This is a genomic window from Gilliamella sp. W8136, from assembly GCF_016101285.1.
GTDB classification, from domain to species: Bacteria; Pseudomonadota; Gammaproteobacteria; order Enterobacterales; family Orbaceae; genus Gilliamella; species Gilliamella apicola_N.
Genome location: NZ_JACFQU010000014.1, coordinates 57,672 through 114,332, shown reverse-complemented (window position 1 = coordinate 114,332; position 56,661 = coordinate 57,672). Strand labels below are relative to the sequence as shown.

The 56,661-nt window shown below is 34.3% G+C and carries 57 protein-coding genes and 3 pseudogenes (1 of these 60 cut by a window edge); 28 read left to right on the top strand and 32 right to left on the bottom strand.

What is annotated here, in order from left to right:
• Positions 1–98 (top strand): annotated as a pseudogene (locus H3T96_RS10690) (elongation factor Tu); the annotation flags it as partial.
• 179 nt (positions 99–277) lie between these two features.
• Here the strand turns inward: H3T96_RS10690 and H3T96_RS10685 are convergent.
• Complete coding sequence (locus H3T96_RS10685) at positions 278–994, bottom strand: Crp/Fnr family transcriptional regulator (RefSeq protein WP_144092453.1); 717 nt, start codon at positions 992–994, stop codon at positions 278–280.
• Positions 995–1,159: 165 nt separating this feature from the next.
• Here H3T96_RS10685 and H3T96_RS10680 point away from each other — a divergent pair, with 165 nt between their 5' ends.
• The 3 genes from H3T96_RS10680 (at position 1,160) to H3T96_RS10670 (ending at position 2,735) form a co-directional block, all read left to right on the top strand.
• Positions 1,160–1,507 (top strand): cupin domain-containing protein, encoded by a 348-nt coding sequence (locus H3T96_RS10680; RefSeq protein ID WP_039129055.1) that lies wholly within the window; start codon positions 1,160–1,162, stop codon positions 1,505–1,507.
• Positions 1,508–1,518: 11 nt separating this feature from the next.
• On the top strand, positions 1,519–2,298 hold the full coding sequence (locus tag H3T96_RS10675) for a class I SAM-dependent methyltransferase (RefSeq protein WP_039129052.1): 780 nt from the start codon (positions 1,519–1,521) through the stop codon (positions 2,296–2,298).
• A 101-nt stretch (positions 2,299–2,399) separates the two neighbouring features.
• Positions 2,400–2,735 (top strand): zinc ribbon domain-containing protein YjdM, encoded by a 336-nt coding sequence (locus tag H3T96_RS10670; protein WP_065602954.1) that lies wholly within the window; start codon positions 2,400–2,402, stop codon positions 2,733–2,735.
• A gap of 230 nt (positions 2,736–2,965) precedes the next feature.
• Here the strand turns inward: H3T96_RS10670 and fliR are convergent, their stop codons facing one another.
• The 13 genes and pseudogenes from fliR to fliF form a co-directional block, all read right to left on the bottom strand.
• On the bottom strand, positions 2,966–3,769 hold the full coding sequence (gene fliR / locus H3T96_RS10665; protein ID WP_086326431.1) for a flagellar biosynthetic protein FliR: 804 nt from the start codon (positions 3,767–3,769) through the stop codon (positions 2,966–2,968).
• 2 nt (positions 3,770–3,771) lie between these two features.
• Positions 3,772–4,041 (bottom strand): flagellar biosynthesis protein FliQ, encoded by a 270-nt coding sequence (fliQ, locus tag H3T96_RS10660; RefSeq protein ID WP_039129046.1) that lies wholly within the window; start codon positions 4,039–4,041, stop codon positions 3,772–3,774.
• A 64-nt stretch (positions 4,042–4,105) separates the two neighbouring features.
• A complete protein-coding gene (fliP, locus tag H3T96_RS10655; protein ID WP_370528576.1) occupies positions 4,106–4,807 on the bottom strand; it encodes a flagellar type III secretion system pore protein FliP in 702 nt (233 codons plus the stop codon).
• A gap of 45 nt (positions 4,808–4,852) precedes the next feature.
• Positions 4,853–5,293: a flagellar biosynthetic protein FliO gene (gene fliO, locus H3T96_RS10650; RefSeq protein WP_144092456.1), complete on the bottom strand. Its 441-nt coding sequence runs from the start codon at positions 5,291–5,293 to the stop codon at positions 4,853–4,855.
• A pseudogene (gene fliN / locus H3T96_RS10645) lies at positions 5,293–5,610 on the bottom strand (flagellar motor switch protein FliN); the annotation flags it as partial. The pseudogene fliN and the gene fliO, both read right to left, overlap by 1 nt.
• Positions 5,611–5,665: 55 nt before the next feature.
• Positions 5,666–6,712, bottom strand: coding sequence for a flagellar motor switch protein FliM (gene fliM / locus H3T96_RS10640; RefSeq protein WP_144092458.1), 1,047 nt, complete (start codon positions 6,710–6,712; stop codon positions 5,666–5,668).
• Between the two features lie 5 nt (positions 6,713–6,717).
• Complete coding sequence (locus H3T96_RS10635) at positions 6,718–7,185, bottom strand: flagellar basal body-associated FliL family protein (RefSeq protein WP_172398442.1); 468 nt, start codon at positions 7,183–7,185, stop codon at positions 6,718–6,720.
• Between the two features lie 172 nt (positions 7,186–7,357).
• Positions 7,358–8,572 carry a flagellar hook-length control protein FliK gene (locus tag H3T96_RS15090; RefSeq protein ID WP_144092460.1) on the bottom strand — a complete coding sequence of 405 codons (1,215 nt, stop codon included), beginning with the start codon at positions 8,570–8,572 and terminating at the stop codon, positions 7,358–7,360.
• Positions 8,562–9,023 carry a flagellar export protein FliJ gene (fliJ, locus tag H3T96_RS10625; RefSeq protein ID WP_039126434.1) on the bottom strand — a complete coding sequence of 154 codons (462 nt, stop codon included), beginning with the start codon at positions 9,021–9,023 and terminating at the stop codon, positions 8,562–8,564. Before fliJ ends, H3T96_RS15090 begins: the two co-directional genes overlap by 11 nt.
• A gap of 18 nt (positions 9,024–9,041) precedes the next feature.
• Positions 9,042–10,406: a flagellar protein export ATPase FliI gene (gene fliI, locus H3T96_RS10620; RefSeq protein WP_144092462.1), complete on the bottom strand. Its 1,365-nt coding sequence runs from the start codon at positions 10,404–10,406 to the stop codon at positions 9,042–9,044.
• 8 nt (positions 10,407–10,414) lie between these two features.
• A complete protein-coding gene (locus tag H3T96_RS10615) occupies positions 10,415–11,167 on the bottom strand; it encodes a flagellar assembly protein FliH (RefSeq protein WP_186279261.1) in 753 nt (250 codons plus the stop codon).
• Complete coding sequence (fliG, locus tag H3T96_RS10610) at positions 11,160–12,158, bottom strand: flagellar motor switch protein FliG (protein WP_039126443.1); 999 nt, start codon at positions 12,156–12,158, stop codon at positions 11,160–11,162. The genes H3T96_RS10615 and fliG overlap by 8 nt, the downstream gene beginning before the upstream one ends.
• Positions 12,158–13,870: a flagellar basal-body MS-ring/collar protein FliF gene (gene fliF, locus H3T96_RS10605; RefSeq protein WP_144092466.1), complete on the bottom strand. Its 1,713-nt coding sequence runs from the start codon at positions 13,868–13,870 to the stop codon at positions 12,158–12,160. Before fliF ends, fliG begins: the two co-directional genes overlap by 1 nt.
• Before the next feature lie 172 nt (positions 13,871–14,042).
• Here fliF and fliE point away from each other — a divergent pair, with 172 nt between their 5' ends.
• A complete protein-coding gene (fliE, locus tag H3T96_RS10600) occupies positions 14,043–14,348 on the top strand; it encodes a flagellar hook-basal body complex protein FliE (protein ID WP_039126446.1) in 306 nt (101 codons plus the stop codon).
• Between the two features lie 680 nt (positions 14,349–15,028).
• Here the strand turns inward: fliE and fliT are convergent.
• From fliT to fliD, 3 genes are read right to left on the bottom strand one after another with little or no spacing between them, the layout of a single operon-like run.
• Positions 15,029–15,376 carry a flagellar protein FliT gene (fliT, locus tag H3T96_RS10595; protein ID WP_144092468.1) on the bottom strand — a complete coding sequence of 116 codons (348 nt, stop codon included), beginning with the start codon at positions 15,374–15,376 and terminating at the stop codon, positions 15,029–15,031.
• 14 nt (positions 15,377–15,390) lie between these two features.
• Positions 15,391–15,768 carry a flagellar export chaperone FliS gene (gene fliS, locus H3T96_RS10590; protein WP_039126450.1) on the bottom strand — a complete coding sequence of 126 codons (378 nt, stop codon included), beginning with the start codon at positions 15,766–15,768 and terminating at the stop codon, positions 15,391–15,393.
• 9 nt (positions 15,769–15,777) lie between these two features.
• Positions 15,778–17,211: a flagellar filament capping protein FliD gene (gene fliD / locus H3T96_RS10585; protein ID WP_144092470.1), complete on the bottom strand. Its 1,434-nt coding sequence runs from the start codon at positions 17,209–17,211 to the stop codon at positions 15,778–15,780.
• A 335-nt stretch (positions 17,212–17,546) separates the two neighbouring features.
• Here fliD and H3T96_RS10580 point away from each other — a divergent pair, with 335 nt between their 5' ends.
• The 8 genes from H3T96_RS10580 (at position 17,547) to flgL (ending at position 24,963) form a co-directional block, all read left to right on the top strand.
• A complete protein-coding gene (locus H3T96_RS10580; RefSeq protein WP_039126453.1) occupies positions 17,547–18,359 on the top strand; it encodes a flagellin in 813 nt (270 codons plus the stop codon).
• A gap of 175 nt (positions 18,360–18,534) precedes the next feature.
• Positions 18,535–19,251: an RNA polymerase sigma factor FliA gene (locus tag H3T96_RS10575; RefSeq protein ID WP_144092472.1), complete on the top strand. Its 717-nt coding sequence runs from the start codon at positions 18,535–18,537 to the stop codon at positions 19,249–19,251.
• A gap of 184 nt (positions 19,252–19,435) precedes the next feature.
• Positions 19,436–19,756, top strand: coding sequence for a flagellar transcriptional regulator FlhD (gene flhD / locus H3T96_RS10570; RefSeq protein WP_039126561.1), 321 nt, complete (start codon positions 19,436–19,438; stop codon positions 19,754–19,756).
• Positions 19,757–19,771: 15 nt separating this feature from the next.
• A complete protein-coding gene (gene flhC, locus H3T96_RS10565; protein WP_086325973.1) occupies positions 19,772–20,377 on the top strand; it encodes a flagellar transcriptional regulator FlhC in 606 nt (201 codons plus the stop codon).
• A 43-nt stretch (positions 20,378–20,420) separates the two neighbouring features.
• The gene (motA, locus tag H3T96_RS10560; protein ID WP_039126458.1) at positions 20,421–21,308 is read left to right on the top strand and encodes a flagellar motor stator protein MotA; all 888 of its coding nucleotides are present in this window, start codon (positions 20,421–20,423) and stop codon (positions 21,306–21,308) included.
• A complete protein-coding gene (motB, locus tag H3T96_RS10555; protein WP_144092474.1) occupies positions 21,308–22,201 on the top strand; it encodes a flagellar motor protein MotB in 894 nt (297 codons plus the stop codon). The genes motA and motB overlap by 1 nt, the downstream gene beginning before the upstream one ends.
• 164 nt (positions 22,202–22,365) lie before the next feature.
• Positions 22,366–24,009: a flagellar hook-associated protein FlgK gene (gene flgK / locus H3T96_RS10550; protein WP_086325975.1), complete on the top strand. Its 1,644-nt coding sequence runs from the start codon at positions 22,366–22,368 to the stop codon at positions 24,007–24,009.
• A 15-nt stretch (positions 24,010–24,024) separates the two neighbouring features.
• Positions 24,025–24,963: a flagellar hook-associated protein FlgL gene (flgL, locus tag H3T96_RS10545; protein WP_086325976.1), complete on the top strand. Its 939-nt coding sequence runs from the start codon at positions 24,025–24,027 to the stop codon at positions 24,961–24,963.
• A gap of 129 nt (positions 24,964–25,092) precedes the next feature.
• Here the strand turns inward: flgL and flgJ are convergent, their stop codons facing one another.
• The 9 genes from flgJ to flgB are packed head-to-tail and all read right to left on the bottom strand — an operon-like array spanning position 25,093 to position 32,289.
• Positions 25,093–26,112, bottom strand: a complete 1,020-nt coding sequence (gene flgJ / locus H3T96_RS10540; protein WP_144092476.1) for a flagellar assembly peptidoglycan hydrolase FlgJ — start codon at positions 26,110–26,112, stop codon at positions 25,093–25,095.
• Positions 26,113–26,127: 15 nt separating this feature from the next.
• Positions 26,128–27,237 (bottom strand): flagellar basal body P-ring protein FlgI, encoded by a 1,110-nt coding sequence (locus tag H3T96_RS10535; RefSeq protein WP_144092478.1) that lies wholly within the window; start codon positions 27,235–27,237, stop codon positions 26,128–26,130.
• 11 nt (positions 27,238–27,248) lie between these two features.
• The gene (locus tag H3T96_RS10530) at positions 27,249–27,938 is read right to left on the bottom strand and encodes a flagellar basal body L-ring protein FlgH (RefSeq protein WP_039126472.1); all 690 of its coding nucleotides are present in this window, start codon (positions 27,936–27,938) and stop codon (positions 27,249–27,251) included.
• 10 nt (positions 27,939–27,948) lie between these two features.
• Positions 27,949–28,731, bottom strand: coding sequence for a flagellar basal-body rod protein FlgG (gene flgG, locus H3T96_RS10525; RefSeq protein ID WP_039126475.1), 783 nt, complete (start codon positions 28,729–28,731; stop codon positions 27,949–27,951).
• 12 nt (positions 28,732–28,743) lie between these two features.
• The gene (locus H3T96_RS10520; RefSeq protein ID WP_039126478.1) at positions 28,744–29,499 is read right to left on the bottom strand and encodes a flagellar basal body rod protein FlgF; all 756 of its coding nucleotides are present in this window, start codon (positions 29,497–29,499) and stop codon (positions 28,744–28,746) included.
• Between the two features lie 14 nt (positions 29,500–29,513).
• Positions 29,514–30,725, bottom strand: a complete 1,212-nt coding sequence (gene flgE, locus H3T96_RS10515; protein ID WP_086325979.1) for a flagellar hook protein FlgE — start codon at positions 30,723–30,725, stop codon at positions 29,514–29,516.
• Between the two features lie 16 nt (positions 30,726–30,741).
• Complete coding sequence (flgD, locus tag H3T96_RS10510; protein WP_039126483.1) at positions 30,742–31,455, bottom strand: flagellar hook assembly protein FlgD; 714 nt, start codon at positions 31,453–31,455, stop codon at positions 30,742–30,744.
• Positions 31,456–31,468: 13 nt separating this feature from the next.
• Positions 31,469–31,876: a flagellar basal body rod protein FlgC gene (gene flgC / locus H3T96_RS10505; protein WP_144092480.1), complete on the bottom strand. Its 408-nt coding sequence runs from the start codon at positions 31,874–31,876 to the stop codon at positions 31,469–31,471.
• Between the two features lie 2 nt (positions 31,877–31,878).
• Positions 31,879–32,289: a flagellar basal body rod protein FlgB gene (gene flgB / locus H3T96_RS10500; protein ID WP_039126489.1), complete on the bottom strand. Its 411-nt coding sequence runs from the start codon at positions 32,287–32,289 to the stop codon at positions 31,879–31,881.
• A gap of 166 nt (positions 32,290–32,455) precedes the next feature.
• Between flgB and flgA the strand changes: the two genes are divergently transcribed.
• The 5 genes from flgA to flhA all read left to right on the top strand — a co-directional run bounded on the left by flgA (position 32,456) and on the right by flhA (position 37,329).
• Positions 32,456–33,109 carry a flagellar basal body P-ring formation chaperone FlgA gene (flgA, locus tag H3T96_RS15085; RefSeq protein ID WP_186279262.1) on the top strand — a complete coding sequence of 218 codons (654 nt, stop codon included), beginning with the start codon at positions 32,456–32,458 and terminating at the stop codon, positions 33,107–33,109.
• A 73-nt stretch (positions 33,110–33,182) separates the two neighbouring features.
• Entirely contained in the window at positions 33,183–33,482 is a 300-nt protein-coding gene (gene flgM, locus H3T96_RS10490) for a flagellar biosynthesis anti-sigma factor FlgM (protein ID WP_039126494.1), read from the top strand.
• Positions 33,483–33,504: 22 nt separating this feature from the next.
• Positions 33,505–33,939, top strand: a complete 435-nt coding sequence (locus tag H3T96_RS10485) for a flagella synthesis protein FlgN (protein WP_039126497.1) — start codon at positions 33,505–33,507, stop codon at positions 33,937–33,939.
• 151 nt (positions 33,940–34,090) lie between these two features.
• Positions 34,091–35,221: a flagellar biosynthesis protein FlhB gene (gene flhB / locus H3T96_RS10480; RefSeq protein WP_039126500.1), complete on the top strand. Its 1,131-nt coding sequence runs from the start codon at positions 34,091–34,093 to the stop codon at positions 35,219–35,221.
• A 17-nt stretch (positions 35,222–35,238) separates the two neighbouring features.
• On the top strand, positions 35,239–37,329 hold the full coding sequence (gene flhA / locus H3T96_RS10475) for a flagellar biosynthesis protein FlhA (protein ID WP_144092482.1): 2,091 nt from the start codon (positions 35,239–35,241) through the stop codon (positions 37,327–37,329).
• Between the two features lie 49 nt (positions 37,330–37,378).
• Here the strand turns inward: flhA and H3T96_RS10470 are convergent, their stop codons facing one another.
• From H3T96_RS10470 to H3T96_RS10460, 3 genes are all read right to left on the bottom strand, one after another.
• Positions 37,379–38,761, bottom strand: coding sequence for an NCS1 family transporter (locus tag H3T96_RS10470; RefSeq protein ID WP_039126506.1), 1,383 nt, complete (start codon positions 38,759–38,761; stop codon positions 37,379–37,381).
• A gap of 47 nt (positions 38,762–38,808) precedes the next feature.
• Positions 38,809–40,176, bottom strand: a complete 1,368-nt coding sequence (gene allB / locus H3T96_RS10465) for an allantoinase AllB (RefSeq protein ID WP_144092484.1) — start codon at positions 40,174–40,176, stop codon at positions 38,809–38,811.
• A gap of 340 nt (positions 40,177–40,516) precedes the next feature.
• On the bottom strand, positions 40,517–41,152 hold the full coding sequence (locus tag H3T96_RS10460) for an NAD(P)-dependent oxidoreductase (protein ID WP_039126513.1): 636 nt from the start codon (positions 41,150–41,152) through the stop codon (positions 40,517–40,519).
• A 189-nt stretch (positions 41,153–41,341) separates the two neighbouring features.
• On the opposite strand from H3T96_RS10460, the gene H3T96_RS10455 reads away from it, so the two are divergent.
• Entirely contained in the window at positions 41,342–41,686 is a 345-nt protein-coding gene (locus H3T96_RS10455) for a helix-turn-helix domain-containing protein (protein ID WP_086325988.1), read from the top strand.
• A gap of 64 nt (positions 41,687–41,750) precedes the next feature.
• On the opposite strand, the gene H3T96_RS10450 is transcribed toward H3T96_RS10455, so the two are convergent.
• Entirely contained in the window at positions 41,751–41,945 is a 195-nt protein-coding gene (locus H3T96_RS10450; protein WP_144092486.1) for a hypothetical protein, read from the bottom strand.
• Positions 41,946–42,579: 634 nt separating this feature from the next.
• Here H3T96_RS10450 and treR point away from each other — a divergent pair.
• The 5 genes from treR (at position 42,580) to treC (ending at position 51,198) form a co-directional block, all read left to right on the top strand.
• Complete coding sequence (treR, locus tag H3T96_RS10445; RefSeq protein ID WP_144092488.1) at positions 42,580–43,548, top strand: trehalose operon repressor TreR; 969 nt, start codon at positions 42,580–42,582, stop codon at positions 43,546–43,548.
• A 619-nt stretch (positions 43,549–44,167) separates the two neighbouring features.
• Positions 44,168–46,555, top strand: coding sequence for an AAA family ATPase (locus tag H3T96_RS14770; RefSeq protein ID WP_144092490.1), 2,388 nt, complete (start codon positions 44,168–44,170; stop codon positions 46,553–46,555).
• Positions 46,556–46,560: 5 nt separating this feature from the next.
• Positions 46,561–47,643 (top strand): hypothetical protein, encoded by a 1,083-nt coding sequence (locus tag H3T96_RS10435; RefSeq protein WP_144092492.1) that lies wholly within the window; start codon positions 46,561–46,563, stop codon positions 47,641–47,643.
• Between the two features lie 381 nt (positions 47,644–48,024).
• The gene (treB, locus tag H3T96_RS10430) at positions 48,025–49,452 is read left to right on the top strand and encodes a PTS trehalose transporter subunit IIBC (protein ID WP_144092494.1); all 1,428 of its coding nucleotides are present in this window, start codon (positions 48,025–48,027) and stop codon (positions 49,450–49,452) included.
• 75 nt (positions 49,453–49,527) lie between these two features.
• On the top strand, positions 49,528–51,198 hold the full coding sequence (treC, locus tag H3T96_RS10425) for an alpha,alpha-phosphotrehalase (protein WP_144092496.1): 1,671 nt from the start codon (positions 49,528–49,530) through the stop codon (positions 51,196–51,198).
• Between the two features lie 240 nt (positions 51,199–51,438).
• Here treC and H3T96_RS10420 read toward each other — a convergent pair whose 3' ends face one another.
• Positions 51,439–52,143, bottom strand: coding sequence for a hypothetical protein (locus H3T96_RS10420; RefSeq protein WP_039126532.1), 705 nt, complete (start codon positions 52,141–52,143; stop codon positions 51,439–51,441).
• A gap of 425 nt (positions 52,144–52,568) precedes the next feature.
• Between H3T96_RS10420 and H3T96_RS10415 the strand changes: the two genes are divergently transcribed.
• The 4 genes from H3T96_RS10415 to H3T96_RS10400 all read left to right on the top strand — a co-directional run bounded on the left by H3T96_RS10415 (position 52,569) and on the right by H3T96_RS10400 (position 54,846).
• A complete protein-coding gene (locus H3T96_RS10415) occupies positions 52,569–52,793 on the top strand; it encodes a hypothetical protein (RefSeq protein ID WP_144092497.1) in 225 nt (74 codons plus the stop codon).
• Positions 52,780–53,205 (top strand): hypothetical protein, encoded by a 426-nt coding sequence (locus tag H3T96_RS10410; RefSeq protein WP_144092499.1) that lies wholly within the window; start codon positions 52,780–52,782, stop codon positions 53,203–53,205. The genes H3T96_RS10415 and H3T96_RS10410 overlap by 14 nt, the downstream gene beginning before the upstream one ends.
• Positions 53,206–53,534: 329 nt before the next feature.
• Positions 53,535–53,834 (top strand): hypothetical protein, encoded by a 300-nt coding sequence (locus tag H3T96_RS10405; RefSeq protein WP_144092501.1) that lies wholly within the window; start codon positions 53,535–53,537, stop codon positions 53,832–53,834.
• A gap of 16 nt (positions 53,835–53,850) precedes the next feature.
• On the top strand, positions 53,851–54,846 hold the full coding sequence (locus H3T96_RS10400; RefSeq protein ID WP_198248648.1) for a hypothetical protein: 996 nt from the start codon (positions 53,851–53,853) through the stop codon (positions 54,844–54,846).
• Between the two features lie 227 nt (positions 54,847–55,073).
• Here the strand turns inward: H3T96_RS10400 and H3T96_RS15080 are convergent.
• Positions 55,074–56,661, bottom strand: a pseudogene (locus H3T96_RS15080) (DNA cytosine methyltransferase) (it continues 891 nt past the right edge of the window).

Below are 56,661 nucleotides of genomic sequence, written 5' to 3'. Positions count from 1 at the left end.
TAATTCACCCAATCGCGATGGCAGACGGCTTACGTTTCGCTATCCGTGAAGGTGGACGTACTGTTGGTGCTGGTGTTGTTGCTAAGGTTATCAAATAATCTATGCTAACTATTTAGAGCATTATGCTTAATGCTCTTTATCAGTACAAGAGGCGCGTATAATACGCGCCTTTTTTATGTTTATCTCGATTGCTTTAATAACGGCAATTTGTCATTTTAATTTTTATAAACTTTATTTGTCTTTTATAAAAGATTATTTCTAAACACTAACCACTTTTTTAAAATGAACGTTGAAAAGGTAGAGTAAGCTCTTTCAAATAAGTTTCATTTAGTATATTAATTCGATTATTTTCAACTTGAATAATTTGTTGTTTTCGCCAGCTCGACATTAATCGGCTTAACGTTTCATAACGAATACCTAACTTTGTTGCTAACTGACCACGAGAAATAGGCAATATAAATTGATAAGTGTTATCAGAGGAACATAATGACAATAAATAACTAGCCAAACGCTGTTCTGAGGAACTTGACGTTAACCAATCGATATTATTTATTTGCTCATATAATTTAGTACTGAAACGTATTAATAAACGTTGCATAATAATGGGATTAGTTTTGCAAACTTGCAATAAACTCTGTTTTTCAATTAATAATACCGAGCAATCTGTTTTAGCTCTAATCGTCATTGGAAAACGATTATGCGGCATAAAGATAGCAGCAATAGCCACTAATTGATAATGATTAAAAATACCAAAAATCTTTTCTTCACCTAAATAAGTACTGCGATAAACTTCAACCTCCCCAGTTAAAACAAGCACACAACAAGATGAGGGTTTACCTTCATAACTGATCATATCCCCTTTCGACAATTTCTTATAGCTAGCACTTTCAATAATAGGCATTAATGCCTCTTTGGTTAATCCTTGAAACAGCTCAACTTGAGTTAACCAACCAAAAATCTGTTGTTCAGTTGGTATATTTTTGACAAATATCATAGGTTTTGCCTGAAGATGCTTCTAGAATAAATTCAATATAATTGATAATAGTTCTTATTTCAATACTCATAATTACTTTAAATCATTGAAATAACCTTATGAAATATATGGCTTTATTCGCAAAACTGCAACAAATCGTCTACTCAATAAATATAGGAGTTGTTTATGACAAATAATACCATTAGCCCTGCTCAAGCATTCGAAATCACTTCATTAATTAACGCAACAGAACAAAGTATTGCCAGTCGGATTTTAGCTAAAACGACAGGTGGCAATTTAACGCTCTTTGCTTTTGATAAAGGGCAAGGATTATCCGAACACAGTGCCCCTTTTGATGCCATTGTCATGGTTATTGAAGGTGAACTAACCTTAATTATTGATGGTCAACCCGTTAAGGCTGTACCCGGTACCCTTGTCAGAATGCCTGCTAACATTCCTCACGCGGTTGAAGCTCCACAAGCAGCTAAAATGTTATTAATCATGTTACGAGAAATGATGCAAACTACCAATTGAGGTGCTATATAATGGACGACATAAAAAAAGAAGCTGGGCATAAATTTCTTGCTCGCTTAGGTAAAACCAGATTACGCCCGGGCGGTAAAAAAGCTACCGAATGGTTATTTAAACAAGCACACTTTACACCACAAAGTCAGGTGCTTGAAATTGCATGCAACATGGGTACAACATCCATCGAAATTGCTCAACGTTTCGGTTGCCATATAATTGGTGTAGATATGGATAAACTTGCTTTAGAAAAAGCAAAGCAAAATGTTATTAAAAATAAAGTTACTCATTTAGTAGATATACAACAAGCCAATGCATCAACATTGCCCTTTGCTGATAATAGTTTTGACATAGTGATTAATGAAGCGATGTTAACAATGTATGCGAATAAAGCTAAAACGCATTTAATTAAAGAATATTATCGAGTATTAAAACCAGGAGGCAAACTCCTCACTCACGATATTATGCTAGTTAATCCAGCACAATCACAGGAAGTTATACAACGAATTCATCAAGCAATTAATGTTAATGCCCAGCCGATTAGCAATGAATCTTGGCACGCCCTTTTTGCGGATGTTGGATTTGTTGATATTCATTCACAACATGCTGCCATGACATTAATGTCTCCTAAAGGCATGATTCATGATGAAGGTTTATTAGGAACATGCAGAATTATTCGCAATGCACTACGTAAACAAAATCGACCACAATTTTTTAAAATGTTTAAAACATTCAAACAATACCGAAACCAACTTAATTATATTGCCATCTGTTCAGTCAAACCTAAATCAGCGATTTGACAACCACTATAACGCTATCAAAGAGGGGGGAATACCATGACTTTATAGCGTTTTTTTGCTATAGTAAACGCCATTTTATTTAATTTGGATTATTCATACCCATGGAATCTATACCTAACTGCCCTGTTTGCCAGTCTGAACATACTTATCATGATGGTTCATTTTATGTTTGCCCTGAATGTGCTCACGAATGGGATCCGAACGATGTTGCTTCAACTGATGAGGGATTACAAGTGAAAGACAGTAATGGTAATTTACTTGCTGATGGCGACGATATTATTTTAATTAAAGACCTTAAATTAAAAGGTTCTTCTACCGTTTTGAAAAAAGGTGCTAAAGCCAAAGGCATTCGTTTAGTTGAAGGCGATCATGAGATCGATTGTAAAATTGATGGCATGAAAATCATGCTTAAAGCTTGTTTTGTAAAAAAAGCTTAATTGATATCAATAAAATGCTGATTATATCAGCATTCCTTTCTTGTTTAGTTTTAACGCATCTTTTTTAAATTATTATTTAATGTAATTCAACCTATTTTTATACTGAAACGTATAGTTAACCTGAAACTTTTTTACAAAAATGAACATTGAATGTGATGAATAGCTAATGAAAAGAGTAATTAAATAAGAATTAAATTAATAAATTTCTCAATTATATCATCAATATCACATTACTGAACATCACTTAAAAACCATAAAATAACAGAAATGTGATTAAACATCTGTTCAAAAACAAACTCAGTAAATGTTGGCAACATCGAAATTAAATAGCTTAACATGATTAATCCTAACAATAGTGTTAGTGGATAACCGACCACAAAAATGGATAATTGTGGTGTAATTCTATTTAATAACCCCAATGATATATTGATGATCAACAGTAAAGTCATCAAAGGAAGCGCTAACATAATACCATTAATAAACAGTTGGTTACTTACATCAATTAAGGCTAAATAACCATTTGCAGGCAATGTCATAAGTCTAATTGGAACAATATCAAAGCTATTTGAAATACCATATAATAACCATAAGTGACCATCTAAACTTAAAAAAATCAGTAACGCTATAATATTAATTAAGCGAGATAAAACTGAAGTGGATGGCCCCCCGATTGGATCAAAAAAAGTTGCCATTCCCAATCCCATTTGCATTCCAATTAATTCACCCGAAATTCTGACGGTTATAAACGCAAGTTGCATAGTAAAACCAATCAACACGCCAATCATTATTTGCTGAGCGATAACCCATACCCCCGTTAAAGAATAGATTTTTATATTTTCATCAAGATGAGGAATGGGTAGAAGCATAACAATTACTAATGCTAAACCAACCTTTATGCGATTTGGTACTTCTTTTTCACCAAAAATTGGCGCAACCATAATTAATGCCAAAATGCGCACAAACGGAAAAAAAACATCTTTAATCCAAGAAAAGAAATCAATATTAAATAGACTGTTAATATTAAAATCCATCATTTTTAATGAGTTAAGTTAGGAATATCGGTGATAACAATTTGAATGTAGTCAATCATTGTTGACAACATTGATGGTCCCAAAATAATTAAAACCACGATCACTGCTAAAATTTTGGGAATAAATGATAAGGTCATTTCGTTAATTTGCGTAGCCGCTTGCAATAAACTAATGACTAAACCAGTAACTAAAGCGGCTAACAGTAAAGGGCCAGCAAGAGAGGCTGCAACTTTTATGGCTTGCATTGCTAAGGTACTAATATACTCAGGTGACATACTATTCCTTCATTCGAATTTCTTAACTAGAATTTTTTGACTAAAATTACTTAACTAAAATTCCCTAACTAAAGAAGCTTTGCGCTAATGAACCAAGTAATAAGTGCCAACCATCTGCTAATACAAACAACATTAATTTAAATGGTAATGATACCGTTGCAGGTGGAACCATCATCATCCCTAATGCCATAAGTGTACTGGCTACCACTAAATCGATAATTAAGAAAGGAATAAAAATCGTAAAACCTATTTGAAAAGCGGTTTTTAACTCACTGACTACAAAGGCAGGTACCAAAATTTTTAACGGAATATCTTCTCGGCTTTGGATCTCGTTTTGGTGGGACATATTCACAAATAACGCTAAATCATTTTCGCGGGTTTGAGTAAGCATAAACGCCTGCAATGGTTTAGTTGCGGTGGATAAAGCTTCTTGCATAGTGATTTGATTTTGTGAATAAGGTATATAAGCATCTTGATAAATTTTATCAGTCACCGGTGACATAATAAAAAATGTCATAAAAAGAGCAATACCTAAAATAACTTGGTTAGGTGGAGCAGATTGTGTCCCTAAAGCATTACGCAATAAACCCAATACAATAATAATGCGGGTGAAACTGGTCATTAGCAGTAGTATTGCAGGAATAAAAGTGAGTAAGGTCAAAAAGACCAATGTTTCTACAGGTAATGACCAGCTTTGTTCATTGTCCAACGTAGTACGAGAAATGATAGATAACGGTGAGATTTCAGCAAAACTATATTGGCTAATCGACAATAAGCTCAGCAAAATAACAGATTTTAACCGCACTACCCATTACTCCTTTCTTAATTTCAAAATGGACTGTAACATTTGCTCAAATATCCTATTTCTGGAAAAATCTTTCACTCTTGAAGAAGGTTCTGCTAGTAGCATATCGGTTCGTTGTTCATTTATGGTATGCAGTAAAGTCATCTGCTGCCCAGTCACACCAACAACTAATAATTGATTATCGACATGAACCAAAACAATTCGCTCTTTAGGATTGATATTGTAAGTGGCTTTTACCTCAATCAATTGTTTATTTGGCGTTTTCCAATTAAAACGTTTTACTATCCACCCTAATAATAAAATCACTGCAATCACACCGATAAGCGACATCCCCATTGATGTAACTATTTGCGTGTTTACTTTTAATTCAGGTGATACAGAAGTTATCGCAATTGTATCTGTTGCAGATATTGAAGGCTGAGCCTTATTTTCGTATATAATATCCATTAACGACTCAACCTACGTACACGCTCTGATGGAGTTATAATATCAGTGATGCGTATGCCATAATTATCACCGACAACCACAATTTCGCCTTGGGCAATTAAATAACCATTAATTAATATATCTAAAGGTTCACCAGCAAGACCATCTAATGCAATGACTGATCCTTGCGTTAAATTCAATAAATCTTTAATTGCCATCTTGGTTCGACCAAGTTCGACACTCAAATCAATCGGAATATCTAAAATAAGATTAATATCCTGCTTTTGTTCTTCAGTTTGTTGTGGTGATAGTGTTTCAAAAATAACGCCTTGAGTAGATAATTCATCACCGCTTTCATCGACTTTCGGGATCTCTTCACTATCTTGTCTGATATCAGTCATTTTGCATTCCCTCATTTAATTGTTCTATTACAGGATTAATAACCTGTTCTACTTTAATTGCATATTGTTTATTAACTTTACCGTAATGACCTTTTAATACTGGTACCCCCCCGACGGTAACATCTAAATTTGTCGGTTTATCGATCACTAAAATATCGTCAGTTTTTAACGCTAATAGTTTAGAGACAGTAGTTTGAATACGAGTAAAGTTAGCAACTAATTCGACAGTGGATTGTTTAATGCCAGAGGTTAATGAACTCATCCAAATATTATCATCTTTATAAGTTTGCTGCTCGACAGGTGGTTTGATTAAAGATTCTTTAATTGGCTCAACCATGGCATAAGGTATACAAATATAAAATGTCGCTTTAAAGCTACCAATTTCAATTTTAAATTTGGTAGTTAAAACCACATCATCAGGAGAAGTAGTAATATTAGTAAACTTACTTTGTATCTCAGAGCGGATATACTCAGTTTCAATTGAATAGATATCTGCCCACGCATTTTGATATATAGTTAATGCTAACTCTAAGACTCGTTTAATGATTTGTTGTTCAGTATGAGTAAACTCACGATCTTCTGTTGCAACCTTATTTGTACGTCCATCCCCACCAAATAATGTATCAACCACAATAAACACTAATTCAGGTGAAAACGAAAATAAAGCAGAGCCTCTTAAAGGATTAAGATGAACTAAATTTAAATGATATGTTGATGAAATATCGGAAAAATATTTAAAGTTTTGTGTTTCAATTGGAGATGCAATTACATCAGTATTGCGGCGTAACAGATTAAATAAACCTATCCTGAACTGGCGAGCAAAACGTTCATTAATAATTTCTAATGCGGTTAAACGTTCAGGAACAAAGCTATGTTTGACCGATAAATCGTAAGGTTTAACATCGGCTTTTTTGCCTGATGGTAATGATACAACACTTGTATCAGTAACGTTATCTTTAGTGGCAATTGAGCTTCCTGATACAGGGTTAGTATTCTTGTTGCCATTAATGTCGGTTATCGGTTCACGCTTATCAGACATAACAATCACCGTATAATAAAATCAGTAAAGAGCACTTCGTCGATTTTTACTGAGTGTTTGATATCATATTGGCGTGATAATGTATTTTTTATCTGTTCTTGTAATTCAAATTTACCCGTTTCTTGTTTTAATTTACTAACATATTGTTTAGATAATAAAAAAAGGATATCGCTTCTAACTTCAGGTAAATATTCTAATAATGCGGTTTTTTGGTCTTCATCGGCAACACGCAATACCATACCAACATAAAGAATTTTATTAATATCACCATTATCTTCTGATGCAGGTAATGAGACAGTAAATGGTTTTAAGGTTAAAAAAACCGGCGATACGATAGTTATTTCATCTTGCTTTTTAGTCTTGGTTTTTGGTTGATTTTGGAACCATAAATAAGCAGCTGCACTTAATGCTAACAGCGTGATGAGAATAAGTATTAAGTTCAAAATATTCACTTTCTTTGGAGTAGTTGGCATATTTATTCTTATCCCAATAAAAAATTTATAACCATTAAATGGTAATAATGATAAGAATAATAAATCAAACATGTAAAATTGATTTGAAGAATAGGCAATAAAAATATTACCTATTTAACGTTTTCAATTTATTTTTAAGGTACTAAACAGACAATAAATCACAAACTATCTTTTAAGCAAATACGCTCAAACCTGACTTAACAATATGTTTTTCGTTGTTTGACTGCTCAGTAATTTTGTCTACCGTGCTTGATACAACGGTATTCGATTGTTGACGATGATTATTTTGATGATGCATCGCTGATTGCTCGCCATCACTCATCATCGAAAAATCACTTATATCAGTTTGTTGTAAGGTAAAACCTTGTTCTTGTAATGAAGTTCGTAAAAATGGTATTGCAGATTCTAACAACCCTTTTACCATATTATGTGCAGCCATCATATGAAGATTGATATTATCATCGGTCATATCAAGTTTAATATGTAACGAACCTAATTCTTGAGGATGTAATTTAATTTCGGCAGTTTGCACTCCCTGACGGTTAAACATCATAATGTGCTGAGTTAACGATTTTTGCCATTGCGCTACATCAACAGGCGTAGATAGATCCATTGTATAAGGTGTTACAGTCGAATTCGCTGACGATAACAAGTTAGGTTCATTGGTCATCGGTGATAAAGACGAAGCTTGATGGATAGGCGTTATTACATCGTTACCCCCTAAATTCATAGCAAAATCAGTTTGCGCAGAGGTCACCTTTGGCATCACATCACTAATACTTGATAAGTTATTTGATGAATTAAATAAATAATTACTCGTATCATGGTTAATTTCAGTATTTTTATGGTTGATAAGTGTGGTGTCTGCTCGACGTTTTGCTTCAATTAATGACATAAAATTATTTTGTTGCGTTATCGAGTGAATGACACTCCCTTCATCATGAATAAATTCGTTGGCTGGCTCACTGTCTAATGGATTTGTCGATAGATTTGTCGGTAGATTAGTCAATAAGTTGGCTTCTAATATTTCAGAATTTATCTTATTTGTTGGCAGTAAAGATGGGTTGGTAGGTATATCCCTATTGTCTACACTGTTTACCGCTGTCGAACTGATAATAGCCAATTTTTCCTGATCGAAATACTCAACAGCAACGGGATAACCGCCAATAATTAACTCATCATCCTTAACGTTATTATCATCAAGTTCCTCATTATCAATATCGTTGGATTTGATTTGAGTTGGCTTATTAGCAGGTTGACTATACTGTTCACTCAGTAACAATAATTGCTCAAACAGATTACTATCATTATCGATGGTATCTTTAGTAACAACCTCTGATTGATGCGCTGGCATTAAGTTTAAATTACCAATCAAATTAATACTCACTCAATATCCTCCTTGCTAATTGCTGCTGGGCAAATTCATCGGTCAGTTTTTGTTGTAAACGATTTTGCTGTTGTAAATATTTGTTATATTGCTTACTTAACAATGTTGTATAGGTGTTCAAACTTTTTTGTGATTGATTAAGCTGGTTAGTAATCTGCTTTTGTTTGATATCTAAGGTTAATAACAGTTTTTTTTGCTGCTCTATCCCTTGCTCAATTGTGGCAATAAAAGCATTAAAATTATTTAATTCATAGCCTTTTATGCCATCAGATAAGGCATCATTCAGTTTTTGTTGATACTCAACATAGTAATCATTTAAGACATTGAGTTGTGACTGTGCTTTATCTTGATTCTCATTTGCTTTTTTTAACTTAAGTAAATTATCGTCAACCGATTTTTGCGCTAATTTTTTTAATGTTGTAAAAGCTAATTGTGAAGGATTTTCATTCATGAGTACTTTCCTAACCGATTAATGTTGGCTCACAATCGCGGCTAATTGTTGGCACGCCTCTTCATATCCACAATGTTCGTAAATACCTTGTTGCAAAAATTTTTGCATGGCTGGATATAAATTTATCGCCTTATCTAGCAAAGGATCAGTACCTGCCACATAGGCGCCAACATTAATTAAATCGCGATTACGTTGAAAACTGGAAAATAGCTGTTTAAATAAGCGTGATTTCTTTTCATCTTCAGTAGCGGTAAGATCGGTCATTACTCGACTAATGGATGCTTCAATATCAATAGCGGGATAGTGGCCTGACTCAGCCAGCGCACGCGACAAAACAATATGCCCATCTAATATTGCCCTAGCCGAATCAGCTATCGGATCTTGTTGATCATCGCCTTCGGTTAAAACCGTATAAAAAGCAGTAATGGCCCCTTTACCATGTTCGTCATTGCCTGCCCTTTCAACAAGAGCCGGTAATTTTGCAAATACAGAAGGTGGATATCCTTTGGTGGCTGGAGGTTCACCGATTGCTAAGGCAATTTCTCGTTGCGCCATAGCATAGCGAGTCAAAGAATCCATGATTAATAAAACATTAAAACCCTGATCGCGAAAACTTTCAGCAATTCTTGTTGCATAGGCAGCGCCTTGCAAACGTAATAATGGTGATACATCGGCTGGTGCAGCGACCACAACAGCACGGGCTAAACCCTCTTCACCTAAAATATTTTCGATAAAATCTTTAACTTCCCGTCCACGTTCACCAATCAAGCCCACAACAATAATATCGGCTTGTGTATAACGAGCCATCATACCGAGTAAAACACTCTTACCGACACCCGAGCCAGCAAATAGCCCCATTCGTTGGCCTTGTCCGACAGTTAATAATGCGTTGATGGCTCTTACCCCAACATCCAGAACTTGATGAATGGGGGTGCGATTTAAAGGATTGAGTGTTTTATTGACTAAACCAGCATATTCAACATGTTCTGGTAATGGCTTACCATCTAACGGTTTACCCATGGCATCAACGACTCGACCTAATAACGCCATACCGACGGGTAATAATTTATGACTAAAATATGCTAAATCATATTGTAAAGTATAAACTCGAGCACCTAATAAAATGCCATCGGTTGCCTCAAATGGCATCAAAAATAAAGTTTGCCCATTGAATCCAACCACTTCACACTCGACCGCATCCAGTTGACCATTAGATTGTCGCTCAACAAAACAGTTTGAACCTAATGGTAATTTTAACCCCACAGCTTCAAGCACTAATCCCGATGCTTTGACTAATCGTCCATATTGGCGAATTAAAGATAAAGATTGAAGTTTCTGCGTAGCTTGGCTAATTTTGTTGATCCATTGCGATGAGTAAGTCATATTAATGCTCACCTTTCATGTAAACAATCGGACATGATTTGCCAATGATTGGCAACATTGGTATCAATTTCATTGGTATCTGTAAAAATTTTACAGCCACCACTTTCAATATTAGGATCGGCGATAAATTGCCAATGGTATTGTTTAATTTCTTCACTTAGTATTGGCTCTAACCATAACAGATCATCAGGGTTAAGATGCAATAAAATCGGTTCGGATAACATCGAACACTGTTCAATAAGCATTTGTATCGTAAAGACCAGCTGCTTTTGTTTGACTTTAGAAAGAGTGCCAACGGTTTTTTGTGCAGCAACCAATGCTAAATCAATTAATTTGGGGACGATTAACTCATCAATATCATTAATTGACTGCTGAAAATTGCGTATTAAATCAGTGATGTTCTCTACTGCTTTTAACTTTTCATCGCTAAGTTGCTGCTCTATCTGTTGACGTCCTTCTTGCTGTCCAAGCGCAAATCCCTGTTCATAACCAGAGTGTTTACCCACATCAAAACCTTCCGCTTGACCTAATGTGAACCCTTCTTGATAAGCTTGTGCTTTAACTTCTTGCTTTAACTGCTCAAGTGTTTCTTGGTCAACATCAGGTTCTTTATTCGATTCAATTAACTCTAATTCCTGTTCAGGCTGGCAAATTTCACTTTCTTGGGTACTGTCGTTAGTACTGAGTTGTGATAACGTTGCCGAGGTTAAATCCTGAAAAATAAGTGGTTTCCAGTTCAATCTATGGGATTGATTATACATACTCATCATCACCACGACTCAAGATCACTTCACCACTTTCCGCTAAGCGACGCGCAATAACCAAAATTTTCTTCTGTTCAGTTTCAACTTGTGATAGGCGCACAGGTGGTCTGTTTTCCAGATCTTCACGTAAAATAGAGGCGGCACGTTGTGACATATTACTTAATAACTTATCACGTAATGCGACTGATGCGCCTTTCAAAGCAATAATTAATGTTTCATTATCAACATCTCTAAGTAGACGTTGGATACTTCTGTCATCAACTTCAATGAGATTTTCAAATAAGAACATTTCATCAATAATTTTTTGAGCAAGTTCGTGGTCATAATCACGTAACGCATTGATAACAAGCTCTTCTTGATGAGATTTCATTAAGTTAATAATTTCTGCTGCGGTACGAATGCCACCCATATTATTCAGTTTAAGATTTTGACCATGTAATAATGTAGATAATGATGTCGATAAAACTTGTAGCGCTGATGGTTCGACACCTCCAAAAGTTGCAATACGTAACATGACATCATTACGTAATTCGTCATCAAACAGATTTAAAACTTCAGCAGCTAAATCCCGATTCAGATGAATTAAAATAGTAGCAATAATTTGTGGGTGCTCTTTTTTAACCAGATCAACTGCCCGTGCAGCATCAACAAAATTAAGCATTTCAAGACCATCGGTGGCTTCTTCTCGATCAGTTTCTAACAACTCATCAAGTAAACGTTCGGTTTTTTCACTACCAATGGATTTTTCGAGTACTGAACGTAAATAACCATCAGCATCGGTAGTTAAAACGGCACAATTTTCAAGTGTAAATTGACATTCATTGAGAATACTTTTCAATTGCTCTTGCGAAAGCTGTGGTAAAGACATCATTGCACTACTGATGTGTTGTACTTCTTTAGGGTTAAGATATTGCATCACTTTGGCAGCAAGATCTTCACCCAATACCATCATTACTGTAGCGGCTTTTTGAGTTTCACTTAAATTCATTATTCTGTGTCCCTCTTATTCATCCAACCACGAATAATTAATGCCATTACCCGAGGCTCTTTCTCGACAATTTTTCGAATATATTGTTGTTGTTGCATATTATCTTCAAATATTTTCTGCTGCTGTTTACTGTGCGCTTTATAATCTAATTTCTCATCTAGCGTTGCTTGAGCATCCGTCGATTTATTATTAACACTTAAATAATGTCTTTGTAGTTTCAGCCATACTGAACGCAATACTTTTCGCCAGATAATCCAAATGATTAAAATATAGATTAAATATTTACCGCCTGTTTTGATAGAATCATAAAATTCAGGCGTTTTCCAAAACGCGATACCACTCTCTTCATCAAACTCTTGATCTGTAAATTTTAAATTGGCAACAGTCAAACTATCACCACGTAATTGGGAAAAACCCATCGCTTGACGAGCTAATAATTCAATGTCGTTTAATTCATTACTATCAAGTTTTACCCATTGTTCGGTTGGAAGTGATGATTTATTTTCATCATCACTCTCATTTGTCTCATTATTCTCTGATTCATTGGTCACAAGCTTATAGTTAACTAGTACTGCAACCGATAAACGTTTAATGCGCCCTTCAGGTATTTTGCTGTGTACAACTTGCCGATTCACTTCATAATTTAAAGTATTATTGGATTGCCAGTTGCTCGGCTGCTGCTTATCGGCAATATCGTTGGATTCCTTGTCTTCATCAATAGGGGCACTTGATGTAGGTACAGGTTGATTAGATAACGCACCTGGCACACCACCTATGCCATAACTATTAATTAATTGCCGATTTTCCGTTAACTGTTTACTGCGAATAGTTTGCTTGGCAATATCACTATTAGGATCATAAATTTCTGAAGTCGATTCTTGTCGGCTAAAATCAACCTCAGCATTCACTTGCACCCGAACATTATTTTTACCCAAAATAGGGATAATAATTTTTTCAACGCGCTCACGAACACTGTTTTCAATGCGTTCACTAAATTCTAATTGCGCCACATTGGCATTTCGGTCACGATAATTTTCACCGGTTAATAGATGACCATGTTGATCAATAATCGTAACTTTATCGGCCTGTAATTCGGGTACACTACTTGAAATTAAATGAATAATGGCATCAATTTGTCCTTGTGATAGACTGCGACCAGGTAATAACGTTAATGCCACCGATGCGGAAGGAAATTTTCGTTCTCGGACAAATAATGATGGTTTGGGCATCGCCAAATGCACTCTAGCATCATTAATGCTACTTATAATTGATATTGTTCTGGATAATTCGCCCTCCAAAGCACGTTGGTAATTAACCTGTTCATTGAATTGACTCATACCAAAACTTTCTTTATCGAGTAATTCAAAGCCAACAGCACCACCTTTAGGCAATCCTTGTTGAGCAATACGCAAACGCGTATCATAAACTTTATCTTCAGGAATTAAGATGGTCGATCCCGACGATGAAAATTTATAGGGGATATTCATCTTATCGAGCTGGCTGATAATCTCGCCACCATCTTTATCATTTAAATTACTAAATAAAACACTATAAGAGTCATCTTTAACCCATAAATAGATGATACTGATAATAGCAATAGCAATAACAGCTGCAATTGACCCTGCCATTTTGGCATTGTGTTTTATTTGGTTAATAAAAGGTAATTTATTTAATATTGATTCACCTTTACCGTCGACTGTTTGGCTAGCCATAAAAATCCTAATGCTAAGCTGATTAGATTAATTCTAGGCTCTATTATCTTTGTATTAATAAAAATCAATAGCTAAAAAAACACAGCATTTTCCCCTTACTTATGCCATTTAGTTTTTGCCTTGTATGATAAATTGCACAGTAAAGTGACAAAATGGGAATTACCAAGCCGTTATGACAACGATCAATACATTAAATACAAATGAACTTACAAATTTAAATGCACCCTATGCCACAAAGCCTCAATTAACCGATGAGAATAACTTTATCAATGAGTTAAAAACCGCATTGGATAACATTAGCCAATTACAAATACAAGCCAATCATTCAGCTAAAGCGTTTGAAATGGGAGAACCGAATGTTTCACTAAATGAAGTAATGGTTAACATGCAAAAATCTTCAGTTTCGTTACAATTTGGTATTCAAGTTCGAAATAAATTAGTTTCAGCATATCAAGAAATCATGAATATGAATGTTTAAACCATTATCGGATAGCTAATCATCTACTAGATGATGGTATTTTGGTTTAAAAAATATGATTAATTAACTGCCAATTTTTATAGTAAATTGGCTTAACCTCACCACTATTGTTGCAACAACGACTAATCAATCGCTCTCCTTTTAAATTTTTATTATTTGAAAAAATTAAGATTATTAATTTTTAACACCATGCAAGTTATTACATACAATCGGCATGGTAAAGTTTGCCATTTAGTTTTACATTAATAAATAGTCTGGATCAAGTTAAGACTCAGGTGATCAGTTTCCCGGCAATCTTTTCAACGGGCAATGCCACTTAAAAACTTTATAATGCTCGTTTATTTATTAGCAAGATATGTTTATAAACAGAACTAAGGTCTGAAGAGTTTGAAAATGGAGATCTAAAATAGACAATCAATCCTAATGATCCTTTAGGAAATTTATTCGTTTGTGAATATATCTATAGCAACCCCAGAAGTTATCCAGTGCTTGATGCAAAAGGTGCACGTTATTGTGAAATGAGCGAGTCGCCATTGCAAGCACAGTGTATGCTTTAAAGATGTAAAATTAATCAATAAAAAGTTTGAGGAAAGGTGCTTTTTATATGTTAAAAACCCTTTTCCTCAATTACGTTTAGTTAATTACTAACTTAATAAATAAGGTCAAGGGTATTTAGTTACTTATACTAGGTTGGCAACTTTTTGATAACTGCCTATTTTGGTTTGATAATCAACTTGTTCGCCAATAAGCTTGCTCAGTTCACTACGCCGCACATGCATTAATTGGACTAATTGCTGATGATTGCTAATGATATTGTTGAAATACATTTTCATAATATCTTGCTGTTGTGTAGACATATTTTCAATAACAGGCAAACCTTCATTTAGTTTAACATCCTCCGTTAATTGATGATATTTGGCTTGCCAACTGATTAAAGATTCCCAATCTTCTTTTTGACTATCAATTAGCATTTGTCCAACAATATAATTAAGTTGCTCATATTGTTCTAATAATAAATTAGTATTCAAAGCCAATACTCCCACTATGCTATCTCTCGCCAAGCTTGAGCAATATTATCAAGCAAATCAAAACAGGTTTGCAGTTTTTCCCTATCATTATGTAAGTTAGCTAAAACCAATTGCTGGCTAATGTAGTGATAAAGCTGATCTAAGTTTTCGGCAATTTCACCACCCTGCTCTAAATTAAGACAACTTTTAAGCCCATTATCAATGATATTAATTGCTTTGGAAATGGCTTTTCCTTTACCTGCAATATCACCTTTCTGTATATATAAATCAGCGAGTCGAATAGCATTAAGCGCACCGTCAAATAACAAAACAATAAGCTGATGTGGTGATGCCTGACTGACACTGGTTTCTAAATTAACTTGTTTATAAGCTTGAGATCCCATTTTATACATTGTTATGCCTTATTTTTTTAAATTCGCCATCATTTCAAATTGGGTAGTAAGGTAATTACTCATACCATTTAATTGATTGATTAATATATCTAGTTTGGTAAATTGCACCCGATAACGCTCGATCGTTTGGTCAATGGAGTTATTAACTTGATCATAACGTTTATCTAATGATTTTAACGTTGAATTTAAACCGTTCGTTGCAGTATCAATCATGCCATCACTATCAATAAAGCTACTGACTTTGGCAAACACTTCGTTAGCAATGCCTGTTGTTTCACCATCGCCTGTAAATAAAATGGCTACCGCATCACTGTTTTCTTTAAGAGCTTTTTCCAATTCGTTTTCTTTAATCACCAACTTGCCGTTGCTATCCATATTGATACCAATTTGTGACAGTACCGATAATTCACCTGCTTGACCTTTCGAAAATATAGAGCGAATGCTTTGATCAATATTACGTAGTGTGGAATCTCCAATCAGTGGTCCATTATTACTATTTAATTCATCTGAATTGGCATCGCTGGCAGTAAATTGCGTTAAAGTTGATATGGTTGATTGCAATTGATTGAATGCATCCACCCACTCTTTAAGTGCCTCTTGCGTTTTTTCATTATCCGCCGCGATAGTTAAATTTTGTGAGGTGGTTGTGACCGCTTTTAACGTGATATCAACACCCGGAATAACATCTTTAACAGTATTTGATGCACTGTTAACTGTAATACCATTGAAACTAAATTTGGCATCTTGCGCTTTAGCGACTTCACTCATTGCCGATGAATCAGCTTGATTAATATCAAAGCCAATGAGTGAATTAAGCTTATCATCATCGGATGAAACAGAAGTAATGGTTTGTTGCTCACCGGTTTCTTTTGATGTAATAACTAACTGATAACTATCCTTTCCTGAACGCACAATGGTTGCATTTACGGTTGATTCACTGGTTGAACCATCTTCATTAACCACTTTTGCTTGATTGATCGCATTGGCAATCGACTCTAACGACGTCTCATCTTTGGATAAAGTAACATTTAACTTTTGGCCATTGGCTTGTTCAATGGTAAGTGTTCGAGTTTCATTATCATTGCCGAGCGCTGCATTTTTATCGTTTACCGCATTAGTTGCAACGCTATGTGCACGAGCAAGTTGTTCAACACTAACGGAGTAATTACCTAATTGAGCATTACTTCTGACATTAGTCGTAAAATAATTATCATTACCTGATACGGTACGACCATGAAAAATTTCTTTTTTTTGCAATTTGGCTGTCGCATTATTAAATGTGGATAACGCACTTTTTAACTTGCCAAAACCACTAATCTTATTATTTATTGCTTTTTGCTGCGCTTTTATTGGGGTAAGACGATTTTTTTCAACGGCTTCTAATTGATCTAATACTTCATTTAAATCAATACCAGAACCAATTCCTAAAATACTCATTGCCATGATTAATTATCCTAATATAAATTCTTTCATCACTTGTTTTATCGACCAATGTAATAAAAAGTTTAGTATTGAGAATAAATTCACAGGTTAAAAGTAACAATCAAAGATTGTTTAACACAGTAGGATATATTTTATAAAAATAATTTTTATATAACCAATTGAAAAATAAAAATAATGTTATTTATTTTTTAAAAATTTTTTTTAAAACCAATATTCGTGGAAAAAAATACTAAAGTTTCTTTTTTTAAAACCGATAACTAAAGTATCAGCAAACATATTGAATAACTCTCTTCAATATCGTGTTGATCAAACTTATTATATTAAAGGAGATAAAAATGGCACAGGTAATTAATACCAATAGTATGTCTTTAATGGCAAGAAATAATCTAAATCATTCTCAAAGCGTTCTTGGAACTGCAATTGAGCGTTTATCATCTGGTATGCGTATCAACAGTGCTAAAGATGATGCTGCAGGTCAAGCAATTGCTAACCGTTTTTCTTCAAGTATTCGTGGTTTAACTCAAGCAGCACGTAATGCAAATGACGGTATCTCAATTGCACAAACAACTGAAGGTGCATTAAACGAAATCAACAATAACGTACAACGTATTCGTGAGCTAACTGTTCAAGCAGCAAACGGTACTAACTCTGAAAGCGATCTTGCATCAATTCAAAATGAAATCGATCAACGTTTACAAGAGATCGACCGTGTATCTGCACAAACTGACTTTAATGGTACTAAAGTATTATCTGAAGATAAAACGCTTAACATTCAAGTAGGTGCAAATGATGGTGAAATCATTGCTATCAACTTGAAACAAATTGACAGTGAAAAATTAGGTTTAAATGGTTTCAATGTATCAGATGCGCCAACTGCTGATCCATTAAAAACAATTGATGCGGCATTATCAACAATTGATGAATTACGTGGTGAGCTTGGTGCGGTACAAAATCGTTTTGAGTCAACTGTAAATAACATCAACAATACTGTAAATAACCTAAGTTCAGCACGCAGCCGTATTGAAGATGCAGATTACGCGGAAGAAGTATCTAATATGACTCGCGGTCAAATCTTACAACAAGCAGGTACTTCAGTATTAGCACAAGCAAATCAAGTACCTCAATCTGTACTTTCTCTACTACAATAGAGTATACAATTAGAATTTATGGTCACTCTAATTTGTACTGTAGCAATAATGGTATTTTTTAATACCATTATTGTTAAAAAAGTTAATTACCTATTTTTTTCATCTTATTCTAGCCATTAATTCAATCAATTAGCGTGATAATATTCGTTAGCATTTTTTTATATTGGTTCAGAAAATGAGTGATAGCCTGTATAACTCTCAAGGTATAGTGAATCAAATTGATTGGCAACAGTATATCTATTTAGTTCGTAATGAAGCACTTAAATTAGCGGTTCGTTTGCCAACCACAATTGAACTTGATGACTTATTACAAGTAGGTTATATCGGTTTGCTAGAGACCATAAAGCGGTATGATGCTTCCCAAGGTTATTCTTTTACCACATTTGCCATTCCTAGAATAAAAGGCGCTATGCTAGATGAACTGCGTAGTCGAGATTGGTTACCAAGACAAACGCGGAAAAAAATTAAAGATGTGACAAATGCAATTAATGAGTTAGAAAAAAAACTAGGTGTACCTCCTAATGACCATCAGATAGCGGCATATTTGCAATTATCGATTACTGAATATCACAAAGTATTATTAGATTCAAATTACAGTCAGATATTTTCCTATGATGAAATACAAAAAAAATTAGGCGATAACATCGACACATTAATTGAATCAGGCTCTGACAATAACCCTTTTTCTTCAATCATTAATGATGAAATTCGCAATATTATGATTCAACAGATTGATAAATTACCTGAAAAAGAAAAAATGGTTTTAGCACTTTATTATCAAGAAGAGCTGAATTTAAAAGAGATTGGTAACGTGATGAATATTAGTGAGTCTCGTGTAAGTCAGTTACATAGTCAAGCAATTAAACGAATACAAAGTAAAATTACCTTATAAAAACAGAATTAAAAGAGAAAAGCGCAGAAAAATAATTCGAAAATAAATTGATATGATTTTTTTATTGACGTTTCTCATTTAAAAATGTAATTTTAAGTATAAAAAAATTATTGTTGTTTTATTTTATCAATTATTCGTTTTTTTATACGGATATAAATATGGATGGGTGATTAAATTGGGAAATATATTAGATGATGATATTTTGAAATCTATACACCACTTGAATCTTTCAACACTCTTGTTAAGTCAAAAGATGCTTGAAAAAGATAAAGCGATGGCAATGTATCGATTAGGTATTGATGAAGAAACAGCCGATATACTCAGCAGTTTAAATACGTCGCAAATGTTAGTTTTATCCGAAACCAATCAATTAACATTTCAATTGCGATTTGAAAACGCAGAAATGATGAAGAAACTCACAGAAGACTCGCGCATAAGTGATATAAAACAAATGCATACGGGCATACTTTTATCAAGTTTACTTTTAGATTCATTAAATAAGTAGTGGAAAGGAATCAGGATGAAAGATACAAGTATCATTCAAAAATATAAGGAAGTTCAATTAGCTACCCGATTAATTTCACTTGGTGCAAGAATTCAAATGCTAGAAAGTGAAACAAATTTAAGTCGAGGTAAACTAATAAAACTGTATAAAGAAATTCAAGGCTGTCCTCCTCCTAAAGGTTTATTACCGTTCTCCACTACATGGTTTATGACTTGGGAACCCAATATTCACTCTAGTATATTTTACAATGCTTACCGTTTTTTGGTGAAACATGGCACAAAGCCCGGTATTCAAACAATTTTAAAAGCCTACCAACTTTATTTAGAACAATGTTCATTCTCACATGAAAACAAACCCGTCTTAGGAATAACTCGTGCTTGGATTTTAGTCAAATTTGTTGAAAGTAATGTCATGCAACAATCCTGTTGTAAAGAGTGTCATGGACGATTTATCACCCATGCTTACCAGCCATACAACAGTTTTATATGCAGTTTATGTCAGCCACCATCAAGAGCGGAAAAGAATAATAAAACCCCTAAAGAAAACCATGAAAAGTGTTTGCAGGTACTATCAATACCTAGTGGTTTTAATTCAGCAATTGCTAGAAAAATGACAGTTTGAAATTAATAGTAGAAACATAAATTATGGAGAAAAAGGAAATCCAATGCTAATAATTATAGGTTATATTGTTGTTATCGCTTCTGCACTACTTGGTTATGTTTTAAGTGGTGGTTATTTAGCAGTTCTTTTTCAACCATTAGAGTTTCTAATTATTGGAGGAACAGCAATCGGGGCTTTTATTGTCAGCAATGAAAAGAAAGTAATTAAATCGACACTTAAAGCATTAGGTCAATTGTTTAAATCATCCAAATATAATAAAACACTTTATCTAACACTGATTAATTTAATGTACACCATTCTTACCCAAATTCGACAAAATGGTACATTATCTATTGAATCTGATATTGATAATCCAAAAGAAAGTGAATTATTTAAAAAATATCCGCTTATTTTAGCCAATCCTCAAATCTGCGACTTTATCACTGATTATTTGCGATTAATGATTAGTGGCAACATGAATGTATTTGAAATTGAAGCACTGATGGATGAGGAGATTGAGACTTATATTCACGAATTAGAAAAACCTGCGGATGCAATTTCAGCTGTTGGAGATGGATTACCTGCTTTTGGTATTGTGGCTGCGGTTATGGGGGTTATCAATACGTTAGCACAAGCCGACAGACCTGCGAGTGAATTGGGAGAACTTATTGCACATGCCATGGTAGGAACTTTTCTAGGTATTTTGCTTGCTTATGGATTTGTCTCACCACTAGCGGCGTTATTAAAGCAAAGAAACGCCGGTGTGATCAAAACGCTGGAGTGTACCAAAGTTATACTGATTGCAAGTATGCACGACTATGCTCCGCAAATTTGCATTGAATTTGGACGAAAAACGTTATTTTCTCATGAAAGACCATCTTTCTTTGAATTAGAAAAATATATCCAAGATGTAAAAGATAAAAATGCCAACTCAAATGAAAATAATAAATAATGAAAGAGAACTCTGTAAGAATAATCACTAAGAAAAAATCCGGACATGGTGGCAGTCACCATGGAGGTTCGTGGAAAATCGCTTATGCTGACTTTATGACAGCGATGATGGCACTTTTTTTGGTCATGTGGTTAATTTCCAAAGCGAGTCCGCAAGAATTACAAGGTATTGCAGAATATTTTAGAACACCTCTTATTTTAGGGCAAAATGGCGGTAAAAACCTAAGTGATAGTGAAAGTCCTATTCCAGGTGGTGGTGACGATGTTATTAAAAACTTAGGTGAAGAAACAAATACGCTTCCAAACCAAAGCCTAACAGAATCTGAATCTAAACAACTTGAAAGATTAGAGCTTATAAAAACAGCTCAAAAAATCTATGAAGTGTTTGAAATCGATCCGAGGTTAAAAAATTTAGCGGCCAACCTGATTATTGAATTAACTGAATTGGGATTACGGATTCAAATTCTAGCAACGGATGACAACCCCATGTTTGAAGTAGGAAGTGCCGTTATTCATTCTGACATGCAACACATTTTACATGCACTTGCGCCAATTTTAAATTCTTTGCCAAACAAAATGACATTATCTGGTCACACCGATGAGCGTCAATATATAACGGGTGATCGAGGGTATAGTAACTGGGAGCTATCGGCTGATAGAGCTAATTCATCAAGAAGGGAACTTATTGCTGGCGGATTAGATTCTGGCAAGATTATTCGCATTATTGCTCTTGCCGATACAGTTAGTTTAAATAATAAAAATTACAGCAAAGATGCTAATCGTCGTATTAGTATTTTAATTTTGAATAAGTCGGCACAACAATATATTGAAGATGAAAATACGATGACGGGAATAGATTTTTTAAAACAAGCAAAACCAATTAAATCAGAGTAATACCAATAAAAACAATTTAATTGTATACGCTAAAAAAATTAAAATCTAAAAAAATCCAATTTTATCTAAAAATAACTAAAGTTTTACGATTTTAGACCGATATAAAAGATAACCTTTTAAGTTAATAATTTGGTTATTAACTGAAATTATATTTAGGAGCTATTATGTCAAATTCATTGATGAATACAGGTATTAGTGGATTAAATGCAGCACAAAATATGCTTAATGTGATAAGTAATAACATTAGTAATGCACATACTGTTGGTTATAATCGGCAGCAACAAATTTTGCGGCAAGCAAATGGCACTAAATATAATTATGGATTTGTTGGTAATGGTGTATCAGTATCATCCGTTAATCGAGCGTATAATAGTTTTGTGGTAGGGCAATTACGCCAATCACAGTCACAAAATGGTTCGATAAAAGCTTATTACAACGAATTATCAAAAGTCGATAATTTATTAGCTGAAAATGAAAACAGTATTTCTTCACAATTAAATAATCTGTTTACTAGTTTAAATAAACTCTCCTCTAATGCAGGGAACGCTGCTTCGAAACAGACTGTCATTAATGATCTCAGCTCTTTAGTAAGTAAATTCAATAAAACAGAGTTAAATTTAAAAAATCAGATTGCCAATATCAATACTGAAATTGTTAATAACGTTGATACGATTAACTCATACACAAAACAAATTGCTGACCTTAATCAAAAAATTGCAAGATTACAGGCAGTAAGTGGTGGACTTGAACCAAATGCACTACTTGATGAACGAGATCAATTGGTTAATGAATTAAGCGAAATGATCGGAATAACCGTTACCGAACAAAATGGAGAATATAATATTTCGCTTCCTAATGGTTTAAGTCTAGTACAAGGATCTTCGGCAACTCAATTATCGGTACAACCGTCTAAAGATGATCCTGCTTTAAATACGATTATTTACACGCATAATTCTGGCGCAACTCAAGAACTGACAAGCCAAAATATTGCGTCAGGCCGGTTAAATGGATTATTAACTTTTCGTGATGGACCACTCCTTGAAGCACGCAATCAGCTCGGTTTAATTGCCTTAAATTTAGCTGAGCGTTTTAATGAAGTTCATATGTCAGGTGTTGATATTAATGGCGATGCTGGTGAAAAATTATTTGATTATCAGTCTCCTAGCAGTATTGCTAACACCAAAAATCAAGGTAATGCTACGGCTAAAATCAATTACAACAAAGTAACAGATGTAAAAGCGTCTGATTATAAAATTGAGTTCAATGGTAGTGACTGGGTCGTAACCAGATTATCAGATAGTAAACAAATTACACCACAAGTTGAAGATGGTAAGTTATTATTTGATGGATTATCTATTGAAATAGATGGCAATCCAGTTGCAGGCGATAGCTTTTTACTTAAACCTGTTGCCGATGTAGCATCATCATTACAACTATTAGTGAAAGATGTGAATAAATTCGCAACAGGCATTAATGACGATGAAAATGGTAATGGTGACAACCGTAATGTTGCTAAATTACTTGATATTCAAAACGAAAAATTAATTAACGGTACAAAAACCTTAAATAGTGCTTATAACGCGTTGGTCAGTTATGTGGGAAGTGAAACACAAACCGCTAAAATTTCAGCGCAATCGAGTCAAAATATTACCCAAGAAATTTATGAGCAAAATCAATCGATATCGGGTGTGAATATTGAAGAAGAATATATTTCTATGCAAGTTTATATGCAGTATTACCAAGCTAATGCAAAGATTATTGATGCTGCAACGACAATATTCGATACCATTTTAGGTTTGGCTAAATGATAAAAGGATGAAAATATGCGTGTTAGTACTAATTCAATGTATCAAAAAAATTTAAATAGTATTTTAGATACCAATAATAAATGGCAAAAATCAGGATTACATTTAGCAACTGGTAAAAAAATCTTATCGCCGTCAGATGATCCAATGGGTTCATCACAAGCGTTAATATTAAAACATTCCCAATCGAGAAATAATCAGTTTCAAGCTGCACGTGAAAGTGCTAATAACTCGTTAAGTCGCCAAGATACCATACTAAAAGAAGCAAATACCGTTATCCAATCGATTCAAGAAACATTAGTTTATGCAGGTAATGAAACGCTAAACGATGAAAACAGAGTTGATTTAGCCAATAAACTACAAGGATTAAAAGATCAGTTAATATCCTTAGCCAATGCCAAAGACACGAATGGGAATTATCTGTTTGCGGGTAACAAAAATGACACGCCTCCTTTTGTTGTCGATGAAAATGGCAAAGTTAATTATGTCGGTGGCTCAACAACCATTAACATATTTATTGATGAAACACGTGAAGTAGCAATGAGTTTTACTGGTGAGCAAATTTTTATGACCGGTGCCAATAGTGCTGTTGAAAGTAATATTTTTGCCAGCATTGATTATGCGCTTGAAGCATTACAAATTGATTTAGATGACAACGATCCTGATTCGATTGCGCAATTTAGAGAGGGGCTATCCAAAGCCAGCCAAGGAATCGATAACTCGTTTGAAAACATATCAACCGTGAGATCATCGGGCGGTAATGTACTGGCAGAGGTCGAAAGATTAACAGCCCTTGGTAAGACCTTGGACATCGATTTTGAAATGCAAATTAGTCAAATCGAAGATGTGGATTGGTATGAAGCTATTTCAGACTATGTGATGTTACAAGCAAATTTACAAGCGGCACAATATACCTTTATGAATATGCAAAACATGTCGTTATTTCAAATGAAATAGCGGATTGTCACAAAACTTCATTTATACAAAAACGTTAATACATTATAGTTAACAATATACATAAAAAAACAGGAGGCAAAAGCCTCCTGCTCATTAATTTCTTTAAGTTAAAATCAATTTATCCTGATACTATTTAAAAGCAATTTGTCTAAAACCCGATAGGGATTTGGGCGGTATACTTTTAGCAATTGTCTCAATACGATTGATAATTTGAATCAGTTTTTCACTATAGTTCGGATCGGTTGCATAATTAGCATCTTGTAATGCTTTAGCGGCTGTTCGTGCGTCGGGCGCATTAACCACTGCACGATAACGTGGATTTTTAGTGAGTAAATTAAGGTAATCCGTTATTGCATGTTGTTTACTATTATACACCCTAAAGTCATCTTGAATTTTAACGCTATTGTTATTTAAAAATTCTTGTGTTGTTAAACGAGTAGAACTGTCTTTCCATGATGGCGACGCTTTGATACCAAAATAGTTATGACTCAGCTGATTATCGGCTGTTTTTATCTGTTTTTTACCCCATCCTGTTTCTAATGCGGCTTGAGCAATAATAACTTCATATGGAATACCTGAAGCTTTAGCAGCTTTTTTAGCTGGTTCAAACCATTCAACCACAAATTGCGTGATATGGTCTTGATCAGAATGATTAGTGGGTGATGATAATTGGTTGACGTCAGCATTCGTTAAATTATTGGCTTTATGTTGCTGATAGAGCAATTGACCTAATGCCGCTGGCGATAGATTTGATGAATTACCACTAAATAGAGATTGTGCTAATTGCAGATTAGTTTGATTATTATTTGCTTGAGATTGCGCATTAATATTAACCGCAGAATGAGGCTGATTCGTTAGTTGTTTGGCAATAATATTGGCAAGCCCAAGGCCTTTTCCTGCTGTTTGCTGAGCAATTTGCTGATCAAACATAGAGGTAAAAAGTTGCATGGCAGATTGATTAAATAAACCACCATTCGGAACGGCCTTGCGCATAGATTGCATCATCATATTAACAAATAATGTTTCAAACTGATCCGCAACTTGTTTAATGCTTTCATTTGATCCATTAACGGCATCGCGTCTTAATTGGTTAATGCTTGAAAAATCATAAGCAAAACGGTTAATGGACTGATTAACTAAATTTTTCATATTAATAATTCTGTTTTAAATCGTCTCCAGCGCGGCGTGTAAACAACCTGCCGTTTTTAATGCTTCGAGTATGGACATTAACTCCGTAGGATTTGCGCCCAATAAATTAAGTGAATGAATAACTCGGTTTAAGTCGGTACCTGAAGCCAAATTATGCAGTGCACCACCCTCTTGTTCAATGCTCACTTCCTCATCCGGAACAACGACAGTTTTTCCGTCTGTCAATGGTGTATTAGGTTGACTCACTTTTAATTTGTTATTGACTACAACCGATAAATTACCATGAGCCACAGCACAATTGTCTAATTTAACTTTTTGATTCATCACCACAACGCCAGTACGTGTATTTAACACCACTTTAGCTGAAATGGGTGTATTACCAATTTCAAGATTTTGTATGCGTGACAATAACTTTACGCGCGCCTGATTATCCTTAGGCATTGTTACCGTGACGGTAGTACCGTCCATCGCAACCGCGGTATTTTTTTGTAACTTATTAATCGCCTCAGATATTTTTAAGGCACGGGTAAAATCAAACTGATTAAGATGTAAATGAATCGTATCTTGTTCATCTAAACGAGTAGCAAGCTCACGTTCGATGGTTGCGCCATTAGGAATGGTCGCCCCTGCTGTTTGATTCACACTGACACTTGAACCTTTGCTACTTGCTCCCATTCCACCCACAAATAAATTACCTTGAGCAATAGCATAAACTTGATTATCGGTGCCTTTTAGTGGTGTCATAATTAATGTACCGCCACGCAAACTTTTAGCATTTCCCAAAGAAGACACTACAACATCAATTTGTTGCCCAACTCGTGCATAAGAAGGTAATTTGGCGGTCACCATTACTGCTGCCACATTTTTTAGTTGCATGTTACTGCCTGATGGAACCGTTATCCCCAATTGCGATAACATATTTGTGATACTTTGAATAGTAAAAGGCGTTTGTGAAGTTTGATCGCCTGTGCCATCAAGTCCAACCACAATACCATAACCTACTAAGGCGTTTTCCCTTACCCCTTGAATGGTAACAAGATCACGAATAGGTTCAGCATAACAAACAGGAACAACCAATAAAGTCATACCGATAAAATTGATAAAAATGCGTAACTTATTTAGCATAATGATACTCATTAAAATGGTGAAAAATTTAAAAATAGGCGCTGTAACCAGCCCATAGTTTGCGCTTCATCTATGTAGCCATTACCGACATATTCAATACGGGCATCCGCAACTTGTGTTGAAATAACAGTATTATTACCACTGATGGTTCTTGGATTAACTACACCAGAAAACCTTATGAATTCGGTGCCTTGATTAATCGCAATCTGTTTCTCTCCAATAACTTTCAAGTTGCCATTAATCATGACGTTTTGCACAGTAACAGTGATTGTGCCGCTAAAGGTATTTTTGGCATTCGCACCGCCTGATCCTTTAAAGTCATTACTGCCCGAGATATCTGTATCGGCTTTACCTCGACCAACAAGTCCATCTAAAAAGTGAGGAACGGTCTTTACCCCGACATTTAACGCACCATTACGACCGGCATTAACTGATGAGCTTTTGCTGGCGCTAACATTTTCTTGTAAGACAATTGTTAATACATCACCAATGTTGCGTGGACGACGATCTTCAAACATCGGTTGATAACCAAAACTAGTCGGTTGGGCAGCCTGATAGATCGAACCGCTGGTATTGACGATATCAGGCATTTTTGGCACGATGCTGGTTTCACCCTCAACCAATGCTTTTTTAGGCAACTGTGCACAACTTAAAAGAAAAAACGCCATGAGAATATAAAGATATTTCACTATATTTATCATGTTATTATCTTTAAAGTTGGTTTAAACGTTGTAGCATTTGGTCCGATGCAGAAATGGCTTTACTGTTAATTTCGTAAGCACGTTGTACTTGAATCATATTAACTAACTCTTCTGCAACATTAACGTTAGACGTTTCGGTATAACCTTGATACAGCAAACCTGCTCCATTTAGTCCTGGAGTGTTTTCCGTTGGTGCACCTGAACTTTCGGTTTCTAAATACAGATTTTCACCCATACTTTCTAGACCAGTATCGTTAATAAACGTATGTAAGGTTAACTGCCCAACTTGTACTTGTGTTGATTGGTTGGCTAATGTCACATTGACCACACCATCGCGTGCAACGGTCATTTTGATAGCATTGGATGGAATGTTGATAGTAGGCTGAATTTCATAACCTGCTGCAGTAACCAATTGACCATTTTGATTGACTTGAAACGCACCATTACGCGTATAAGCTTGAGTACCATCAGGTAATAAAACTTGGAAAAAACCTTGTCCATTAATGGCCACATCACTGCTATTATCCGTTGCTTCTAAATTACCTTGGCTATGAATACGTTCAGTTGCAACAGGACGAACGCCGGTACCAATTTGCAAACCAGAGGGTAATGTTGTTTGCTCAGATGATTGCGCTCCTGGTTGGCGAACAGTTTGATAAAGTAGATCTTCAAATACTGCTCTCTGACGTTTAAAACCACTGGTACTCACGTTGGCTAAATTGTTAGAGATAATATCCATATTCATCTGTTGGGCGGTTAATCCTGTTTTAGCAATCCATAATGATTTAATCATCGCTATTCCTTCCTATGTAAGTGATAAAATTTGATTGGCTTTTTGAGCATTTTCATCAGCCGTCGTGATTTCTTTCATTTGCATTTCAAATTGGCGAGCATGAGAGATTAAATCCACCATAGCGGTAACAGGATTCACATTACTGCCTTCTAATACCCCTGACATTAATTGGGCTTTTGGATTATCTGGCATTACTGCGCCACGCTCATTTTGTGTCGCTTGCGTTAAATGAAAAAAACCATCATCGCCACGCTCAATTTCTTGTGGCAAAAGATGGACTTTTTTTATTTTACCGACTTGAGCTATCGTGGTCGGTTTATTACCTGCACCTAAAGCGGAAACTGTACCATCACTACTAATACTCACTTGAGATTGTTGTGGTACGGTTAAAACACCATTATCACCTATTAATGGATGGCCTTGAATATAAAGCCCCCCGTTTTCATCAATCTCAATTGCACCATTACGGGTATAACCCTCACGACCATCGGCTAACTGAACTGCGAGCCAATCGTCTTGAGATAGGGCGACATCTAAGTTTCGCCCTGTATAATTAAATGCCCCCATTGTTGAATCGTAGGTTGGTGTGGTTGCAGCAACCATCGTTCGTGTCGGCATATCATTGCCAACTATTGGCACGGCTTTCATTGCAGTTAATTGAGCACGAAATCCCACCGTTGATACATTTGCCAGATTATGTGAGGTAACCGCCTGCTGATTAAGAGTTTGGCTTGCGCCCGACATTGCAGTATAAATAACCCGATCCATAAATAATCCTTAAACTAACGCAAATTAACCAATGTATTAAGTATTTGGTCTTGAGTTTTAATGGTTTGTGAATTCGATTGATAATTACGCTGAGCCACAATCATATTGACCAGTTCTTGACTCATATCAACATTAGACGATTCAACCGCACCACTGGCTAGTGAACCAAACGTCCCACTATTGGCGGAACCTAATACTTCTGCTCCAGAATTAAGCGTTGATCGCCAGTTATTATTGCCTGCTGATTCTAATCCATTGACATTGGCAAAATCAGCCATGGCAATTTGACCTAATAACATGGTTTGTTGGTTAGAATAAATACCATAAATTGTGCCATCATCATTAATGCTATAGCCAACTAGATCACCTGCAGCATAACCATCAACGATAGGCGTTTTAACACTACCGAGTTCTTTACCCATATTTTGTTGAGTACTGCTTGCTAATGACAATGTAAAAGTATTATCCGCTGAACCATTTAGACCATTAAGATTGATCGTCATTTCTGGATCACTGATTAATTTGCCAGATGAGTCAAATTCCATTTTTCCTAATGTCTGAAGAGTTGCATTAGGATCGCTGCTATCAAGATAATGAACATCCCATTGGTTATCTGCGGTTTTAACATAGAAAAGCTGAACATTACGTTGATTACCTAAGGAATCATAAGTTGTAATGGTGGTTGAATAATTAAATGTATCCGCATCTGTTGCATTAATTGGTTGTTTTTCTGGGACTTTACTATTTGAATTTAAATTCGTTTGCAAAGAAGCCTTACTGGTTGCTGATGCATTTAACATCTCTTGCGAAATTTTTAATGGTCCCGGTGCCGCACCTTGTTGGATTTGTGGTGGCGTACCTGTTGCTAAATAGCCCGTTAATTTCAATCCATCGGCAGATACGATATTACGCTCAGCATCTAATTGGAACTGACCATTACGGGTATAATAGATTTGACCGCTGCTATCGACTAATCGAAAAAATCCATTACCGGAAATGGCAACATCTAAACTATTATTGGTTGAGGTTGTCGTGCCATCATTAAAATTTTGCAGAACCGATGCAACTTTAACGCCCATTCCAACTTTTGAGCCAGCATAGATATCAGCAAATGAGATACTGGCACTTTTAAAGCCAACTGTTGCAGAATTGGCAATATTATTACCAATAACATCTAATTGTTTTGAAGCGGCATTCATACCACTAATTGCTTGAGAAAACCCCATATGAACTTATTCCCCTTTAAAGAATTTGACGCACTTCGTCAATACTAATTGAACCCAGTATCCCTAAATCTAGTAATACTTTATTGTTAACTTTGCTGTTAATTACTCCGTATACAACTGAGTAAGATAATGGTGTTGATGATACTTTTTGCCCATCGTAGCTGGCATTAATCGAAAACGTGTAGCTACCGTCTGGCGCCTTAGTTCCATCGTTAAGCTCACCATCCCAAGTAAAAGAGCTGACCCCAGCAGGAATCGAACCTAAATCGACCTCACGCACAACATTGCCGTTTTCATCTTTTATAGTAACAACCACTGAATCAGCATCTCGCATAAGTTCAAAGCCAAATGGTGTGGTAACGGTCTCTTTTTCTGTTTCTGACCCTTCGACTGCCGATGTGGCAACCAAAATTTTATTACCGGGAACCATGACACCTTTACCAATCATATTACTTGCATTGACCGATAGACTGTCGTCAATTTGACCAGAAACCATACCCAAAGTCGTATTCAGTCGTTCAATACCCGCTAATGTATTGATTTGAGCAAGTTGTGAGGTTAGCTGGCTGTTGTCCATTGGATTGGTGGGATCTTGATTCTTCATTTGGGCAATAAGTAATGTTAAAAAATTATCTTGTAATTCCTGACTAGAGTTCCCATCAGATGTCCCTTTTCTCACTGGACTGGTCATATTTGATGATTCTGACACTGCTACATTAGAAATACCCATGAATTACGTTCCTCTATTGCCCTAAAGTAAGGGTTTTTAGCATTAAACTTTTTGCTGTATTAATCACTTCTACATTTGCTTGATAGCTACGAGATGCGGATATGGTATTGACCATTTCTGCCACAACATCAACATTTGGTTTTTGAATGTAACCTTTCTCGTCTGCTAAAGGATGATTCGGTTCATAAACTAAATTCATTGGTGCAGGATCTTCAATCACCTGTGATACCTTTACGCCTGCTACGCTATTTTGGTAACCCTTATCATCAACTTGAAAAATTACTTGTTTGGCTCGATAAGCTTGACCTGAAGTACTGGTAATACTATCGGCATTGGCTAAATTGCTGGCACTGACATTCATACGTTGGGTCTGCGCCATTAGTGCTGAACCGGAAATGGTAAAAATAGAAAAACTCATCACAATTATCCTTGCTGTAATACTGACATCACATTTTTAAATTGTTCACTTAAAAAAGTAAGGTTACTTTGATAGTGAATACTATTATCTATAAACGCTGTACGCTCTTGATCCATCTCTACCGTGTTACCATCCGCTGAAGCTTGATAAGGTATTCGATACAGTAGATTTTGATTGATAGTCATTGAATTTGACACTTGAATATGATGATTAGAGGTAGTACGAAGTGCGATATTATTAGCATTACTTTGATTTTTTAAGGCGTTATTTAATTCTGTCTTAAAATCAATATCTCGAGCTTGATAATTAGGTGTATCACTATTAGCTATATTGGCCGCTAATATATTTTGCCGTGTTTCACGCACATTGAGTGCCTGACTGTGAAAATGAACCCAGTTATCCAATTTATCAAACATAAAATCACCCTAATTTTTTTTGATAAAAAAGATTTTAAGTGAAGCTAAAAAAAATCATCCTACAAATAACGGTTAAAATTGTCCTTATTTCAACATTCAGACTTTTCATGCATAAAGTAGAATTTACTTTATAAATAATTTAGAAAAAATAAGAATGATTACAATTGTGAAATTAATAATCGGTATGTTTATGCTATTTAGCTGCCCTATCGTGTTAGCTAACCCGCTTAGCAAACAGGTTAAAGATCTCATCGCGCAGCAATTTAACCATAAACCAGAAGCGATAACCATTGGCTATGCCAAAGATATTCCTAAATTAAGTTGTGACACCCCCACCTTATCTTTACTTAATAAAAATAAGCCATGGGGCAATATGACCATCAGTGTGCAATGTGAAAATAAAAAAAGGTTTATGCAAATTTATGTTGCCGTTAGCGGACATTATCTTATTGCTAAACAACCTATAACGGCAGGCTCTGTTATCACTGAAGATTTGCTAGATTTAAAATTTGGTTGGTTAGATAAACTCCCCTCTTCAGTGATTTTGAATAAATCTGATGCCATTAATCATATTGCTTCACGCAATATCAATCAGAATGAAACCATAAAAACGGCAATACTCCAAAAAATTTGGCTGGTTAAAGTCGGTCAAATGGTTAAGGTTATTATTGATGGCGAAGATTACCAAGTAACGACAAATGGTAAAGCGCTCAATAATGCCATATTAGACGATAAAATCAGTGTTAAACTTAGTTCCGGTAATATTGTTGAGGGGATATTAACAAACCAAGGTGTAATAATTTTCAACAAAAAATACTAATGATTTTTCTATTATTGCCGATAATAGGACTAAACAAATTATATAAAAACGTAAATATGATTAAAGGTACTTTATGAGCATTGATGCAACAAAATCTATTACCGCCATATCAGGACTTATTAGTCGTGATGCAATTACTGAGCAACAAAAAAATCAGACAGCGGTAATACCTGCCCAAAATGATACCAAAGTAAGTGCTAATGTGAACCTATCACAAAATGCAAGGACGCTATTACGCACGACCAGCAATGATATTGACGTAAAAAAAATAGAAAAAATAAAACAAGCCATTGCCGATGGTTCATTAGTGATTGATTCACAAAAAATTGCTAAAGAACTCATTGAGCAAATACTACAAAACATTGAAAAATAATGAAAATTTAAGGAATGCAAACATGTTAGAATTAGAGGATATTTTAAATAACGTAACAAAAATGTTACAAACTCTCTCTGAAATTCTGCAAACAGAACAACAAATACTAATTGATAATAAGTTAATCAATCAATTACCTGATATTATCGATAGAAAAAGTCAGTTACTTATTGAGTTAAAATTATTGGATGAGAAACGAGTTAAATTAAGCCAAAAACTGAATATGCAACCACCTTATAGTGAAAATCCAACGGTTGCTGCTCAATGGCAATCAATTACCGATACCACCAAGTTATTGGCAAACATTAATCGTGATAATGGTTTGATTATTGAAAATCGTATGAACATGACAGAACAATCAATTAATTATCTTAAAAATTTAAATAATCCAGCAGTTTATACAAATAATGGCTATCAGCAAACCGAAGTTATTTCATCTAAAAGAGCGAAAGTTTAAAATTAGAAGAAACAAACTATTGATATTGAAAACCATTAAACGAGATAAATACCCCATAAATCATCGCCTTTTCAAAGCAATAATTCTTAAGTAATAAGTTCATACTGTTAACATGCAAAAACGCGTTTAACAGTATAATTTTATTTTCGCCATGGCTAATGATAGTGATCTAGATAAAAGCGAACAACCCACGGATAGCAAAATAAAAAAGGCTAAGGAAAAGGGGCAAATACCACGATCTCGAGAATTAACTTCGCTGTTTATTCTGTTAATCGGTATTTCACTACTTTTAGTAATCGGACCTTATACCATTAATCAATTGATCACCATTATAAAAATGGCGATCAAAGTATCACACTCACCAAAAGATGACTCATTAACCATTTTATATTTAGTTAATTTGGTTACAGCGGGTATTTGGTCTATTGTGCCCATTCTCATAGGGTTGGCCATTACAGCCATATTTGCTCCCCTTGCTATCGGGGGATTACTTTTTAGCCTGCAATCAATTAAACCAAATTTTTCAAAACTTAACCCTATTGCTGGGTTTGGTCGGCTATTTAGCATTAGAATTTTTTCGGAACTACTTAAAAGCGTACTTAAAGTTATATTGATTGCAACAACGGTTGCCCTATTTTTGTTGCATTATTTTCCAAATATACTTTCCTTGCCCAATATGTATTTAAATAATGCATTAACCAATGCAATACAGTTAATCATTATTTGTGGAATATTAAGTGTATTATCTTTAATACCAATGGTGGGATTTGATATTTTTTATCAAATTTGGAGTAATTTAAAAAAATTAAAAATGTCCAAACAAGAGATAAAAGATGAGTTTAAAGAACAAGAAGGTGATCCGCAAATAAAAGGACGCATTCGACAAATGCAACAAGCGATAGCCAGACGTCGAATGATGAAAGATGTCACAAAAGCCAATGTTATCGTAACTAATCCAACCCACTACGCCGTTGCCCTGCAATATGATGAAAAAATCATGGCAGCACCAAAATTATTGGCGAAAGGTACGGACAAAATTGCGCAACGTATTAAAGAAATAGCAAGCGAACATAATATTCCTTTATTAGAAGCACCGCCATTAGCTCGTGCTTTATATCATCATGGTGAAATTGGCGAAACGATTCCAACCGAGCTCTATACTGCTGTCGCACAAATTTTAGCTTGGGTATATCAGTTAAAACGTTGGCATAAATATGGTGGTGACAAGCCATTAGCGCCGAATAATTTACCTGTACCTGAATCGCTATCCAAAAATAAATAACAGTAATTACTAATTTTATGATTAAATCAAAGCTACAGACATTATTATCATTTAATAATTTAAAAAACGGTCAATATCAAATTTTAGCAGGGCCAATACTCATATTATTGATTCTGTCGATGATGGTATTACCTTTGCCAGCATTTATTTTAGATCTCTTTTTTACATTTAATATTGCCTTATCCATTATTATTTTAATTGTAGCTTTATTCACTAAAAGAGTACTTGATTTTGCGGCATTTCCAACGGTTTTATTATTTGCTACTTTATTGCGCTTATCGCTTAATGTTGCCTCGACGCGAGTAGTATTATTAAAAGGTCATACGGGGAGTGATGCCGCAGGGCGAGTGATTGAAGCGTTCGGCCATTTTTTAGTTGGCGGAAATTTTGCAATTGGTATCGTGGTCTTTATTATTCTGGTCATCATTAACTTCATGGTTATTACCAAAGGTGCGGGGCGAATTGCTGAAGTGGGCGCTCGCTTTGCATTAGATGGTATGCCGGGTAAACAAATGGCCATTGATGCGGATCTTAATGCTGGATTAATCGGTGAAGATGAAGCTAAAGCACGAAGAGCAGAAGTGACCCAAGAAGCCGACTTTTACGGCTCAATGGATGGTGCCAGTAAATTTGTTCGTGGTGATGCTATTGCGGGTTTGCTCATTATGGCAATTACCATTATTGGTGGCTTATTAGTCGGTGTTATGCAACATGGCATGACCTTTGCTGATGCAAGCCACACTTATGTGTTATTAACAATTGGTGATGGCTTAGTTGCACAAATCCCATCATTAATTATTTCAACCGCAGCAGGTGTTATTGTGACTCGAGTCAGCTCACAAGATAGCATCAGTGAGCAAATGCTTAACCAGCTATTTAATAGCCCTAAAGTATTAATTTTAACAGCGGTTGTAATTGGTTTACTTGGATTGATTCCGGGCATGCCCAATATTGTATTTTTAATGTTCACAGGTTTTTTAACCGTACTGGCATGGTGGCTAAACAAACATAAAAGTGCTGAACCGCAAAACACCACAAAAGCCACAGAGATGCCCGCTACCGCACCAGCAAATTTAGAGGCAACGTGGTCAGATGTAAATATTGAAGATATTTTAGCTATGGAAGTCGGATACGGACTTATCCCAATGGTCGATCAAACACAGAATGGCGAATTATTAGGTAAAATTCGTAGTTTACGCAAAAAATTTGCTCAAACACTCGGCTTTTTACCGCCTCAAGTGCATATTCGCGATAATCTTTCATTAGCGCCTTATCAATATAAAATCTTTATCAAAGGCGGTGAGATTGGCAAAGGTGAAATTGTTAATAACAAATGGTTAGCCATTAATCCCGGTAATGTAACTGAAACCATTAAAGGCACACCAACTACCGAACCTGCTTTTGGATTACCTGCTATTTGGATCGATAAAAATGATAAAGAAAATGCGCAGATATTAGGTTATACCGTTGTTGATACCAGTACCATGATTGCAACGCACTTTAATCACTTGTTACAACAATTTGCGAGCGATTTACTTGGTCGATTAGAAACGCAAGAACTACTCGATCGAATTAAGCAAGAAGTACCGAAACTTGTTGAAGATTTTATTCCGGGCGTTATAACCTTAACAACGTTTCATAAAATATTGCAAAATTTGATTGCTGAAAAAGTCTCTATTCGTGATATGCGCACCATTATAGAAACCATTTGTGAACACGCACCCAATCAGAATGATGCTTACCAATTACTTAGCATGATCAGAATTGCTTTAGGACGTGTTATCACACAACAATGGTTTTCTGATAGTGAGCAAATCAATGTGATCTGTTTAAATATCAATTTAGAACGATTGTTATTGCAAACGCTACAAAATACCAGTAACTTCGAGCCCGGGTTAGCAGAACATCTCATTCAACAACTACAACAAGCTCTTCATCAACAAGAAGCAATTGGTGCTCCGCCTGTTTTATTGGTTAATCACTCATTACGAGCAATGCTTGCACAATTTTTAAGACCTAATTTTCCTCAATTAGCGGTATTGTCAAATTTAGAAATTCCGAATAATCGAGAGATCAAAGTAACCTGTCAAATTGGCAGCGAAACGTAATATAAAATAGGACATTTAAAGAGCAGTTTTGCTTGCCATTTTAAACTCTCTATCTCTTTTCAAAGATCGTCCCTTTTTTGAAAAGAGATTGCTTAAACGCGTATTTGGTTAATAAGATATAACTTATTCCACCAACAAAAAAACCGACAACCCACGATAAACTTACTTCATAAAATGCCGCTGCAGAACCAATCAGCATCGCTAAAATAGCAGCAGGGTTATAACCTGCAAACTGGCCTTTATTATCGTATAAGGCATTTATATTAATTTGTTGACGACGTAATAGATAATATTCCACCAATAATATCGCAACAATGGGGCCCAAAAATGCGGAGTAAATGAGAATAAATAACCCTAATCCTTGTGCTGATGTATCTTGCACTAAAATCCAAGGGAAAGAAGCGATCGCTAATAACCCGGTAATGGTTACCGCCAATTTATAATTGGCTTTAGTTAACAGAGTAATCACATAGGCTGGAGGAATAATGTTAGCGACAATATTTACCGCAATAGTTCCTAACACAATAAAAGTTGATACGACCAGAGTGATATAGGCATTATCGACCACAATTGCAAAGGCTTTTACGGGATTTGAGTTACCTGTGACAGATGCCAACATCACCCCAATCGTAATAATAAATCCATAAGCAATAAAAATCGGTAGAAAATAGAGTAATCCTCGTTTACGATTGCTAAAGCCTGATTTAAGTTCTCGAGAATAATCGGCCGCACTAAGAAAAATTGCGGCATAGTTGCCTAAAAACATCATAATAAAGCCATAAAAAGGCAGTCCCCAAGTTCCTTCAGGTTTTACCCATTTATCTATAATAATAGCTTGATGATTATTGAGTAATAGAATAAAGACATAAATTAATGCACAAAGAATCACCACTGAAATTAAGGTTTCAACCCACTTTATGGCATGAAATCCATAGAGCGAGAGGGCGATTTGGAAAAACTGCAAAACAAGAAAACAGATAAATACCTGATTAAATTCGCCATTAGACAATATTTTGATAATCTCATTAAGTGCTGTAGCACCAATCCAGCTTTGAAAGCCATACCAGACAATAGCAGGAATACCACGCAGCAACGATGAGATAATAGCTCCTTTTATTCCAAATGACATACGCAGTTGCACGACATAAGGAATTCCAGTGCGATACCCTAACCGATCATTAAAGACAAAAATTGTGGTAATAATTAATATTGCTATGAATGTTGCAACGAAAGTTTGAAAAATATTCATCGTAGCAACGCCCGCGACGACCAAACTTGCACCTAAAGTCATATTACCCAAATTCATACCATCACCGATCCACATAAACGCATAGGTAAAACAATTCATGGTTCGATCTTTGTTGTCTTTAGGTAGTAATGATCTGTCAATGGTTAGTGAATCAGATGATGACTGCTTTGTGTGATTTTTCATAATCCTATCCCTTAATTACCTAAATTTTTTTTATTATGTTTTTATGATTAACGGCGAATAAATGTCCCTCTTGGCGTTAAATCAATACCAGAATCAATCTGATAAATGGTCTTTCCTCGTAACAATGTTTGAATGACTTGTGCACCAATTTGCCTACCCACATAAGGACTAAATTTATTGCGATATTCAAGATCTTGTTCTTTTAATACATAGTGTGAACGAGGTTTTATAAAGATGAGATCGGCATCTTTACCAACTTGAATTGATCCTTTGGTGGGTAAGTTGTATCGTTCGGCGGGATTTTTGGCGATGATATCGGCAAACTGCTTTAATGACATCCCACGTTTTTGTACCGCTTCATCAAAAAAGATATCCACATTATTTTGAACACCAGAAATTCCGCCCCAAGCATCAAACGCATTGGTTTTATTTTTTAAGTCATAAGTACAAGGTGAATGGTCAGATACGGCGGTAATAATGTGTCCAGCAAAAAGGTATTTCCATAATCCGTCTTGAGCTTGCTGATCGCGGATTGGCGGTGAACATTTCGCAATAGGTCCAATCGCATCTAATTGATCGGTAGTGAAATAGAGGTAATGGATACACGTTTCACACGTCACATTCACGCCTTCTTGACGAGCTTTGATCACCTCCTCAACCCCTTCGGGGCAAGCCACATGGCAAATGTGAATCGGGCAACCCGTTTGCTTAGCAAAAAAGATGGCTCGACGAATGGCTTCGACTTCAGTAAATACCGGACGAGTTGCTACATATTGTGATAATTTGCTTTCCCCTCGTGCTTTGGCTTGTTGCCCTAATATATCTGTAATGGCAGCATTTTCTGCATGGATGGCTAACACTTTACCTGTCTTAGCAATTTGGCGCATCCCTTCCCACAATGCATAATCATTTACATTAGCAAAATCACCGTCAAGATTTGGATCGCCACAGGTCGCCATAAAACATTTAAAGGCTGCAACCCCTTGTGCCATTTGTTCGGCAATACCATTATTGGTTAAATTATAAGGAACCAAGCCACCATAAGAAGCAACATCGACATAAAGTTTTCCGTCTCCAGCAGCATATTTTTGACGAAGTGTTTCACCGCTCGTTGTGGCAGGAAGTTGATTAAGTGGCATTTCAACAAAGGTGGTAACCCCCCCTTTTGCACATGCTTTGGTTCCTGTGACATAGCCTTCCCATTCATGACGAACGCCACCAGATTCACTAATATGCACATGAACATCGACCATACCAGGACTAACAATTAAACCTTGAGCATCAATAGTTTGATCGGCTTGCCCCAAATCAGGACCAACAGCTGCAATTTTGCCGTTTTTTATGGCAATGTCGGTATGTGTTTCACCAGATTCGAGAATGACTATTCCATTTTTTATGATTAAATCGTATTGCATAACAGTTTTCCCTAATTAAATAACAATAAATCAGAAACAGTACAATTAATACAATTATGAAAGATTAATAAGAATATGAATGCAATTAACATGCCAATGAATCAAGTATTAAGCATCACGATTACGGCTTGATAATTCCAATGAGTGATGCACTAAAATGATCCAACGACGGGGAGCAATATTATTCTTTGCTACATTTTTGGAAATTAGAATAAGATTGGATATTAGAATAGATAAAAGTCATCAAAAACTTTTGATATGTGCGGATTAAATTAATCGCCTTACATATAACATAGCGATTTGATTATAGACTATCTTAATGTAAGGCTTAAAAAATAGATTATTCAGCAACAACCGTAAAACGTTGTTTAGTATGTTTAGCATTTTCAGCTTCATCAACCATAGCGATGGCATAATCAGCATAGCTAATTTGGCTTTTACCTTGACTGTTAACCATAAACTGCTCACCACCAGCGGTATAATGACCGGTTCTTGCACCATCAGCAACAAATTCAATCGCTGGGCTTAAGTATGTCCAGTTAACATTGTCACATTTTTTAAGTTCATCTAACGCTTTTGCCATATTCGTTGCTAACGGTTTAAACTCTTCTGGGAATTCAGGAGTATCAACTAAACGAACAGAAAGTTCTGGATTAACATATAAACTACCTGCACCACCAACAACTAATAATCGGTTAGGTTTACCGCTTAAAATATCAGTAAGATGTTTTAAACTTGTTTGATGTAAAGGCAGTGAATCAAGCGTCCAAGTAGCAAAAGCATCGACAATAACATCAAAAGGTTTTAAATCATCATAGGTTAAATCAAACAGATCTTTAACCAACACATCAGCTTTAGGATCAACTTTAGCATCGGCTTTACGGACAATTGCAGTGACTGCATGACCACGGCTAAGCGCTTCTTTAACGATTAATGAACCTGATTTACCATTTGCACCAATTACAGCTATTTTCATTATTTACTCCTGTCATATTATTTAAGCTAGTATTCAATTTGATTCTAATATTGTCTTATAAACAAAAAAGTCTTTTGCTTAGTGAATGTTTTTAGATTAATATTCAAAGTATCTATTGTAAAGTAGGTACCACTGTGTAACATAGTATCCATTAAGATACTATTATTGAATTTAAAGGAATTATTAGTAATGTCATTAAATGAAAAATTACCACCTTGCCCTGTTGAAACGACATTAATGTTAATGGGTGACAAATGGAAAGTCCTAATTGTTCGAGATTTACTCACTGGCACAAAACGCTTTGGTGAATTAAAAAAATCACTAAACGGTATATCACAAAAAGTCCTCACTTCACATTTACGCATTATGGAAAAAAATGGCTTAATCACCCGCAAAGTGTATCCTCAAGTGCCACCTAAAGTGGAATATACCTTAACTGAGGTTGGACAGAGCCTTAAGCAAGTACATGATGCGATGTTAGATTGGGGAAGTGTCTATAAATTAAAATATAGTGCGAGAACTAGCATAGCTTAATCTAAATTAGAAAAGGGTATATTTGCCCTTTTTTAAATAAATATGATTATCTATCCAATATTTGTCACCCAAAATAAAACTGATTTGGATTTGGATTTAGCTCTGGCATTAGATTTTTATCACGACCAATAATTATCGTATTTGCAAAAGGGTCTTCTATCGTTGGCAATGCGGTTTCTTTATAATATTCACCAATTAGGGTATCTTTTAAGTTATTTGGAATAATTTTGGTATCGATAGACTTGGCAAGTTCATCCATATTACCTTTAGCTATAGCTAAAAAGAGTGAGCCACTATTTCCCCAATATTTAATTCATGACTTTGACTGGTTGTGTAAAGTAATACTCTAAATAAATAAGCCCATCTTCATCTAAATTTTTGACAGTGAAATTATGCCGTTTTAGCTTTTGTACTATCTCTATCTCTATCTCTATCTCTGGCTCTCTACCATTAATAGCATCGGCTAAAGATAATCAAGTATTTTCAAATTGAGATTCTATGGTGTGAACTTTTTTCATAGCTGACACTGATGTTGATAAATTTAAGGTAAACAGCATGCTAGCTACAAATAAAAATGGCCATTGCATTTTTTACTTTTAATAACCTAAATAACGTTGATCAATACTGATTCATTGAGCAAATCTAATTTTTTAAATGATAGCTGCCAAAAGAATAATTAATTTCAGTATGAAAAATTCTAATGTAATAATTAAAAATATTGTTAGAAACCACATTGAGTGTTTTAATTAAAAATGATATACAACAATATATTAATCTTATTTTCTGTATGAGGAATGAAGTCGTTTTTGCAAACACTTAATAGACGTCAATATCGCTATTTTCTTCAATCTATATTACTATGATTTAATTGATTTTCGTATAATGATGTGATTATGAATGAGTTTTCTAACCATTTAACCATTAAAGATATTGCCAAATTGAGTGGCGTGAGCAAGTCAACTGTTTCACGGGTTATTAATCATGATCCTATGGTTAAAGAGACCACCCGTAATAAAGTAATGGCTATCGTTGAGCAGTATCAATTTACGCCATCTAAGTCGGCAAGAGCAATGCGAGGTTATGGAAACAAAGTGATAGGCATTGTTGTTACTCGCCTTGATTCGATGTCAGAAAATCAAGCTGTCCGCACAATGTTACCTATCTTATACCAGTCTGGCTACGATCCTATTATCATTGAAAGTCAATTCAGCGTTGATAAAGTTGAAGAACATTTAACCATGTTAAAAGAGAAGCAAGCAGATGGCGTAATTATTTTTGCTTTTACCGGGCTTGAGCCTTCATTATTATCATTTTGGAAAAGTAAAAGTGTCATAATGGCAAGGTCGTATCCTGATTTTACCTGTGTTTGCTATGATGATATTGGAGCAGTTACGACGTTACTCAAATATTTACACCAATCAAAGCACCATCAAAAAATCGGTTTTATTGGTATTGAGCAACATGACCAAACAACTGGTGCACTACGTTATCAAGCTTATATGGATTATTGCCAGCAAAATCAAATCAGCCCAAATGCCTATTTAGGCAATTTAAGTTATCGTTCTGGCTATGAACTCGCACAATCAATTTTATCACACGCCCCCACAGCCATAATTTGTGCCACTGATGCCATCGCATTGGGCTTGAACAAATATTTACACCAGAATCGATTAGAACATATTACTGTGGCGAGCATTGGCAATAGTGAGCTACTTAATTTTCTTTTTCCTAATACGCTGACGGTTGAGCTTGGTTTTGATAAAGCTGGTACCTATGCAGCTAAAGAATTACTCTGTATGTTACAAAATAGCGCATTAGCTAAAACCATAACCGTGCCATCCAGATTAATTTTTCAAGAATAAAATAATTCATTAAAAGTCTTTATGTTAAATAAAAATTTGTGAGTTCAATCACAAATAGGGAACGTTCCCATTTATTATTCATCAAATTCAATTTATGCTTAATAGATATTAAAAAATAGCCAAACTATTGATAGAGCAAAAGCTAATGTTCTAATTAGAAATTATTATTAAATTTAAAGGAAGTATTAGTCATGTCATTAAATGAAAAATTACTACCTTTCCCTGTCGAAACGACATTAATGTTAATGGGCGGCAAATGGAAAGTCCTTACTGCACATTTCCGCATTATGAAAAAAATGGCTTAATCATACTCAAAGTGTTTTTCCTAGTGCTACCTAAAATGGAATATACCTTAACTGAGATTGGAGAGAGCCTAAAACAAGTATATGATGCGATGTTAGATAAGGAGAAAGTTATTAACATCAAACAGTTAATTGATGAAATTATAATTACGATTTATTATTGTAATTATACAAATTCAATATGCAATAAAATTAACTATAAAGATTAAAATGTCATCACAAATAATAAAAATAAATTATATAAAGTTAAATTAACTATTTTAGTAGAATAATTTTCTATTAGCTAATTACCAAATAAATGGATATAAGGAATCAAATTGGGCGGAGTAAATACATATTGGTTTTTAAGTGCTAAATTTAGTGGTGGCTTGGATCAAACAGAACGATTTATTAAGATGGGTATTTGGGAAAATGGCTATGAAAATAAGTTTCTAAATATAGTCCGTTCTATTTCTGTTGGTGATCAAGTTGCTATCAAATCTACTTATAATTTAAAAAACAATTTACCTTTTAATAATAAAGGACAGCCTGTGTCCGTTATGGAAATTAAAGCCATTGGCATAGTAACTAAAAACCACCAAGACGGTAAATTATTAGAAATTGACTGGCAACAAACTAATTTAAATAAAAAATGGTACTTTTATACCAATATAGCATCTATTTGGCGTGTTAAAGATGATTTTTGGTTATCGAAACAGTTAATTGATTTTACTTTTTATGATAAACCACAAGACATAGATTATTTTCGCAATGCACCCTATTGGAAATCACGTTATGGAGATGAAAGTAATAATCAATTTTTTAGATGGATACCATTTTATGAAGAAATCGCTGATAAGCTCTCAGTTTATCATGATAAGAAAAAACGCCTTAAATTAATCTCATTTGTTAATAAACTGGCTACAGAATTTAATTTATCTTATTTACTCAATAAAGAATTAAAAGATATTTGCCCTTTCACTATTTTAGGTACTTTTAATCGAAATATTAAAGAATCCACTAGAAAAAAAATAGCAAAAAAATGGGCTACATTTCTAGATGTAAAAGAATCTATACCTAACTCTTTCGAGGGTATCCCATTGTTAAATAATCAGCTTTCTTGTTTTTTTTCTAATTCTGAAAATCAGCAGAAAGAAATTAATGATTTATGGGATTTTTATGTTGTTGCATTAAATTTTTCAAATGCCAATGAGAGTTATCAAGAGCAATTTAAACAACAATTTGATAATGTTATAGCTCAACCCTGTTGTTCTTGGCAATTAACCAATGGATTATTTTGGATTCGTCCTAATGCTTACGCGGTATTAGACAAAATATCTAAAATCTATTTATCTGATGATTTAGGCTTCATTAAAAATAAAAATCTAAGTAAAAGTTATTTTAATGGAGAGGATTATCTTAACTTACTCAATGATTTGTCAGTTCGATTTAAAGAAATTTATTTTCCTGCTCACTCTTTTCCAGAACTATATTTAACAGCTTTGCGTAAATATGAAAGCTATGTAACCAATGATGAAGAACTTTTATCTAATAATCAATGGCAAGTTGTTGTATTGCAGTTTATAAAAGAATTATGTCAAAAAAATGGAACAAATATATTTACCAGACAAGATCTACTCAATAATTACATCGAACAATTTGAAGAAAAATTTCCAAATAATAAAACCATAGGTGAATCTTTAAGCAATACTCTACAAAGGCTAAGAGAAAAAAATAATTTGTCTTTTTTGGAAAAAGGTAAATATCAATTATTAAATAATGATTTCGAAGAAGATGAAGATATTGATAATGAAAATATAATCGAACAATCAATTGTTAAGGAAATTTATAACTTAGAAGATTTAATAAAAGAAGGTTGTTTTGTAGAAGAGGAACAATTATCTAAAATAATATCCAGTTTAAATCGAAAGAAAAGCATTATATTACAAGGACCACCTGGTACAGGTAAAACTTGGCTTGCTAAGCGTCTTGCTAATATTATTGTCGGCTATAAAAATTCAAATAATATTAAAGCAATACAATTTCATCCAAATATGTCTTATGAGGATTTTATTCGTGGTTATCGTCCTTCAGGTAATGGAAGATTAGCGCTTATAGATGGTCCATTTTTAGAGATGATCAACAAAGCAAGAAATGACTCTCAATCTAATTATGTAATGGTGATCGAAGAGATTAATCGAGGTAATCCAACCCAAATTTTAGGTGAAATGTTAACTTTACTTGAAGTTGATAAACGAACACCTACAGAAGCTTTAGAATTAACTTATCGACGAGAACATGAAAATGGTATTTTCATTCCTAATAATTTATATGTGATAGGAACGATGAATCTTGCTGATCGATCACTGGCAATGGTTGATTTTGCATTGCGTCGCCGTTTTGCCTTTTTTTATTTAGCACCTAACTTTGATGAGAAATGGTTGAATTATATGATTGATAAAACCAAACTTTCTCGCAAAAGTTTAGAAAAAATTAGACATGTAATGAATAATTTAAATCAATATATTGCAAAAGAAGAAATGTTAGGGAATGCATTTACTATCGGTCATAGTTATTTAACTTGTGATAGCGTGATACCTGATGCGATGTCATGGTATAAAGATATTATTGATTCAGAAATTAAACCTTTATTAGAAGAATATTGGTTTGATGATAGCAATAAGCTTGATACTGCTTTGAAAAAGTTATTTATTAAAAATTTATAAAAAATATGGATCTTAATCATTCATCTTATACAACCATTAATAAAATACCTATAACAAATATATGGTTACTTATACTTTATGCTTCAAGACTTTATAAGGAAATAGATAAACAACAAAGAATAGCATTGGAAAAAAACCCAGAGAAAATAATAGATCTTGTTGCAAAAATTTATTTTAAAGAGGTTAATAAACGATTTCGTTCTTCATTATCTAAAGGTTATAAACCATGTAAACAGAAGTTATCGAGAATTAGAGGAAAAATTGATACTTTAGTTACAGCAAGAAAATTATTATTAGAAAAGGGTAAAGTTCAATGCTTATATAACGATTTAACAAGCAATATACCTAAAAATCAATATATTCATGCTGCTGCTCATGTTTTATTAAATCAGTTAACTGAAAATGAGTTAATTTATCAATGTAAAAAAATTATAAATCGTTTTAATGAGTTCAAAATTGAACAATCAAAAAACTATAATTATAAAGAAGATTATTTTAATCGATCTAATCGTCAAGATATTTTATTAATTTCATTGGCAAACCTTATATTTAGTTTATCTATTCCCACTGAATTATCAGGTAACTATATATTTAAAAAAATCGATAAAACAGATGCATGGTTAAGAAATTTGTTTGAAAAAGCAATTGTTGGTTTTTGTCATGTCAATTTTGATTCCTCTAAATACACGATATTATCGAATAAAAAATTCAAATGGCCATGCACACAGTCAACAGCAAATATTGAAAAATTTATGCCTGATATGATAACTGATTTAATTATTGAAAATACAAAGAAAAATTATCGATTAATTGTTGATACAAAATGTACCTCAATTTTTTCGAAAAAAAGCCACTCATTTAAAACATCTCATCTTTATCAGCTTTATGCTTATGTAAGAAGCCAAGAACAAATTAATGATCCATTATCTTTATCGGCATCAGGAATGTTACTCTATCCAACTGTAAACAAATCAATAAATGAACAGGTGACAATTCAAGAACATAAATTAATTTTTTGTACTATTGATTTAACTCAAAATGCTAACTCCATTAAAAAAAATTTATTTTCTCTATTTTCTAATCTATAGCCAAGCTAAAGTACAATCTTCTTATTTAAGATTGATGTTGCAAAATCGACAAGAATGCCACTTAACTGTCATTGATATCAATCAAGATGTTGCTCCAAAAAATATCTTTCAGAATTTAGCTGAAATAATCAAACCTTATCTGTCGAAGGTGAATATATTGATTTTATTCTAGCAAATGCGTCTTTTGGTCAGCAAGCTATTAACTGAATAACATAATCCGTTAAAATTCTTTAAGTTAAATAAAAATTTGTGAGTTTAATCACAAATAGGGAACGTTCCCATTTATTATTAATCAAATTCAATTTATGCTTAATAGATATTAAAAAATAGCCAAACTATTGATAGAGCAAAAGCTAATGTTCTAATAACAAGGAGACTTTTATGGCTAAAGATTCAAAAAACCTAACCGAAGCGATAACAAAACTTATCGATTTAATAGGAGGAAAAGAGAATGTTGCCAGTGTTACCCACTGTTTAACACGATTACGGTTTGCTTTGGTCGATCCCAAAGCAGCGAATGTGGATGCCATTGAAGAACTCCCTTTTGTGAAAGGTTGTTTTAACAATGCTGGGCAATTTCAAGTCATTATTGGTACCAACGTTGATAGCTATTACAAATCGTTAATTCAGCAATTAAATTTAGATGAGGCAAGCAAAGAACAAACAAAAGTTGCGGCTAAAAAGAATATGTCTTTCTTTGAAAGATTTATTTCTAATCTTGCTGAGATATTTGTACCACTATTACCAGCGCTAATTGCTGGCGGTTTATTGCTTGGATTGCGTAACATTATTGGTGAAATGCCAACCATTGATGATAAGCCTCTTATTCAAACTTATGCTTGGTTAGTGCCTATCTATAATATTCTTTGGCTACCTTGTGAAGCTATTTTCCACTTCTTACCGGTAGCAATTTGCTGGTCTACGGTGAAAAAAATGGGTGGATCACCTATTTTAGGAATTGTATTAGGCATCACATTAGTTTCACCACAACTGATGAATGCTTATGATCTTGGTAGCAAAATACCTGAAGTCTGGGATTTTGGTTGGTTTAGCATCGAAAAGGTTGGTTATCAAGCGCAAGTGATCCCCTCTATTTTTGCTGGTTTAGCATTAGGCTGGATTGAAACCCGTTTACGCAAAATCGTACCTGATTATTTGACGTTAGTGATTGTGCCAATTGTTGCATTATTGCTTTCTGTCTTTTTAGCTCACTTCTTGTTAGGTCCTTTCGGTCGTATGTTAGGTAATGGTATCGCCTACATCGTTAAATATTTAATGACGGGTGATTATGCTTTCATTGGCTCGGCTATTTTTGGATTCTTCTATTCACCACTCGTGATTACAGGCATTCATCATACCACTTTAGCTATCGATATGCAGATGACTGAAAGTATAGGTGGAACACCGATTTGGCCGATTATCGCCTTATCCAATATTGCTCAAGCATCTGCTGTCGTGGGTATTATTTTAGTGAGTAAAAAACATAACGAACGGGAAGTTTCAGTTCCAGCGGCGATTTCCGCTTATTTAGGGGTAACTGAACCGGCAATGTATGGTATTAACTTACGCTATAAATTCCCGATGTTATGTGCCATGATTGGCGCGGCTTTGTCTGGATTGATTTGTGGTTTATTCGGGGTGTTATCTAATGGTATCGGTGTCGGTGGCTTACCGGGTATTTTATCAATAAAACCGATATATTGGTCAATTTATGCCTTAGCAATGCTTGTCGCGATTGTCGTGCCAATCTTGTTAACGGCAACCGTTTATAAAATAAAACTCAAAAAAGGCACATTAGATATTCGGTAATTATCCATTAAACGTTAACCGTTCTTACAACAGAACGGTTAAATAAAATCTTAAATTAACCATGAAGAGCAGACAATGAATAAAATTGATATCCCTTGGTGGCAAAACGGCACCATTTACCAAATCTATCCAAAAAGCTTTCAAGCCAGCCAAGACAGTTCTACAGGCGATCTGTTAGGTATCATCAGCCGATTAGATTATCTAAAAAAACTCGGCATTAGCGCAATTTGGTTAACGCCAATTTACCCATCACCACAAATTGATAATGGCTATGATGTTGCCGATTATTACGATATTGATCCAGCTTATGGCTCAATGGCGGATTTTGAGTTATTAGTCAAACAGGCGCATGAGCGCGGGATCCGCATTATGATGGATATGGTATTTAACCATACCTCGACCGAGCATCCATGGTTTAAATCAGCCTTAGATAAATCCAGCCCTTATCGCTCATTTTATATCTGGAAAGATGCTAAAGCCGATGGCAGTGAACCCAATAACTGGCGCTCCAAATTTGGCGGTAAAGCGTGGCAATGGCATGAACAATCAGGACAGTATTATTTACACTTATTTGCCAAAGAGCAGGCTGACCTTAATTGGGAAAATCCTCAAGTTCGCTTTGAAATTAAAAAAGTGTGTCAGTTTTGGTCAGATAAAGGCGTGGATGCCTTAAGGCTAGATGTGATTAATTTAGTCTCCAAACAGCAAGATTTTGCCGATGATAAAAACGGAGATGGTCGCTGCTTCTACACGGATGGACCTAAAATTCACGAATTCTTACAAGAAATGAGCCGTGATGCTTTTCAACCTAATGACCTTAAAACCGTGGGTGAAATGTCTTCTACCACGTTAGAAAACTGCTTAAAATATGCCTCGTTAGACGGAAAAGAGCTAACCATGACATTTAATTTTCACCATTTAAAAGTCGATTATCCAAATGGTTATAAATGGGGATTAGCCAAACCTGATCTGCTCGAGTTAAAAAATATTATGGGCGAATGGCAAAAAGGGATGCATGATAAAGCTTGGAATGCCATTTTCTGGTGTAATCACGACCAACCGCGAATTGTGTCGCGTTTAGGCAATGAAAGCCAATATCACAGAGAATCTGCCAAAATGCTTGCCATGTTGCTATATGGATTACAAGGTACGCCGTATCTTTATCAAGGTGAAGAGATCGGCATGACCAATCCGCATTTTAATAATATTGATCAATATCGTGATGTTGAAAGTCTAAATATCTACCACGAAAAAATAGCCGAAGGTATGGATGAAGCAGAAATTTTAGCAATATTAGCGAGCAAATCACGCGACAACAGCCGAACGCCAATGCAGTGGGATAATAGCTTAAATGCCGGTTTCACTAAGGGTCAACCATGGATCGAAGTGGCAAATAATTATCAACAAATCAATGTCAAAGCCGCACTTGAAGATCCCGATTCTATCTTTTATTGCTACCAAGCATTAATTAAATTACGCCAAGAACGCCCTATATTCATTTTTGGTGATTACCAAGATTTGACCGCAAATATTACCGATTATTGGTGCTATGTGCGTAGCTGGAATAATCAGAAATTATTGGTGATAGTGAACTTGACGGATAAACAGGTTAAATGGCCATTGCCAAAAGAGTTACTGGCACTTAAATGGCAACCACTGTTAAGTAATTATGCAAATAAAACCACACTTGCATCTGAAATAACATTAAGACCTTATGAAGCGATGTATCTATTAAAAAAGGAATGATTAACCAATCATCCAATTTTTAACAATAGAGAGTTATAAAAGCGTGATCGACAAAAGATCACGCTTTTTAATATCATTATTTTGCCAACATCCAACTGATAAAAATCAGTTCACATCTAACCCCACACTGTAAACACTCTTAAAAGTTAAATTTAGAATAGAATTCACAATGAAACGGTATAGACTCCTGAATATTTTTTACAAGCAGTATGAATCATTAACTCAATTTAAGCTAAAATGCTATCCGTCGGTTTTAACCTCTAACCATGTTTGACGGTAACGTTGGCGACGCTTGACTTGGCAGTAATTTGCCAATGCCGCAAATCCTTGATGCGCCATTAGCCAAATAAAGTAGAGTTGCCACTTAGCTGCAGTATCAACACTAATACCTAACTTCTGATGAATCGTTTTGCAAGATTCACCTTCCATCAATAGATCAATACAAGGCAACCACAAATGACAATGAGATAACTTATTAAGATGGTGTGCTTTTAATGGATTAAACGTACGTCGACATGATCGACACCGAAAATTAAGGCGGTGACCGATGCGAACGGTGTTCATCGATGTACAATGGGCACAAGGCATAACAGAGGTATTAAGTAGATCCGTGATCCATGACTTAAAGGCCTGAGCTTGTCGGATCACACCTTTAGGTACAGTCTTTTCAAGATTAAGTATTGTTTGATAAAGGGATGGTTCATGTAATGCGAGCAATTGCCTAATCACATTATTTCGCCTAAGTACAACTCGGGGCGAAAGACCAAGCTCATTGGCAATCAAACTATGAGGCTGAGCAATTAACGTCCATGGTGCAATGTCAATAAACAATGAAAAAGGCTTAAGGCGTTGGCATAACGGACTACTTGCAATTAATTCTGGTAACTGCCTCAAAAATCGATTAGCGACAGAATGCTGCTTAACAGGTAAAATTTCTCGATACATCGTTACCTCCTTATAACGGTACTAAGTCCTGTATAGATTTTATAAATAATAAAATCTAAAAAATGAACAGTTGGTGTTTTTTATACTAATATTTATGGGCTAATTTACCATTATCAAGCGATGGAATTAAATTAGAACCGTTTAACCAGTTTTTTCAAATAACAATTATTATGAAAATAACCTGATTATATGAAATAGACACTTAATTACTAGTAAAGCTAACTTACTTATTTTATTAATAAATTTTCACAAATTTAAGATTGTTTTTCTAAATCTGTTTCATATAATTATAATAAAACTGTTCAAATAAGCAACAAAGGTGTTGTGATGAGTAAGCAAATAGCGATTATTGGTGATATGACCACCACTGGAGGCAGAATTATTTCAGGCTCTGGGGACAGTTTTAATGCAAATCAAAGTATAGCTTGCATTGGCGATTATGCTTCACTCGCCAGCAAGCCATTAATATTGAACAACGAGTAATTAATGGAGATTATGAAACTCTTGTGTATGGTTTCTACTGTGCATGGGCTGTTTCATCAGTATTAGATGAATATGGATTAGAAGAGCTTTATCTTTTTCCTAGCTCTTTAGAAGATGCGGTTAAAGAAATTGAAGAAAAAAAAGGATTATCCAATGAAAACCATTAATCTATTTATCATAGTGTTGTTTAATTTTATCGGAGGATTACTGAGTTACTCGTGGTGTTATCGACTATTTATTAGAAAATACAGCACGCCAGAATTAAATTATTTAGTATTTTATGGTGTGTGTTATTTCTGCCTTATTCTTATTTCAATCTGGATATTAAATAAAATAAAAAAACCTTTTGGATTGATAAGTATCGGCGTAATTATTGGGATTGTCGTTACTTTTATCTCATGGATAGTTGCACATTTTATTTTAGGTATTTATCAAGGATTGGCTCTAAATATTAAGGTTTTTTTACCATATTTGTTTATAACTTCACTTATAACCCTGAATTTTATTATCTATCCAGTAATTTTATTATGTTGCCATTACTCGTTTTTATGGATTGAAAAAACAGTTGAAAAGACTTAAGAGAAAAATTAATCAATGAAAGCCATTAATCTATTTATTATAGTATTGTTTAATTTTATCGGAGGATTACTGAGTTACTCGTGGTGTTATCGATTATTTATCAGAAAATACAGCACGCCAGAATGGCTATATTTATTATTTTTGAAGTGTTATTTCAGTTCTATACTTATTTCATTCTTTATATTCAATAAAGTTAATCGACCTAGCGTATTATTAGCTTCAGACATTAAAAATACAAATCTTTTAAAATCAAATAAATAATTTTCATACTTATATAAAATCATATATAATTTAATCAACCTATTTGAATAATTGAAAATGGGATGGATATGCCATATTTCGATGAGAACAATTTAGAAAGGATGCCGTGGCATTGCTCTCTTAATGTAGATAAATATTTTACAGACCCAATTCGTGGCAAATACAATAAGTCAGATGAATATGTGATTACTTGGTCTGAAAACTACCTTTCATTCGAAAAATCTAATGCGCTCATTGAAGTCACTTTTAACAATCTAACACATCCCACCTTTTCAAATAAAGACAACAAAATGTCATCATTCAGGCATGTTACAGCAAACAAGACAAAAAATAATTGGGTTTGGAATGGTATAAAGAAGTTACTTTAAAATAGAACAATAAAATATGGCTAATGATAATTTATCTAATTATAGAATTAAAATAACACAAGAGATGTTTGACGCTGCCGTAAAAGAAGTGAAGCGAAGATCCCCAAATCTTAAACCTCATTTCTATTTAGACTATTTAAATGAAAACGCAAGGCAGGTTCTTGGTTTTTTAGGTGAGTTTTCTTGTGCTACCTACTTTGGCTATAACTGGAAAGATTACATAAGAGAGGATTATAAATTAGCTGATAAATATGATTTAATTTTTAAAGATAAATATGATAATTCAAAAGGTTATTATATTGATGTTAAAACCGAAACGCTACCTAGTTATGATCTTCTTAATAAAGTAATGAGTAAAAAAATTAATGATGACGAACCTTATGGAAGAAGATTAATTCATCAATATCAATTTGAAAATAACTTATCTAATTATGATTGGATTTTATTTGGATGTTTTTTAAGACCAAATGCACCCAACACAAATTGGAGTCCTGTTGGTGATTATTGGTATCTTATAGGAGGAATAGAAACAGAGAGAATAAAGCAATATAAAATTACAATCGAAACACCCTATGGCAAGTCATACACTGAACCATGTGTTAATGTGCATACATCATTACTACGCCGCAGGAAAAAAAATATGAATGTTACATTTGGGAAGAATTTACAGATTAACTGCTCTAATGAAACTTTTTATCAGTTTTTAGGATATTTAGCCAATCATCCTGATGACATAAATATCGTATATGAAAGAAACTCTGAACAAGGAGCTTGGGGAAATGAATCTCGAATACATTTTACAAGCGATACTGTTCGCAACTATTTTTTTCCTTTAGGTATTAAGGTTACAGCAGGTTTAAATAGCATTGATTCTAGATTAAATTGCAATGACTTGATTGACCATTTATATAAACTCGGGTTTCAAGCAGGAAGAAAACAGGACCTAGCCACCATCAGAAAAAATATCGAGGCTGATTATAGCCATTACTTTGATCAAGGAACATTAATGTAATATTACAAAGAGTTCATTCGATGTTATTTATGAACTCTTCAAATGAAATTTTACACCAGAAGATAATCAGCTATTTTTAAATCTTGATATAGATAAACATTGCTATAAAAGAGATCAATTTTTCGATTCTGAATACAATTTTCATCTACCCAGCTAGCATCGCCTCTTTTTTGACATGATAACTATTTTTTGAGTAAACAAATTTAGTATTATTTAAATTCATAACATTATTCTTTATAAATACCAAACCAATAACAGCTACACGCATCAATATTTAATGATCTTGTTTGATAATTTCGAGCAACGGCATAAAATTCTCTAAATTCATTACTAGAAAAAAATAATAACTGCTTTTTTGTTAACTGAAAATGATATTTTGGAATAAGAATTGCGACTGAACCGTTCACAATGTATCCCTTTTCTTTCTTCATAACTCTACAATTGTAAGTCATATTAGGTGTTAGATAGACAAAGTCATTATCAATAAATTTATTAACAGCCAATTTTTGTAAAACATCTTTATCAATAAAACAATCATAATTATCTTTATCAATAACTTCACAGCCATCATCACTAATATTTTGTGATCGAAGAACTCTGATAGATGATTGATTTTTTTGTGAAATCAAGATTGACTTGGTAATTTGCCTATCCCTAAAGACATCAAAAACACCTAAATCCATTTTATTTAAGATGGAATCAAAATGAGCGTTTCTATAAATAACCCAATAAGGAAGATTTTTATCAAAAATATAATTTTTATCTTGATTCAAGATTTGATTTTTTACTTTTGATTCAATGAAAACACACTTTTTTTGTTCTGAGTTCGATAAAATAATATTTATCGTTTCTATTAAAACGCCTTTAAACCCTTTTTCACCAAAATCAATTATCGAGTGAACATTCTTGGATAATATAAAATCTCTAAGCCCTGAGTATTCAGGAGTGTTTAAAAGATTTTTTGGCATTATCAAAGACACGGTATGAGCTATTTTAATGGATTTTTCTAAAAAACAACCAGCCAAATTCCTTAAATCTTGATTAGTTAGATTGTATTTTTCTATCTCTTTTTTTGAAATCCTTGTAAATGGAGGATTGCCTACTATTAAATCGACGTTATTAAGATCCAAAGACATAAAATCGGCGCATAAAAAATCGATTTCAAAATTAGATGGAGCTTTATCTTCATATAGCAAAGACAATATATCAATAATATCTTTATCAATATCAATTAGGGTTAACTTAACCTTTTTGTTTCTGTATTTTGCAAATAAATAAGGCAAAAAATTTCCTGCGCCAACAGAGGGTTCAATAATACTAATTTCATCCTTATCAGAAAAATTAGGTAACAAATCAATGATATCTTTAATGATAAAATCATTAGTATAATAAGCTGAATGGGTTTCCCTATTATTGTTCGCAAGCTCAATGATTCGAGAAAGAAAACCAAGCTCTAACCTCTCTTTTTCTCTTTTAACAAAATTTTTTAAGTTAGCGGCTTTGTATAAATTTTCTTTTTCTATAATAGAGATTATTTCACTATGATTAAGCATGATTAGCCAACTCTTTAGTAATCTTTTCAGCTATTTGCCTAAAGATTTCTGTTGGAACGGCCTCTCCAATACTTCGCCTAATGTTCATCTCTTCTTTCTTGGATAATTTTTGCTTTTCTTCAATAGAAAGAGTGTTTAGCTCACATAACTCTTTATCTATCCACTTAAAGGAATTAGGAATACTCATCATCCTCATTAATTCTCGAATAGAAAAAACGCGATCATCAACTGGGTGAATTGTATTTTGACTTGCTAATTGATC

What these genes read in the sequence shown, in the direction of transcription:
- H3T96_RS10685 (WP_144092453.1), bottom strand. Translation starts at nt 994, where the DNA reads ATGATATTTGTCAAAAATATACCAACTGAACAACAGATTTTTGGTTGG.
- H3T96_RS10680 (WP_039129055.1), top strand. Translation starts at nt 1,160, where the DNA reads ATGACAAATAATACCATTAGCCCTGCTCAAGCATTCGAAATCACTTCA.
- H3T96_RS10675 (WP_039129052.1), top strand. Translation starts at nt 1,519, where the DNA reads ATGGACGACATAAAAAAAGAAGCTGGGCATAAATTTCTTGCTCGCTTA.
- H3T96_RS10670 (WP_065602954.1), top strand. Translation starts at nt 2,400, where the DNA reads ATGGAATCTATACCTAACTGCCCTGTTTGCCAGTCTGAACATACTTAT.
- fliR (WP_086326431.1), bottom strand. Translation starts at nt 3,769, where the DNA reads ATGATGGATTTTAATATTAACAGTCTATTTAATATTGATTTCTTTTCT.
- fliQ (WP_039129046.1), bottom strand. Translation starts at nt 4,041, where the DNA reads ATGTCACCTGAGTATATTAGTACCTTAGCAATGCAAGCCATAAAAGTT.
- fliO (WP_144092456.1), bottom strand. Translation starts at nt 5,293, where the DNA reads ATGGATATTATATACGAAAATAAGGCTCAGCCTTCAATATCTGCAACA.
- fliM (WP_144092458.1), bottom strand. Translation starts at nt 6,712, where the DNA reads ATGTCTGATAAGCGTGAACCGATAACCGACATTAATGGCAACAAGAAT.
- H3T96_RS10635 (WP_172398442.1), bottom strand. Translation starts at nt 7,185, where the DNA reads ATGCCAACTACTCCAAAGAAAGTGAATATTTTGAACTTAATACTTATT.
- fliJ (WP_039126434.1), bottom strand. Translation starts at nt 9,023, where the DNA reads ATGAATGAAAATCCTTCACAATTAGCTTTTACAACATTAAAAAAATTA.
- fliI (WP_144092462.1), bottom strand. Translation starts at nt 10,406, where the DNA reads ATGACTTACTCATCGCAATGGATCAACAAAATTAGCCAAGCTACGCAG.
- H3T96_RS10615 (WP_186279261.1), bottom strand. Translation starts at nt 11,167, where the DNA reads ATGTATAATCAATCCCATAGATTGAACTGGAAACCACTTATTTTTCAG.
- fliG (WP_039126443.1), bottom strand. Translation starts at nt 12,158, where the DNA reads ATGAATTTAAGTGAAACTCAAAAAGCCGCTACAGTAATGATGGTATTG.
- fliF (WP_144092466.1), bottom strand. Translation starts at nt 13,870, where the DNA reads ATGGCTAGCCAAACAGTCGACGGTAAAGGTGAATCAATATTAAATAAA.
- fliE (WP_039126446.1), top strand. Translation starts at nt 14,043, where the DNA reads ATGACAACGATCAATACATTAAATACAAATGAACTTACAAATTTAAAT.
- fliS (WP_039126450.1), bottom strand. Translation starts at nt 15,768, where the DNA reads ATGTATAAAATGGGATCTCAAGCTTATAAACAAGTTAATTTAGAAACC.
- fliD (WP_144092470.1), bottom strand. Translation starts at nt 17,211, where the DNA reads ATGGCAATGAGTATTTTAGGAATTGGTTCTGGTATTGATTTAAATGAA.
- H3T96_RS10580 (WP_039126453.1), top strand. Translation starts at nt 17,547, where the DNA reads ATGGCACAGGTAATTAATACCAATAGTATGTCTTTAATGGCAAGAAAT.
- H3T96_RS10575 (WP_144092472.1), top strand. Translation starts at nt 18,535, where the DNA reads ATGAGTGATAGCCTGTATAACTCTCAAGGTATAGTGAATCAAATTGAT.
- flhC (WP_086325973.1), top strand. Translation starts at nt 19,772, where the DNA reads ATGAAAGATACAAGTATCATTCAAAAATATAAGGAAGTTCAATTAGCT.
- motA (WP_039126458.1), top strand. Translation starts at nt 20,421, where the DNA reads ATGCTAATAATTATAGGTTATATTGTTGTTATCGCTTCTGCACTACTT.
- motB (WP_144092474.1), top strand. Translation starts at nt 21,308, where the DNA reads ATGAAAGAGAACTCTGTAAGAATAATCACTAAGAAAAAATCCGGACAT.
- flgK (WP_086325975.1), top strand. Translation starts at nt 22,366, where the DNA reads ATGTCAAATTCATTGATGAATACAGGTATTAGTGGATTAAATGCAGCA.
- flgL (WP_086325976.1), top strand. Translation starts at nt 24,025, where the DNA reads ATGCGTGTTAGTACTAATTCAATGTATCAAAAAAATTTAAATAGTATT.
- flgJ (WP_144092476.1), bottom strand. Translation starts at nt 26,112, where the DNA reads ATGAAAAATTTAGTTAATCAGTCCATTAACCGTTTTGCTTATGATTTT.
- H3T96_RS10535 (WP_144092478.1), bottom strand. Translation starts at nt 27,237, where the DNA reads ATGCTAAATAAGTTACGCATTTTTATCAATTTTATCGGTATGACTTTA.
- H3T96_RS10530 (WP_039126472.1), bottom strand. Translation starts at nt 27,938, where the DNA reads ATGATAAATATAGTGAAATATCTTTATATTCTCATGGCGTTTTTTCTT.
- flgG (WP_039126475.1), bottom strand. Translation starts at nt 28,731, where the DNA reads ATGATTAAATCATTATGGATTGCTAAAACAGGATTAACCGCCCAACAG.
- H3T96_RS10520 (WP_039126478.1), bottom strand. Translation starts at nt 29,499, where the DNA reads ATGGATCGGGTTATTTATACTGCAATGTCGGGCGCAAGCCAAACTCTT.
- flgE (WP_086325979.1), bottom strand. Translation starts at nt 30,725, where the DNA reads ATGGGGTTTTCTCAAGCAATTAGTGGTATGAATGCCGCTTCAAAACAA.
- flgD (WP_039126483.1), bottom strand. Translation starts at nt 31,455, where the DNA reads ATGGGTATTTCTAATGTAGCAGTGTCAGAATCATCAAATATGACCAGT.
- flgB (WP_039126489.1), bottom strand. Translation starts at nt 32,289, where the DNA reads ATGTTTGATAAATTGGATAACTGGGTTCATTTTCACAGTCAGGCACTC.
- flgM (WP_039126494.1), top strand. Translation starts at nt 33,183, where the DNA reads ATGAGCATTGATGCAACAAAATCTATTACCGCCATATCAGGACTTATT.
- H3T96_RS10485 (WP_039126497.1), top strand. Translation starts at nt 33,505, where the DNA reads ATGTTAGAATTAGAGGATATTTTAAATAACGTAACAAAAATGTTACAA.
- flhB (WP_039126500.1), top strand. Translation starts at nt 34,091, where the DNA reads ATGGCTAATGATAGTGATCTAGATAAAAGCGAACAACCCACGGATAGC.
- flhA (WP_144092482.1), top strand. Translation starts at nt 35,239, where the DNA reads ATGATTAAATCAAAGCTACAGACATTATTATCATTTAATAATTTAAAA.
- H3T96_RS10470 (WP_039126506.1), bottom strand. Translation starts at nt 38,761, where the DNA reads ATGAAAAATCACACAAAGCAGTCATCATCTGATTCACTAACCATTGAC.
- allB (WP_144092484.1), bottom strand. Translation starts at nt 40,176, where the DNA reads ATGCAATACGATTTAATCATAAAAAATGGAATAGTCATTCTCGAATCT.
- H3T96_RS10460 (WP_039126513.1), bottom strand. Translation starts at nt 41,152, where the DNA reads ATGAAAATAGCTGTAATTGGTGCAAATGGTAAATCAGGTTCATTAATC.
- H3T96_RS10455 (WP_086325988.1), top strand. Translation starts at nt 41,342, where the DNA reads ATGTCATTAAATGAAAAATTACCACCTTGCCCTGTTGAAACGACATTA.
- H3T96_RS10450 (WP_144092486.1), bottom strand. Translation starts at nt 41,945, where the DNA reads ATGGATGAACTTGCCAAGTCTATCGATACCAAAATTATTCCAAATAAC.
- treR (WP_144092488.1), top strand. Translation starts at nt 42,580, where the DNA reads ATGAATGAGTTTTCTAACCATTTAACCATTAAAGATATTGCCAAATTG.
- H3T96_RS10435 (WP_144092492.1), top strand. Translation starts at nt 46,561, where the DNA reads ATGGATCTTAATCATTCATCTTATACAACCATTAATAAAATACCTATA.
- treB (WP_144092494.1), top strand. Translation starts at nt 48,025, where the DNA reads ATGGCTAAAGATTCAAAAAACCTAACCGAAGCGATAACAAAACTTATC.
- treC (WP_144092496.1), top strand. Translation starts at nt 49,528, where the DNA reads ATGAATAAAATTGATATCCCTTGGTGGCAAAACGGCACCATTTACCAA.
- H3T96_RS10420 (WP_039126532.1), bottom strand. Translation starts at nt 52,143, where the DNA reads ATGTATCGAGAAATTTTACCTGTTAAGCAGCATTCTGTCGCTAATCGA.
- H3T96_RS10410 (WP_144092499.1), top strand. Translation starts at nt 52,780, where the DNA reads ATGAAAACCATTAATCTATTTATCATAGTGTTGTTTAATTTTATCGGA.
- H3T96_RS10405 (WP_144092501.1), top strand. Translation starts at nt 53,535, where the DNA reads ATGCCATATTTCGATGAGAACAATTTAGAAAGGATGCCGTGGCATTGC.
- H3T96_RS10400 (WP_198248648.1), top strand. Translation starts at nt 53,851, where the DNA reads ATGGCTAATGATAATTTATCTAATTATAGAATTAAAATAACACAAGAG.